54 protein-coding genes, 1 tRNA gene and 1 pseudogene (2 of these 56 only partly in view) are annotated in these 57,671 nt (G+C 60.6%); 36 read left to right on the top strand and 20 right to left on the bottom strand.

Annotation, left to right across the window (positions count from 1 at the left end; all coding sequences use genetic code 11):
- Positions 1–1,060: the 5' portion of an FAD-dependent oxidoreductase gene (locus P0M12_RS18550; protein ID WP_003943721.1), read on the bottom strand. 521 nt of this gene lie to the left of the window's left edge; only the first 1,060 of its 1,581 coding nucleotides appear in the window; its start codon is at positions 1,058–1,060; the stop codon falls past the left edge of the window.
- 238 nt (positions 1,061–1,298) lie between these two features.
- On the opposite strand from P0M12_RS18550, the gene P0M12_RS18545 reads away from it, so the two are divergent.
- Positions 1,299–2,810 (top strand): APC family permease, encoded by a 1,512-nt coding sequence (locus P0M12_RS18545; protein ID WP_003943653.1) that lies wholly within the window; start codon positions 1,299–1,301, stop codon positions 2,808–2,810.
- Positions 2,810–3,562: an IclR family transcriptional regulator C-terminal domain-containing protein gene (locus P0M12_RS18540; protein WP_003943724.1), complete on the top strand. Its 753-nt coding sequence runs from the start codon at positions 2,810–2,812 to the stop codon at positions 3,560–3,562. Before P0M12_RS18545 ends, P0M12_RS18540 begins: the two co-directional genes overlap by 1 nt.
- 3 nt (positions 3,563–3,565) lie before the next feature.
- On the opposite strand, the gene P0M12_RS18535 is transcribed toward P0M12_RS18540, so the two are convergent.
- From P0M12_RS18535 to P0M12_RS18515, 5 genes are all read right to left on the bottom strand, one after another.
- The gene (locus P0M12_RS18535) at positions 3,566–5,089 is read right to left on the bottom strand and encodes a hypothetical protein (RefSeq protein ID WP_003943745.1); all 1,524 of its coding nucleotides are present in this window, start codon (positions 5,087–5,089) and stop codon (positions 3,566–3,568) included.
- Between the two features lie 30 nt (positions 5,090–5,119).
- Entirely contained in the window at positions 5,120–5,287 is a 168-nt protein-coding gene (locus P0M12_RS18530) for a hypothetical protein (RefSeq protein ID WP_003943658.1), read from the bottom strand.
- Between the two features lie 130 nt (positions 5,288–5,417).
- A complete protein-coding gene (locus P0M12_RS18525; protein WP_003943682.1) occupies positions 5,418–5,702 on the bottom strand; it encodes a hypothetical protein in 285 nt (94 codons plus the stop codon).
- 25 nt (positions 5,703–5,727) lie between these two features.
- A complete protein-coding gene (gene dcd, locus P0M12_RS18520) occupies positions 5,728–6,297 on the bottom strand; it encodes a dCTP deaminase (protein ID WP_003943702.1) in 570 nt (189 codons plus the stop codon).
- Between the two features lie 9 nt (positions 6,298–6,306).
- Positions 6,307–6,429: a hypothetical protein gene (locus tag P0M12_RS18515; RefSeq protein WP_269764107.1), complete on the bottom strand. Its 123-nt coding sequence runs from the start codon at positions 6,427–6,429 to the stop codon at positions 6,307–6,309.
- A 173-nt stretch (positions 6,430–6,602) separates the two neighbouring features.
- Here P0M12_RS18515 and P0M12_RS18510 point away from each other — a divergent pair.
- From P0M12_RS18510 to P0M12_RS18495, 4 genes are all read left to right on the top strand, one after another.
- Positions 6,603–6,676, top strand: a tRNA-Gly gene (locus P0M12_RS18510).
- Between the two features lie 2,551 nt (positions 6,677–9,227).
- Complete coding sequence (locus tag P0M12_RS18505; protein ID WP_064114318.1) at positions 9,228–9,590, top strand: GntR family transcriptional regulator; 363 nt, start codon at positions 9,228–9,230, stop codon at positions 9,588–9,590.
- Complete coding sequence (locus P0M12_RS18500) at positions 9,587–10,522, top strand: ABC transporter ATP-binding protein (protein ID WP_042452339.1); 936 nt, start codon at positions 9,587–9,589, stop codon at positions 10,520–10,522. Before P0M12_RS18505 ends, P0M12_RS18500 begins: the two co-directional genes overlap by 4 nt.
- The gene (locus P0M12_RS18495) at positions 10,519–11,259 is read left to right on the top strand and encodes an ABC transporter permease (RefSeq protein ID WP_192712037.1); all 741 of its coding nucleotides are present in this window, start codon (positions 10,519–10,521) and stop codon (positions 11,257–11,259) included. The genes P0M12_RS18500 and P0M12_RS18495 overlap by 4 nt, the downstream gene beginning before the upstream one ends.
- 149 nt (positions 11,260–11,408) lie before the next feature.
- On the opposite strand, the gene P0M12_RS18490 is transcribed toward P0M12_RS18495, so the two are convergent.
- Together P0M12_RS18490 and P0M12_RS18485 are read right to left on the bottom strand one after the other, a co-directional pair.
- Positions 11,409–11,900 (bottom strand): FBP domain-containing protein, encoded by a 492-nt coding sequence (locus P0M12_RS18490; protein ID WP_003943738.1) that lies wholly within the window; start codon positions 11,898–11,900, stop codon positions 11,409–11,411.
- 200 nt (positions 11,901–12,100) lie between these two features.
- Positions 12,101–12,718, bottom strand: a complete 618-nt coding sequence (locus P0M12_RS18485) for a DUF1109 domain-containing protein (RefSeq protein WP_277376691.1) — start codon at positions 12,716–12,718, stop codon at positions 12,101–12,103.
- A 581-nt stretch (positions 12,719–13,299) separates the two neighbouring features.
- On the opposite strand from P0M12_RS18485, the gene P0M12_RS18480 reads away from it, so the two are divergent.
- The 5 genes from P0M12_RS18480 (at position 13,300) to P0M12_RS18460 (ending at position 17,767) form a co-directional block, all read left to right on the top strand.
- Positions 13,300–14,595 carry a hypothetical protein gene (locus P0M12_RS18480; protein WP_346772267.1) on the top strand — a complete coding sequence of 432 codons (1,296 nt, stop codon included), beginning with the start codon at positions 13,300–13,302 and terminating at the stop codon, positions 14,593–14,595.
- Between the two features lie 46 nt (positions 14,596–14,641).
- Entirely contained in the window at positions 14,642–15,895 is a 1,254-nt protein-coding gene (locus P0M12_RS18475; protein WP_277376690.1) for a wax ester/triacylglycerol synthase domain-containing protein, read from the top strand.
- A gap of 137 nt (positions 15,896–16,032) precedes the next feature.
- Positions 16,033–16,917 carry an MBL fold metallo-hydrolase gene (locus P0M12_RS18470; protein WP_042452347.1) on the top strand — a complete coding sequence of 295 codons (885 nt, stop codon included), beginning with the start codon at positions 16,033–16,035 and terminating at the stop codon, positions 16,915–16,917.
- Between the two features lie 186 nt (positions 16,918–17,103).
- Positions 17,104–17,565, top strand: a complete 462-nt coding sequence (locus P0M12_RS18465) for an Hsp20/alpha crystallin family protein (protein ID WP_003943740.1) — start codon at positions 17,104–17,106, stop codon at positions 17,563–17,565.
- A 58-nt stretch (positions 17,566–17,623) separates the two neighbouring features.
- Positions 17,624–17,767: a hypothetical protein gene (locus P0M12_RS18460; protein WP_165639161.1), complete on the top strand. Its 144-nt coding sequence runs from the start codon at positions 17,624–17,626 to the stop codon at positions 17,765–17,767.
- Between the two features lie 356 nt (positions 17,768–18,123).
- Here P0M12_RS18460 and P0M12_RS18455 read toward each other — a convergent pair whose 3' ends face one another.
- The gene (locus P0M12_RS18455) at positions 18,124–18,840 is read right to left on the bottom strand and encodes a TetR/AcrR family transcriptional regulator C-terminal domain-containing protein (protein WP_042452349.1); all 717 of its coding nucleotides are present in this window, start codon (positions 18,838–18,840) and stop codon (positions 18,124–18,126) included.
- 223 nt (positions 18,841–19,063) lie between these two features.
- On the opposite strand from P0M12_RS18455, the gene P0M12_RS18450 reads away from it, so the two are divergent.
- The 4 genes from P0M12_RS18450 (at position 19,064) to P0M12_RS18435 (ending at position 22,633) form a co-directional block, all read left to right on the top strand.
- Positions 19,064–20,395, top strand: coding sequence for an ice-binding family protein (locus tag P0M12_RS18450; protein WP_277376689.1), 1,332 nt, complete (start codon positions 19,064–19,066; stop codon positions 20,393–20,395).
- A gap of 20 nt (positions 20,396–20,415) precedes the next feature.
- Positions 20,416–21,048 carry a class F sortase gene (locus P0M12_RS18445; RefSeq protein ID WP_277376688.1) on the top strand — a complete coding sequence of 211 codons (633 nt, stop codon included), beginning with the start codon at positions 20,416–20,418 and terminating at the stop codon, positions 21,046–21,048.
- Between the two features lie 95 nt (positions 21,049–21,143).
- Positions 21,144–22,295, top strand: a complete 1,152-nt coding sequence (locus tag P0M12_RS18440; protein ID WP_054826870.1) for an alkane 1-monooxygenase — start codon at positions 21,144–21,146, stop codon at positions 22,293–22,295.
- A complete protein-coding gene (locus P0M12_RS18435; protein ID WP_063314901.1) occupies positions 22,292–22,633 on the top strand; it encodes a hypothetical protein in 342 nt (113 codons plus the stop codon). The genes P0M12_RS18440 and P0M12_RS18435 overlap by 4 nt, the downstream gene beginning before the upstream one ends.
- A 78-nt stretch (positions 22,634–22,711) precedes the next feature.
- Here the strand turns inward: P0M12_RS18435 and P0M12_RS18430 are convergent, their stop codons facing one another.
- From P0M12_RS18430 to P0M12_RS18415, 4 genes are all read right to left on the bottom strand, one after another.
- Entirely contained in the window at positions 22,712–23,128 is a 417-nt protein-coding gene (locus tag P0M12_RS18430; RefSeq protein ID WP_037131026.1) for a hypothetical protein, read from the bottom strand.
- Between the two features lie 12 nt (positions 23,129–23,140).
- A complete protein-coding gene (locus P0M12_RS18425) occupies positions 23,141–23,902 on the bottom strand; it encodes a pentapeptide repeat-containing protein (RefSeq protein ID WP_277376686.1) in 762 nt (253 codons plus the stop codon).
- A gap of 244 nt (positions 23,903–24,146) precedes the next feature.
- Entirely contained in the window at positions 24,147–24,947 is an 801-nt protein-coding gene (locus P0M12_RS18420) for a peptidoglycan DD-metalloendopeptidase family protein (protein WP_277376685.1), read from the bottom strand.
- A 689-nt stretch (positions 24,948–25,636) separates the two neighbouring features.
- Positions 25,637–27,352, bottom strand: coding sequence for a 3-ketosteroid-delta-1-dehydrogenase (locus tag P0M12_RS18415; protein ID WP_003943733.1), 1,716 nt, complete (start codon positions 27,350–27,352; stop codon positions 25,637–25,639).
- A 187-nt stretch (positions 27,353–27,539) separates the two neighbouring features.
- Between P0M12_RS18415 and P0M12_RS18410 the strand changes: the two genes are divergently transcribed.
- The 4 genes from P0M12_RS18410 (at position 27,540) to P0M12_RS18395 (ending at position 30,733) form a co-directional block, all read left to right on the top strand.
- A complete protein-coding gene (locus P0M12_RS18410) occupies positions 27,540–27,878 on the top strand; it encodes a hypothetical protein (protein ID WP_277376684.1) in 339 nt (112 codons plus the stop codon).
- 64 nt (positions 27,879–27,942) lie between these two features.
- Entirely contained in the window at positions 27,943–28,491 is a 549-nt protein-coding gene (locus P0M12_RS18405) for a hypothetical protein (protein ID WP_007726472.1), read from the top strand.
- A 470-nt stretch (positions 28,492–28,961) separates the two neighbouring features.
- A complete protein-coding gene (locus P0M12_RS18400; RefSeq protein WP_003943727.1) occupies positions 28,962–29,384 on the top strand; it encodes a hypothetical protein in 423 nt (140 codons plus the stop codon).
- Between the two features lie 98 nt (positions 29,385–29,482).
- Complete coding sequence (locus P0M12_RS18395) at positions 29,483–30,733, top strand: amidohydrolase (RefSeq protein WP_003943659.1); 1,251 nt, start codon at positions 29,483–29,485, stop codon at positions 30,731–30,733.
- 18 nt (positions 30,734–30,751) lie between these two features.
- Here P0M12_RS18395 and P0M12_RS18390 read toward each other — a convergent pair.
- Positions 30,752–31,897 (bottom strand): annotated as a pseudogene (locus P0M12_RS18390) (MFS transporter); the annotation flags it as partial.
- A 127-nt stretch (positions 31,898–32,024) separates the two neighbouring features.
- Here P0M12_RS18390 and P0M12_RS18385 point away from each other — a divergent pair.
- From P0M12_RS18385 to P0M12_RS18335, 11 genes are all read left to right on the top strand, one after another.
- Positions 32,025–32,474: a helix-turn-helix domain-containing protein gene (locus tag P0M12_RS18385; protein ID WP_007726458.1), complete on the top strand. Its 450-nt coding sequence runs from the start codon at positions 32,025–32,027 to the stop codon at positions 32,472–32,474.
- Positions 32,475–32,497: 23 nt separating this feature from the next.
- The gene (locus tag P0M12_RS18380) at positions 32,498–33,100 is read left to right on the top strand and encodes a hypothetical protein (protein ID WP_212633934.1); all 603 of its coding nucleotides are present in this window, start codon (positions 32,498–32,500) and stop codon (positions 33,098–33,100) included.
- A 493-nt stretch (positions 33,101–33,593) separates the two neighbouring features.
- On the top strand, positions 33,594–34,820 hold the full coding sequence (locus P0M12_RS18375) for an aminotransferase class I/II-fold pyridoxal phosphate-dependent enzyme (protein ID WP_007726454.1): 1,227 nt from the start codon (positions 33,594–33,596) through the stop codon (positions 34,818–34,820).
- The gene (locus P0M12_RS18370) at positions 34,817–36,016 is read left to right on the top strand and encodes an MFS transporter (RefSeq protein ID WP_054187583.1); all 1,200 of its coding nucleotides are present in this window, start codon (positions 34,817–34,819) and stop codon (positions 36,014–36,016) included. The genes P0M12_RS18375 and P0M12_RS18370 overlap by 4 nt, the downstream gene beginning before the upstream one ends.
- Positions 36,003–37,604, top strand: a complete 1,602-nt coding sequence (locus P0M12_RS18365) for a carboxyl transferase domain-containing protein (RefSeq protein WP_003943673.1) — start codon at positions 36,003–36,005, stop codon at positions 37,602–37,604. The genes P0M12_RS18370 and P0M12_RS18365 overlap by 14 nt, the downstream gene beginning before the upstream one ends.
- A gap of 4 nt (positions 37,605–37,608) precedes the next feature.
- The gene (locus P0M12_RS18360; RefSeq protein ID WP_042925670.1) at positions 37,609–39,576 is read left to right on the top strand and encodes a biotin carboxylase N-terminal domain-containing protein; all 1,968 of its coding nucleotides are present in this window, start codon (positions 37,609–37,611) and stop codon (positions 39,574–39,576) included.
- A 61-nt stretch (positions 39,577–39,637) separates the two neighbouring features.
- A complete protein-coding gene (locus tag P0M12_RS18355) occupies positions 39,638–40,468 on the top strand; it encodes a rhodanese-like domain-containing protein (protein WP_073513445.1) in 831 nt (276 codons plus the stop codon).
- Positions 40,465–41,769, top strand: coding sequence for an NtaA/DmoA family FMN-dependent monooxygenase (locus tag P0M12_RS18350; RefSeq protein ID WP_007726446.1), 1,305 nt, complete (start codon positions 40,465–40,467; stop codon positions 41,767–41,769). Before P0M12_RS18355 ends, P0M12_RS18350 begins: the two co-directional genes overlap by 4 nt.
- Positions 41,770–41,783: 14 nt before the next feature.
- The gene (locus tag P0M12_RS18345) at positions 41,784–43,394 is read left to right on the top strand and encodes an ABC transporter substrate-binding protein (protein WP_065352861.1); all 1,611 of its coding nucleotides are present in this window, start codon (positions 41,784–41,786) and stop codon (positions 43,392–43,394) included.
- Between the two features lie 59 nt (positions 43,395–43,453).
- Entirely contained in the window at positions 43,454–44,431 is a 978-nt protein-coding gene (locus P0M12_RS18340) for an ABC transporter substrate-binding protein (RefSeq protein WP_007726443.1), read from the top strand.
- Between the two features lie 282 nt (positions 44,432–44,713).
- Entirely contained in the window at positions 44,714–45,181 is a 468-nt protein-coding gene (locus P0M12_RS18335; protein WP_037129592.1) for a DIP1984 family protein, read from the top strand.
- Positions 45,182–45,435: 254 nt separating this feature from the next.
- Here the strand turns inward: P0M12_RS18335 and P0M12_RS18330 are convergent, their stop codons facing one another.
- Positions 45,436–45,657 carry an RGCVC family protein gene (locus tag P0M12_RS18330; RefSeq protein ID WP_042925672.1) on the bottom strand — a complete coding sequence of 74 codons (222 nt, stop codon included), beginning with the start codon at positions 45,655–45,657 and terminating at the stop codon, positions 45,436–45,438.
- A gap of 238 nt (positions 45,658–45,895) precedes the next feature.
- On the opposite strand from P0M12_RS18330, the gene P0M12_RS18325 reads away from it, so the two are divergent.
- The 3 genes from P0M12_RS18325 to P0M12_RS18315 all read left to right on the top strand — a co-directional run bounded on the left by P0M12_RS18325 (position 45,896) and on the right by P0M12_RS18315 (position 48,896).
- The gene (locus P0M12_RS18325; RefSeq protein WP_037129595.1) at positions 45,896–46,240 is read left to right on the top strand and encodes a nitroreductase/quinone reductase family protein; all 345 of its coding nucleotides are present in this window, start codon (positions 45,896–45,898) and stop codon (positions 46,238–46,240) included.
- A gap of 234 nt (positions 46,241–46,474) precedes the next feature.
- Positions 46,475–47,206 (top strand): response regulator transcription factor, encoded by a 732-nt coding sequence (locus P0M12_RS18320; protein WP_039972719.1) that lies wholly within the window; start codon positions 46,475–46,477, stop codon positions 47,204–47,206.
- Positions 47,196–48,896, top strand: coding sequence for a GAF domain-containing protein (locus tag P0M12_RS18315; RefSeq protein WP_277376681.1), 1,701 nt, complete (start codon positions 47,196–47,198; stop codon positions 48,894–48,896). The genes P0M12_RS18320 and P0M12_RS18315 overlap by 11 nt, the downstream gene beginning before the upstream one ends.
- A gap of 3 nt (positions 48,897–48,899) precedes the next feature.
- On the opposite strand, the gene P0M12_RS18310 is transcribed toward P0M12_RS18315, so the two are convergent.
- On the bottom strand, positions 48,900–49,280 hold the full coding sequence (locus P0M12_RS18310) for a VOC family protein (RefSeq protein WP_007726436.1): 381 nt from the start codon (positions 49,278–49,280) through the stop codon (positions 48,900–48,902).
- A 199-nt stretch (positions 49,281–49,479) separates the two neighbouring features.
- Here P0M12_RS18310 and ctaD point away from each other — a divergent pair, with 199 nt between their 5' ends.
- Both ctaD and P0M12_RS18300 read left to right on the top strand, forming a co-directional pair.
- Positions 49,480–51,222, top strand: coding sequence for a cytochrome c oxidase subunit I (gene ctaD / locus P0M12_RS18305; RefSeq protein ID WP_007726434.1), 1,743 nt, complete (start codon positions 49,480–49,482; stop codon positions 51,220–51,222).
- 221 nt (positions 51,223–51,443) lie between these two features.
- Positions 51,444–52,262, top strand: coding sequence for a universal stress protein (locus P0M12_RS18300; RefSeq protein WP_234551955.1), 819 nt, complete (start codon positions 51,444–51,446; stop codon positions 52,260–52,262).
- Positions 52,263–52,279: 17 nt separating this feature from the next.
- Here P0M12_RS18300 and P0M12_RS18295 read toward each other — a convergent pair whose 3' ends face one another.
- From P0M12_RS18295 to P0M12_RS18285, 3 genes are all read right to left on the bottom strand, one after another.
- Positions 52,280–52,753 carry an NUDIX domain-containing protein gene (locus tag P0M12_RS18295; RefSeq protein ID WP_003941446.1) on the bottom strand — a complete coding sequence of 158 codons (474 nt, stop codon included), beginning with the start codon at positions 52,751–52,753 and terminating at the stop codon, positions 52,280–52,282.
- Positions 52,754–52,832: 79 nt separating this feature from the next.
- Positions 52,833–55,055, bottom strand: a complete 2,223-nt coding sequence (katG, locus tag P0M12_RS18290; RefSeq protein ID WP_003941458.1) for a catalase/peroxidase HPI — start codon at positions 55,053–55,055, stop codon at positions 52,833–52,835.
- Between the two features lie 36 nt (positions 55,056–55,091).
- A complete protein-coding gene (locus P0M12_RS18285; protein ID WP_037129600.1) occupies positions 55,092–55,535 on the bottom strand; it encodes a Fur family transcriptional regulator in 444 nt (147 codons plus the stop codon).
- 249 nt (positions 55,536–55,784) lie between these two features.
- Here P0M12_RS18285 and P0M12_RS18280 point away from each other — a divergent pair, with 249 nt between their 5' ends.
- Positions 55,785–56,093 carry an amphi-Trp domain-containing protein gene (locus P0M12_RS18280; protein WP_037129603.1) on the top strand — a complete coding sequence of 103 codons (309 nt, stop codon included), beginning with the start codon at positions 55,785–55,787 and terminating at the stop codon, positions 56,091–56,093.
- A 27-nt stretch (positions 56,094–56,120) separates the two neighbouring features.
- Here the strand turns inward: P0M12_RS18280 and P0M12_RS18275 are convergent, their stop codons facing one another.
- Positions 56,121–57,671, bottom strand: partial view of a serine/threonine-protein kinase gene (locus tag P0M12_RS18275; RefSeq protein ID WP_277376679.1) — the 3' portion only. The gene runs 747 nt beyond the window's last position; the window shows 1,551 of its 2,298 coding nt (coding positions 748–2,298); its start codon lies beyond the right edge, outside the window — the gene reads right to left on this strand; the stop codon is at positions 56,121–56,123.

Here is a 57,671-nt window from a genome sequence, read left to right as displayed (position 1 = left end):
GCTTGGCTGCATCCAACGCGAGCAGGATGTCGGAGGGCAGGTTGTTGTTCAGCCGCTTGATCAGGTGCGGTGGGATCGTGCAGATTGCGTAGTCGGCGGTGATCGACTTGGATTTGCCGTCGACGACGTAGTCGACGGTGACGCCTTCCGGCACGTTCTTCATGCCGCTGACCTCGGCGCCGAACTCGATGTTGTCCATCCCGATCGCGTCCTGGAACTTGTAGTAGATCCGGTCCATGCCGCCGACGGGGGTCATCATCGTCATGGCCTGGTCATAACCGAACTCGAAGGAGAATGCACGCCCGATGCCGCCCTGGATGACATCGCTCATCCCGAATGGTTCGATCTCGGTTCCGAAGTTGAGGCCGGCGCCCGGCTCCGCGGAGTGCCCTCGACGCGAGGATCCGACGTAGCGGCCGTCGCTGGAGAGATCACCGAAGTCGGTGAGGAAGGACGAGAGTGCTTCTTTGTCTTCCTTGCTCAAGACCTGGTCGAGAGCGCCCTGATTGGTGGCCTTCTGCAGCAGCTCGGACATGTATCCGTAGGTGTCGGCTTTGGCTGCTCGGTAGGTGATCGACTGATTCGCCAGCGGCTTGTTGCCGGTGTAGTTGACGAAGGTGTTCGCGTTCTGGTTTCCGAACATCTGCAGTTCGACGCCCAGCTCGCGGCAGTAGTCGATGGTGTTGTGATTTTGCGGAATACGCGTCGCACCGAGGTTGTAGAAGTGGCCTTCCGAGAACGTACAGGTCTGTGTCTCGCCGTTCAGGTCGGTTTCTTCGGTGCCGTTGCGGATCGACCACACCCGACCACCCGGGCGGTTGCGTGCTTCGAGGACGGTGACCTTGTATCCGGCCTTCTGCAGTTCGTAGGCAGAGCACAGCCCGGACGGTCCGCCGCCGAGGATCACGACGGAGTGATTTCCCTTGACCTTTCCGATCAGGTCACCCGCAGCAGGTGCCTGAAATCGCCTCGGCGTCGACGCCACTGCCGGCGCCAGGCCGATGGACGACATAGCACCGAGCGCCAGGCCCGCGCCGCCGGTGATTCCCAGGCTGCGCATGAAAGATCTACGTGTGTATGGCATTCGAGCTCCCCAGTGTGCTCCCGGTGACCCGGGTGGTTGGTGTTGAACACAGACTTCAGGAGCGTTGGGTCCGGAACTTGACGCACAGGAAACAGTCAGTGGGGACCGAGTGAGAAACCTGCGAGCATCAGCATCGGGCTCTCTCACCCGAGTGCGATCAGCGGAAGCATGCCCGCAATATCGGCGTTACAGAACCGGACTAGCGTGACGCGACATGTCCGCTCTCACCGAAGCTATCGCGCGGTCCTTCACCACGCGCGAGAAGCAGCCCCCGGCGCGATCACCGCTGCGCGCGTTGGGTCGTCGGCAACTCTCGGGCGCCGAAGTGCTGGCCCAGTCGGTGGCAACCACTGCCCCTGCTGTGTCGATGGTCGTTCTGCCCGTCACCATGCTGACACACGGCCGATTGTTGAGCGGGATGATCACCATCATCGCGGCCACCGTGCTGGTGACGCTCATAGCCTTCTGCGTTTCGCAGTTCACCCGCCGAATGGCTGCGTCGGGCGGATTGCACAGCTTCGTCTTTCGCGGCCTGGGCACCCGGGCAGCATTGACCACCGGCATCGCCATGCTGGTCAAGTACGTCGGCAGCGCGGTGATGACGCTCTATCACGGCGGACAGGCCGCAATCGCATTGCTCGGCTTCGCGGGTGTACACGTGGACAAGACTTTTCACGTCATCGCGCTCTATCTGGGGATAGCCTTGCTGATTCTCGGCGCTCTCGTGCGAAGTGTCAGATTTGCCGCGCTCGCGATCCTCGTCGTCGAAAGCTGTTCACTTCTGTTCATCGTCGGGCTCATGATCCTGGGCGGTTCCGGAAGTCAACAAGCACAGATCGTTCCCCCCACCTCCGGCCACGGGTTGTTACTCACCGCCCTGGCTGCCGTGTTCGCTCTCGCCGGATTCGAGAGCGCGGCCTTCTTCGGCCCCGAGGCCCGTCGCCCGCTGGTAACCGTCACCCGCACAGTCCTTCTCACTCCGATCATCTGTGGATCGCTCTTCATCTTCGCGGGCTGGGCCGCTTGGTCCGGGCGCAGTGACACCCTCGTCAACGCCTATCTCCACGGAACGGCGACGGGCGTGAGCCCCGGTGTCGTGATCGCGCTCAACGTCGGTCTGGGGTGCTCGTGGCTGGCGTCCTCGATGGCGTCATCCAATGCTGCGTCACGCCTGGTCTATTCGTTCGGTGTCGAGCGCCTACTCCCCCGCCGGTTCGCCTCGGTTCACAGTGCCTTCCGTACGCCCTACTTCGCATTGACTACCGTGGTCTGCACCGTCCTGCTGGGCGGCGGAACCTTTGCCGTACTCGGGCGCGGAGAAATCTTCGACGACGTTCGACTGACGGTTCGCGGCGCCGTCATCGTGGCCTATGCACTGACGGCTATCGCATGCGTTGTCTTCCTGACACGGATCGGCGAGCACACTCCCGGCGTTCTCGCGGCCGCGTCGTGTGGCAGTGGTGCCGGCGCGATAGTCCTCGGTTACCTGGTTTATGCCAACACGATCGACCACGCGTACGTTGCACCGATCGCCGTACTCGTGATCCTGACCTCGGGCACACTCTGGCAGTTCTACCTGCGACGCCGAAGCCCCAAAAGTCTGCTGCACGTCGGCGCTTTCGACAGTCCCGAAACCGAGGACGTACTACCAGGAGCTGGGGTGTTCGCCACCGACGCAGCCGGAAACATCGTGCTGGTGGGCGAGCCGACTGCCGGCGCCCGCTGATGGTGGGCCGACCACGCGACCTCGGTGGGCACGAACCCCGAGCGGTTCAGCGCGCCCTTGCCCTCCTCGAGTCGGCGGCCAGGCTCGGATCGGGAGCCACCGCCAAGGACATTGCCGCCCTGGCCGACATCCCACCTGCCACTGCGTATCGGTTACTCAACATCCTTGTCGCCGACGGTTACCTGGTTCGGATCGCCGACCTCTCCGGCTTCGCACTAGGCCGACGCACCCGTGAATTAGCCGGGGCTGCCGCCGAACCCACACCCATCGACAATTCGGTGCTCCTCGAAGAACTCCGCGAACAGCTACGGTTCGGCGTCTACCTTGCGTCGTTTGCAGAAAACAGAATTCGGCTCGTCGATCGCGATCCCGACCACGAACTCAGTGGTGAACGGACACTGGTCACAGCCGTTCACGCGTCGGCTATCGGGAAGCTGCTCCTCGCCAACCGACCCGAATTGGCCGAGGCCCCACTGCGAAAGGTCACCGCACACACCATCACCGACGGCGACCAGTTGGAACTCGAACTCTCTCGGATCCGGCGCGGTGAGGCCGCCCGTGAGGTCGACGAGATTCGTGTCGGACGCTCCGCCGTCGCCGTCCCGATCCACGACGCGGAAAGGTGTGTCGTCGGTGCCTTGGCTGTGATAGGTCCGACCGGCAGACTTTCCGTCGACGACGTAGACCTGGTCGTGCTGTTGCGGGAGTACGCGGAACGCATCGTTGCACCGACGATGTCGAAGGCAAGCTGAAAATCAGAGGCCGAACACACGTTTGGCAAAGCCGAGATGCTCGTCAGCCCAGCCGATGACGCCGAGCGTGGAATCGAGATTCTGCGGCGGAGTGCGCACCAAGGTGTCGCGTCGGACGAGTCGGTCGAAATCGACCTGAGCGCGGTCGAACTGGACCCCGGCCGTGACCATGATGTTCGCCAGTTCTTGCGCCATCACCCCGTACGCGACTGTCGTGGGATGAACGCCGTCGAGCGAGAAGAGGCCGCCCGATGCGCGGCCGCCGCGACCGTCGGCGGAGAGGAACAGCGAGTCCGGCACGGGTTGCAAGTCGGTCAGTGCTTTGGGGAGGGGGTACGGCGTCCACCATGACGGCCGCGCATTGACGTCGGTGACGTAGCGCCGTGAGGCCACGCGCTCGAGCAACCCGGCAATATCGCAGAGGTACCAGTCCTTCCCCACCCGACGGGCATTCGCGACGGCTTGCTCGATTCCGTCGTTGTACATGTCGATTGCGCTGTCGACGGCCCATGCCTGCGCGCCGGTGATGTGTTGATCGCGTTGTGGGTCGAAGTCGGTGTCGCGCACCCACGGTCGTGCGTAGTACGGGAAGTAGCGGGATCCGATTTCGATCTTGCCGCCGAGCCCGTGGGCGATCGGTGCGATGGTCACGTGTGGGACAGTGCAGAGGATGACGTGCTGCGCGTTGATCTTCCGGATCGCGGCGAGCACCTCGGCATACTCCGACGCGAAGTGCTCAGGCCGCCACACCGTGTAGTCGCGCTTGCCGACCGGGTCACGGAAGTTGTTGCCGCTCCACTCGACTCGGAGTTCGGTGACGGTGCGGAGCGCGTTGTTGGCACCGAGGAAGACGATCAGAGTTTCGATGCCTTCCTTGCCCAACTCCGCTGCTGCGTCGAACGCGGTCATACGCTTCTCGGCGTCGGAGCCTCGCGGCAGAACTCGCAGTGCGGCGCGCTCGCCGTTGTTCTCGACGATCTGGCTGATCAAATCGTCGTGCGGTTGGTGAAGAGCATCCTCGCAGCCCTGCGCCGTCTTGGTCAGAGCGTCACGAAGATCCCACCCGTACACCGAGAGGTTGTGGTTGATTGCCGAGAACGTCGGCGCCTCACTGCCCGGTCCGCGTTCCCAGTAGTCCTCCACCTGGTCCATGAACGCACGTGCAGCAAAGAGTGCGAGCGGAACCTCCCAGAGGTCGAGCCGTGGGCCGAAGCGCTCCTCGAGGGTGCGGAGCAACAGTTCGATGTTGAGCGGAAGCCCGCCCGGGCCGCCGTAACGGGGAAAGCGGAACTGGTCGAGCCGGCCCAGCTGGTGAGCAATGATCGCCGGATACGACAGATCGGTATTGAAGATCGCCCCGCTCTGGAATCCCTGCGACAGCGAATCGCCGATGACCACCAACCGGTGGGGAGCATCTCCCCCTGGCGGAACTACCGGAATCCCCACTGTGGGATCGAACTGCGGAACCCTTGGTCCGCCGGCGGCCGCGGCCACAACGTCGTCGGGAGTATCGGATGGAAGTTCCATGCCCACTCACCTCCGGAAAAGTCCAGCTGGTCAGCTGATCAGTGGTGGCTTACGCCGATCGGCATTGTCCTGCTCCGATTGCTTCTCGATCGACCTGACAACCTCGTCGGCCCACTGTTGATTTCGCCCGTCGAATTCCGCGCGGTCCCGACGCGCGATACCCCGCCCCACCAGGATGGCAATCGGAATGGAACACACGACCCATACGAGTAGTACGCCTCCGACAATCCACCACATAACCAGTAATTGTGCCCGATTCGACGACTGTTGTGCTCCAGGTCGAAACATCTGTCCGAATCGTGGCGGTCAATCCAGGTGAGCGCGCAGGTCAGAAACGATCTGCGTCGACGGTTTCACGGGCTTTGCGAACCTGATTCCAACCACGAGCGGCGATGCCGAAGGCAACAAGCGACATCAGATCCGAGACCGTCAGACCGTGTTCTCTGTTCAACGACCACAAGACCTGACCTTCCAGCGGTCCATTGAAGAACAGCCACGCCACCCCTGCACAGGCGGTCGCAACAACACTGGCTTTGGACGGCTTCATCAAACACACGGTGCTGGTCACGAACAACAAGTTCATGAAAACCAGACCGTAGAAAATTCCGATCATGCGACTCCCCCCGAAGTTCGTTCGTTCAGCCGCGGTTGAAGTTCAGGTACGCCTTCGACGGTGTCGGGCCGCGCTGGCCCTGGTATTTGGATCCGGCCTCGGAGCTTCCGTAGGGGAACTCTGCAGCGCTCGAGAGCTTGAGCAGGCAGAGCTGTCCGATCTTCATTCCCGGCCAGAGCGTGATCGGCAGGTTTGCGACATTGGACAGCTCCAGTGTGATGTGGCCGCTGAAACCCGGGTCGATGAAACCGGCGGTGGAGTGCGTCAAAAGGCCCAGGCGCCCGAGGCTCGACTTACCTTCGAGGCGGCCGGCCAGGTCGTTCGGCAGTGAGCACACTTCGAGAGTCGAACCGAGAACGAACTCGCCGGGGTGAAGTACAAACGGCTCGCCCTCTGCCGGCTCGACCAGGCTGGTCAACTCGTCCTGGCGCAGTGCCGGGTCGATGTGCGTGTACCGCGTGTTGTTGAACACCCGAAACAGACCGTCCAGTCGGACGTCGACGCTCGACGGTTGCACCATGGAGTCGTCGAAAGGGTCGATACCCAGACGTCCAACGGAGATTTCGGCACGGATGTCACGATCGGAGAGCAGCACAGGTAGAGGTTACCGGTTCTGCGGGCAGTGCCGGCCCATCGCCGGGGCGATCGCACTGTGGTTACCGAACACGATGCACGGGTTCTGGACTCCCACGGCAGAGCCCAGCCCCACCTGGTTCAAGTTCTCCATGCCGAAAGGCTTTCCCGCGCAGAACTTGTGGGCAAATCATTTACCGATGGCGCCGACTTCCACACGCCTGTGTTGATCAATGACGGCCGGGGACACCGCTGCTTGAAAGCTCGTCTGATAATGTTCGGAAAGCACGTTGATCGGCGGTGAAAACACGTCCGGTCGGCTGCGACGCCGATGTAGTTCAATGGTAGAACATCAGCTTCCCAAGCTGAATACGCGGGTTCGATTCCCGTCATCGGCTCCACAGATTTTCCGCAGTTCAGAGCCCTTTTGGGGCAGTCGAACTTCGCTTGTTTGGGTCCCAATCCTGTGACAGGTACACGGCAGGTACACAACCCCCTCCATTCAGTGATCAGTCAATGTGAATCCAACGAAAATGGGGGTGCTAGAGGACCGCGTCTCGGAATTCTGCAGTTCATCGATGCCGTCCGACTGGTCGTGCCCCGGCCTGAATCGGTGTCCATTGCGCGCACTGTCAGGAGAGTGCTGTCGACCTCGAAGCCGATGGTCGCCGGTACCTCGGTTCGTTTGCCGTCCATCAGTGATTCGAGCGCGACTACCAACCGATGGGGTTGGAAACTGTCTCCGCTCGGACTCCGCGCGCTTATCAGTTGAAGTTTTTGAAACCGATCTGCCGTAGCGCACCCGGACACCGGGGACCACAACTCACGCAAGAATGCAGATCTTCTCACAATCACAACTGTGAAAATACCCAAGTCCGTCAAAAATCACCTTCGAAAAGAATCAAGTACGTATTCTTCCTCAGTACCGGACAGCCCTAACCGTAAGTGCCAATGTACGACCATCGCTCTGCACATCGAAAACGCTCACCAACCTACATCTTGTGCCTGCTCGGATCATCCGTGGATCAACCCATACACTCCGGATCCGGAGAGCCGGATAAAGCTCGAAGAAATACCCCAGTTTCGAGGACTGTCACATTAGCGTCGTGCTACCTTCCCGAAGATCTTTAGAACCGGCAGATTGGCCCCAATTCGATAGAAGGCCGTAAGTGTCCAGAGTCGAAACCTTATTCCCCGCAAGCATCGCAGCGCCTTCCCTGGTTATGACGTTCGGAGCTACGGCTTCTCACGCAACTCCCAAACCGGGCAACTTTGGCGCAGGCGCTTCTGGTGGACCTTGGTTGGTGGACTACAACTCCTCGAATCGCCTCGGATATATCAGGACAGTCACCTCATTCGGTCCAGGCTCGCCGCTTACATTGCAGGTCCCAATTTCGATAGCAGGACATCTGCCCTGTATGCAGTAGCGAATCTTGCCGGGCCCTAGACGGAGCGAGGAGGTGAATTCAAATGGATAACGTCCTCTTTGCTATCGTCAACGTGATCGTGGCGATGGCGAACGGTTCCACGATCCCCTTCTCATTAGAAGGCGCAGGGCCACTAACCGCTCCCGACTTGTAGAGAAGATCGGCCGACCGCATGTGGATGACATTTTCAGCTCTGCCTGAAACCTGCATATCAGAAGATGCGTGGATCGTGCGGTGGTCACAAACATAAGCTCCCCTACCTGGCCAGGAAGGGGAGCTTATGTTTGACAGGTCCCAAATAGTCGGTCGAGGCCGCCCCGAATAGGATCAGCAACCGAATGTCACAGCGCCGACTGGTTTGATCACGCGAGTGTGCACCGTGAGCAGAATTCACACAGAGGTCGATTAATGTACATCTGCTGAATCAGCCTTCTCAGCTCCGTTTGATCGAATACGTCTGCTGGCTCGAGTGCCCTTGCCACGGTGAGGCAAGCTACCGATCTCGGACGCGGGCGCTGTCTCTTGATGTTGATGTTGACCACGATGGACCTGTACCTAGTTGGCACTGACCAATTTAGGTCGTCGAACAGGTAGCCGGTGGAAGCGCTTCGGTCTTCGGCCTGATCACGAGCGGCCGCTATGTGGTGAGAATCGGTCGGTCTCCTCTTGAAATGTAGTCGGCGAATCGTTCAATTCCTGCTTGTGAGAAGCTTCCTCGACCTGCGCGTCTAAGTGCGGCTTCGACGAATGGGAGCGGTTTCCTGCGGTATGTGCGGTAGATGCTGTCGAGTACTGGTTGCAGTGCCCGGCGTGCGAGGTCTGCTGTTTCCGGGTCTGAACCCCCGAATTTCACTGTCACATTCGGCATAGATACCCCTGCTGGTCGAGTGTCCGATTCCCTGGCCGGAAGCGTACGTATCGGGATTGCAAATCAGTACAGAAACACCAAAACGGGGCGCTAAGTCCCTACTTGCGGTGGATACGACTCCGTCTTTGGGTTGACGAAAAGGGGCCCGACCGCCGCGTGCGGTCCGGCTTCCGTTCTACGACTACGGGTTACGCCCCTAAGCCGAGGCTGGTGGTTTCGCCTGCTTCACGGGTGGGTGGCGAACTGCCGATGCTGACGGGTGTTTGCGTCAACACATAGCGAACTCTCCATCGACAACGTCCATGCAGAATGACCCCCGCGACATAGTTGCCGCCTTCGACGAGGTGGCCGAATTCATTGAGGCGATAACTACCGGCCACCCGAAGGTGCCCCGTCCCGTGGTCGACCACCTAGATCGGCGGTTCCATGGTTTCGAAGAAGCTCAATGCCTGTGCGCAACGCCCCGGGATCTCGAAGTCGTAGCCGGTCTGCATCCAAGCTGTTCCATCAGCCTCTGCGATGAATGTCCCGATAGGCAGCGCTCGGAGACCCAAGTCATCGGTGCCAGATTCCGCGATCTCATTGCCAACATGCCCCACGATGTTCTATGGTTCATTACATGAGTAATGAACCAGTGAACATCGGGCATCGATCATCGTGATCGACGACGGACGACCACTGTTCCAGCAGATCGCCGAGCAGATCGAAGGCTCGATCATCGACGGCTCCCTGCCGGAAGACGGGCAGGTGCCCTCAACCAACGAACTGGCGGCGTTCCACCGAATCAATCCGGCGACGGCAGCCAAGGGCCTCAATCAGCTCGTAGGCGAGGGGATCCTCTACAAGAAACGGGGAATCGGAATGTTCGTCACGGTCGGTGCCCGCGACGCACTCAGGTTCAGACGCCGAGAAGCGTTCGCGCGCCAGTACATCGAGCCGCTGGTCGCGGAGGCCGACCGGCTCCAGATTTCCCTCGGCGAACTCAAATCCATGCTGGACGACTGGAAGGCGGACCGATGAACGCAAGCACGACAACGACCGAGCCCCGAGTCAGGCGTTTCGACGAAACTGAACTTGTCGCCTCGATGCGCTCCGTGGACAGAAAGTACGGGGATGTCGACGCGCTCGCGGACGTCTCGTTCGAGATCAGCCGCAACAAGATCTACGGCCTACTCGGCCGTAACGGCGCAGGCAAGACGACGATCATGCAGATACTGACCGGGCAGGACCTGCACACCCGCGGCGACGTCGAGGTATTCGGCGCTGCCCCGTTCGAAAATGCCGACGTACTGGCGAACGTGTGCTTCGTCAAGGAAAGCCAGACGTACCCCGAAGACCTCAAGGTCAAGCACGTACTCGTCGCCGCCGGCCATCTACTCCCGAATTGGGACCACGCGTTCGCCGAGACACTGCTCGACGACTTCCAGCTTCCCCTCTGTCGCAAGGTGAAGAAGCTTTCACGCGGCATGCGGTCGGCATTGGGGGTGATCATCGGACTCGCCTCCCGCGCGCCCCTGACGCTTTTCGACGAGCCGTATCTCGGTCTCGATGCCGTTGCACGCCAACTGTTCTACGATCGCCTGCTTGCGGACTACGCCGAACATCCTCGCACTGTGGTGCTTTCGACTCACCTGATCGACGAGGTAGCCAATCTGCTCGAGCACGTGATTGTCGTCGACGGCGGCCGGATTGTCGTCGACGCAGACGCGGATGCACTGCGTAGCCGCGCCGTGGTGGTATCCGGTCCCATTGATGCGGTGGATGCCGTTGCCGCGTCCGGCAGGGTCCTGCGCCGGGAGACACTGGGTGCCCACAGCCGAATCATGTTGCAGGCCGATGTGACAGAGACCGAGCGAAACCGACTGCGGGAGGCGGGAGTCCAAGTGGAACCGGCATCTTTGCAGGAACTTGTCATCGCGACTTCGACGCAGCGCAAGGAGATCACCGTATGAGTATCGCAACGACAGAGCCACGGACGGTCCCGAAGACGCCCGCTCGGTCCAGGATCGGTGCCGTCCTACAACTGCATACGGTCGCGTGGCCGTTGCTGATCGCCTGGCCGGTGGGCATCCTGTTGATCTCGTTCCTGATCAGCTTCACTATCTACGCGATCGTCGGGAACGAGGAGGGTGAAGGATTCACCGGTAGTGTGTTCTCGGTCTACGGTTTCGTGCTGGCGTTCTACCTCCAGTCGATGACGCAGACGTTCCCATTCGCGCTCGGACTGAGCGTGACTCGCCGCGAGTTCTTCACTGCCACCACGGTTATGGCGCTGGCACAGTCCGCAGTCTTCGCAATCGCGCTGCAACTGCTGTCCGTGCTGGAGTCCGCCACCAACGGCTGGGGTGTGCACATGCGCATGTTCGGCATCGCACGCTATTTCACCGACAACACCGCCGTACAGTTGCTCGCACTGTTCGCGACGCTGCTGCTGACCAGTTCGATCGCAATGCTGGCAGGTGCTATCTACCAGCGGTGGAGGATCACCGGTCTACTCGCCTCCCTCACCGGGCTTTTCGGCTTGCTCGGCCTGTCAGCGATCGCGATCACCTGGGCTGGGTGGTGGCCGGCGATCGGTTCGTGGTTTGTCGATACTCCCCGACTGGTACCGATGGCGCTACTCCCTCTGGCCCTTGCCATCGCGTGCATCGCCGGAGCCTGGGCGACGTTGCGTCGAGCAACGCCGTGACCGCGCGATCATGTGCGACGCCACATGTCGCGTCGTCTCGAAGTGCTCGTCGGATCAAACCCGTCTAGACAGCTCGTCCCCCTCCCTGAGTCAGGAAAGGGGGACGAACGTCGCAACAGGGTGCTATCTCGTCCCCGATTTGGTCCGCTCTACTGCCGAGCCACCCGCTCGACAAAACTCGAAGCCCGCAGCACCAGTTCATCTTTCCGGTTCTGGCGCGCAGCGGCGGCATCGTAGCCGGCATACGGGAGCGGGGGGTCGTTACGAACATTGGACGAGCACTGGAAGTCTCGGCAGATCAGTGTTCCGACCGTGCTGCCACGTCGACCGGCGGGCCCGGCCAACTTGGCGCCGTAGAAGACGACCTCGTTGGGGAGTCGCGTGTCGCGGCACCAGGAGCACTGGGCGCGCGATCGCGGAGTGGCCTCGGCTTGAACGAGCAAGACTCCGATGGTCTCCCCGTCGAGTGTCGGGACGATCGCGTAGGCGCGTCGGCCCATTTTCGGATCTCGCCAGCCCAGGTAGTCGAGAGCGTCGAAGTCGATGGTGCCGAAGCCGTCCGGAACGGTGAGATCGGACTTCTCCTTACGACTCGCGTTGACGAGGCTGGAACGAATAGATGTATCGGTCAAAATGATCATGGGTGTATACCAATCGTGGCTCGGTGAAGGTGGGTACAGCTCATGGCCCGATCAGCACCAAGTGCTGTCGGGTCCGAAATGCGCTATCTGTCGCCGGCGAAGACGACGCCGACAACCCCCTCACGCCCATGGGGCGTCACCGTGTACGTATCCACACCGCGATGGTAGCTACAGGCCTGCGTTACAGGCCACTCGATTTATCAGTCACGCCATACCGCCGTGAACTCGTACCAAGGTCCGCCGAGGTGAGTTGCGGAGAAATCATCGAACCCCGATGGTGGGCCGCTGGGCGAGTACACCCACCCACTCGAGGTGATGAACATGCTGTCGTCGTCGATGAAGTAGACCTCATCCGGCCGCACGACATGGGCACTACTGATATCGAACTGGCCGATCTCGAGCTCTTCCACGGTCGATTCAGGCTGCTCCAAAAGACCAATCGCGATGGTCTCGAACTCTCCGCTCTTGTCGAGGAAAGTTGCCGGCGGCATCAACAACGCCAGAGCGACTGCAGCGATGACGGCGATCGGGGAGGGCAGAATCCACCACGACCACCGCCGGTCCTGGCCAAGGACGTAGAGGGTGCGGATCGCCCACACCAGACCGACCACGATCAAGATGAGCAGCGCCGCAGCGCTGACGAGGAAGGGATCCAACCATCTGTACTCCCCGAACGGCGAAGGCCACCAACCGTAATGCTCGCAGATCAACGCAACAAGCGGAACAACGGTGAAGGCAAGAAGAATCAGCCCAGGGGGCTTGGCGGACGCCGGAGGATCAGCTACCAACCATTCACCCAACGACTTCGGCCTTCTCATCACCCCACCGTATCTGCAAGTGGTGGCAAGCCCCATCTGAACGGTAAACCTATGGAGTGGGCTGACAATTCCTCCGAAAGTACTTGCAAGACAACCTCTCCAATCGTCAACAAACTCTCGAGCACAGCGATCGGCACTCTGCGCCACAACCGACACAAGTAGACAATCCGCACAATCCATACAAACAATGCGAATCGTGCGACAATCGGACGGTGAACGAGACCGCGAGTGGAGTTTCGCACCCGCACCGACCGCGACTGCTGAGCGTCGGCGTCCTACTCTCCGCCGCCCTCCTGTGGTCCACTCCCCTCGCCGCTGCCGCGCCCACCGAACCTGGGCCGGCCAGTTGCATATCATTCGGAACCGCCCAACTGCCACCAGGTGCGCCCTCCGGTGGAGGTCGAGTCGGGTTGGCAAACCTACCGACATTCACCGGTTCAACCGCCCCCAGCTCGGTCCAGATCCGCACGCCAACTACGCAATTCAATCGTTTCTGGGACTTCGCGCTAGTCGACCACGACTTACTCGCTCGGCCGCGAGAGACAGGCGCATCAACGGCTCAACCGTGGCGTTTCGTGCCGATGCCCGAGTGCCTGCGTGGACGACTGGTCGGGATATCACTGGACGACGACGAACTCGTCGCGGTCGACGACAACGGCTGGATCTACACGATGGACAACGCATCCCAGGATCCGCTGGTGTGGGATTGGACCTCGGCATGGGGCGCACCGCTGTGGAGCGGTCCCGGCCGACAACTCCCCGGAGACCACCCGAACGGGTGGGCACTGAGCGTCTCGTCGCCTTGGGACAACCAAACTTTCACCGACGTCGCAGGACGGATTCACTTCGTCGGACTCGCCAAGATGACGATGATCCCCACGTTGACCGGGGATGGCAGCCGGATAACCTACGCGGACCCGTGGCTGCCCAACGACGACAGCTACGAGATCGGCGGCCCGCTCGGCGGGCGATTCCAGGCGGACTCGCTGTCGGCGGCCGGATCAACCACTTTCGTGATGAACAAGTACGGCGACATGTACACCCGCACATTTGATTTCGATTCTTCGGGATCGGACTCGATCTTCTTCCGATACAGCTGGGAAGATCAGTCGGACAAGCCCAGCGCACCCAACCTCGTGGCCGAAACACTCGACCGCAGCACCGCCGCGATCCGACTTCCGGCCCCAGACTGGGTGCACCAGCCCAAAATTCCCGGTGAAGTCACATCCGCGATCAGTGTGCACTCACTCGGTCCCGGCCCGAACCGGCGGGAGTTGCGTGTCGAGGGTCTCCGCGGCGCCGAATCCGGCTTCTGGCACAAGGATCTCGTCGGCAGCGACTGGGAGTTCACGCCGACCGGCGCGTCCCTCCTCGGCACACTGATCGAAAACGCGCCGACAGACCGGTCGACGGATACCCTGTCCACCGCTGCCCCCTGGCACTTGTCCACGACCTTGCCCGCCCGCGACGGTGCCATCGACGGTCAGACTCTGATCGACATCGGGTTTCCGTACTCTGTGGTGGATCCGCGCATGCTCGACGCGATCGGCCAGCACGCACAACCGTCCGGATACCGACTGGACGTGGACCATTTCGACCCGGTCGCCACCACGCGGACCGCGACCGTGACTGCACCGGATGGCACGGTTCTTCCGGTCGTCCTGCACACCGCCGACGGACTACGGATGACTCCCCGCGCATCCGGCCTCGATGCCGATCCGCGCCACCTCGTCGGGGCAATCGAGATCCCGTCGGACGCGTACGCGGATCGGGCATCGAACCCCGCTCTGGACGCGTTCGTGCAGGACTGGATGCACGGAAACCCCATTGCCGCGATCACGCTCAGCGCCACCGACCACGACTTGGTGATCCGCTAGCCGAAACCAGCGCCGTCCACCGTGTCGCCTCGATTAGGCTCAGCAGATGGTCGACACCACACCCGACGTGCCGATATCACCCGTCGACGCTGCGAGCTTCCAGCTCGGTGTGCACGTCCAGCCCTACCTGGTCACTATTGCCGGACTGCTCGCTCCTGGCGGCTTCGTCGATCGAGACGGTCGACCTGATCTAGTGCGACTTCACCGCACTCTCGCCGCTCACATCGCGCAGGAGCCGTTACTGCGGCAGCGACCGATCATGCGGAACGGGTCATGGTGGTGGACGGAAAACGACATCGACTTCGACCTCCATCTCTCGCTTGACGAACGCGGGCCTACAGAACCCGACTTCGAATCCGTCTGTGGTCGACTCGTGATGCAACCCCTCGACACCACCCGACCGTTGTGGCACATCGCCTTCGTTCCTGCAGCTCGACCGGGTCTGTGCGGCATTGTCATCCGAGTGCATCACGCGGTTCTCGACGGCGCCAGAGCCAGCGACCTTTTCGAGCGCTTGTTCGCCTCACCTGATTCGAAAAGTACCGACCCGGGCGCTCCCGTGCCGAACATCCCTCCGAAGGCCGCCGGTTCCCTCGACCTCCTCCGATTTCGAATCGGTACTTTCCTGCACCGGCCAATCCGATCACGGGTGTTACTGGGCGCCATTGGTCCCACGAGATCGATCTCGTCCGTCAACGTCGGCACCTCTCTGATCGAGCATGCCGCGCAGCAAGCGGGAGGCACGTTGAACGATGCCTATCTCGTTGCGGTGGGCGGCGGACTGCGATTCATCCTCCAAGAATGCGGCGAGCCCATCCCCAAGTCGATTGCGGTATCGGTACCCGTCGCAGTCACAGCGATCGGTAGCGCACGCAATGCCGTCGGGTTCATGATCATCGACCTTCCACTTCGTGAAACCGACCCACAACGCACAGTCGCGATCGTCGCGAAGCAAACCGCTGCGGCCAAACCTTCCGCACGCGCTGCGGGAACAACCTTTCGGTCACCGCGTATCGCCGGCATTTTCGACAAGCTCGCAAAGCGGCAGCACATGATCGGTGCAGTCGTGTCCAACGTCCATGGACCGCGCGGCCCGCTCACACTCGACGGGGCAGCGCTAGTCGAACTCTGGCCTCTGGGCCCGTTGGCGGGCAATGTCCGCGTCGGCTTCACCGCAGCGTCCTACAACGACACATTCTGGATCGGAATCCAGGCCGATGCCGAGCATCTCCCACCTGCAAGCAAGATCGCCCGAGCCGTCGAACGGACTCTCGACGAAATAGCCGACACTGCACACTGACTGGATCTACTGCCACTATCCGATGCACCTCGCCGCTTGGGCAACGGATACTGTCGAGACGTCTCGACAACATCTCCACTGATTCGAACCTGCAAGCCGGTGTCGTCACGACACGATCGTCACGAGGAAGGCGAAAGATGTTCACACCTGCAGAATTCGGCAAGGTCTCGGTACTGGTTCCTGAGAACGGTGGTGCCGTCCCCTACGGGAACACCGTGGTAGTGCACGGATCTGAAAGCACGCTCGTCATCGACCCTTCGCTCTCCCTCGACCGCGACCCCGTCGGCGCAGACCTCGTATTCGTCAGCCACGGGCACGAGGACCACATCGCCGGACTACGCCATTTCGACACCCCGGCCTATGCGCACCATCTCGACGCACCCGCAGTCGCATCCCTCGACACGATGCTCACCAATTACGGCCTTCCTCCGAACGAACGAGTCGAGGTCCAGCAGTCGATTGCTACGCAATACGGCATACCCCCGACCCACGAGAACGTGTCGGGGATCGCGGGCGGCCACGTCTTCGACCTCGGCGACCGCACTGCGACAGTCATTCATTTGCCAGGGCACACCCGCGGACACTGCGGGGTCCTCGTCGAACCCGACGGCTTCTTCTACGTCGCCGACATCGACCTCACCTCCTTCGGCCCGATGTACGGCGACCTGGGTAGCAGCGTCAACGACTTCCTCGACTCCATCGACCACGTCGCAACGATCGACGCACGCTGGTACGGAACATTCCATCAGAAGGGCGTGGTCGAGGGCAGCGACGAGTTCCGTCGCCGGTTGTCCGCATACCGCGACAAATTACTGAGCCGCGAAGACCGTCTCATCCAATTCCTCGGCGAACCAAAACTCTTGGAAGACATAGTCGCTCATCGACTCGTCTACCGCCCCCACGTATCGGCCCCGTACGTCGACGCCGTCGAACGACGGACAGCTCAGCTACACCTCGAACGACTCATCGCATCCGGTGCCGTCACAGTCGACGAAGACAAGGTGTTTCGCCGGACCCTCTGACATCCCTGGCGAACTGATCGCGCCATTTCGGATACTTCCGAAAATCGGACCGAAGTTCACCGAAAAAATCTGGCACTCGAGGTTGCAGAGTGCCAGTTTGGCTGGTTATCATGTTCTCGCACAGTAAGTTCGGTCGCCGTCGAGGTGACGGTGACCTTTCTTAGACGATACGGGAGGTGTGTTGCTGTGCTTCGTTTCGATCCTTTCACCGACATCGACGCGATCACCAAGTCCCTGCTTGCCACCGGAACCGGCAGCAGCCGAAGTCCACGCTTCATGCCGATGGACCTCTACAAGATCGATGACCACTACGTCCTTCACGCCGATCTTCCCGGCGTCGACCCAGGATCAGTGGACGTACAGGTAGACGGCTCGACCCTCACCCTGACCGCGCACCGCAGCGCCATTTCCGAAGAGGGAGTGACGTGGCTGGCCGGTGAGCGTTTCACAGGAACATACAGAAGGCAGCTGTCCATCAGTGAGGACATCGATTCCGAACGGATCGTCGCCTCATACGACAACGGAGTGTTGACCGTGACCTTGCCGATCGCAGAGAAGGCGAAACCGCGGCGGATCGAAATCTCGTCGGGGCCGCCGTCCCGCACCGCAAACTCCGAGGTGAAAGCCCAAGGACAGATCGAAGCCTGACCTGAACGGCTTGGCACGAAATCGACTGTACGAGAGCCTTTCATCCAGGAGGTCCACTATGCCCGCGCCAATCATGGCCCCCGCCGCAGCTCTGGCTGAACCGGTCGTCTGGAACGAAGACCCGCAGCGGCAAGGCTGGTGGAAGCGCATCCTCGCGGCCACCCCGCCCGAGAACCCCACCAACGAAGAATTTCAACCCTGACAAAACCAGACCGTGTTCGCCGAATACGGTCACCCACAAATGAATTGATGCCTTCCGTCCGTCCACCGAGGCGGACGGAAGGCATTTACAGGCGCTCTACACACGTTCAGCTCGATGAAGCCTTCCGGCCGAACCGAAGAGCCATCACCTGCAGCAGGTCAGGAACCGCCCGAAATGGGCGAAGCAGGACGAAACACTCACACAACAAGGACGAAGCTCGCCGCCACCTGCCAACCGTGACTCGTACGGTTGAAATGTAGACGTCAGTGACTGCGCTGACGCTTACCGACCTCGTCGGTCCCCTGAATTGTGTGGCCGTCGAGGTCGTCTCATGTCTATACCCAAACTGAAAGTGGTCAGCCCTCAACCCTCGTCGGAGGAGATGCCGTCGCCAGACCCTCCAGAAGGATTGCCAGACCGCGCTCGAGTTCGTCCTGCCCGTCGTAGTGAGCCATGATCGTAGCCATCGACCGCAGTCTCGGAAACTCGGCAAGCGCAAGCCGATGCAGACCGAGTCGCAAGAGATCGTCCGTCTCCTCGGGATTTTCGACTATTTCCTGAAGCTCGTTGAGAATGTGCCCGTTGAGGAAGCCGAACACTGCTCGGTAGATGTGTAATGCGTCTTCAGGAGTGAAACCGGCCCGTATCAGCAGTTCGAGAATCGCTTCGACGTAGCGCAACGTCCCGGGAGGGCGCAATCCGAGCGGGGTGGACAGCGGCCGAGTGACCAGCAAAGGAACCACGTTGGGGTGCGCGAGCGCGAGGCGGCGATACCCGTACGCAACCGCGTGCAGCTGCCCCCTCCAGTCGCGATCGGACGGGTCGACGACCAGTTGTTCGAGCACGGTCTCGACGACCCCGTCCAGCAGGGCCGCCTTGTTGGCCGCGTACCTGTAGAGAGTCATCGGATTTCTGTCGAGCGCTTTGCCCAGTCGGCGCATGGAGAGGCCGTCGGCACCTTCCTCGTCGATGATCGCCAACGCCGTCGAGAGTACGAGCGCCCTGGTGAGGGGCTCCTCGCGGTCCGCGGCGGGAATCAAACCCTTAGTGCGATCTGGCGAGTGTCCGGTCATCCACAAAACATACATCGTATGCCTACGCGTTGACAGAACAGTACGGCTGGTTTACTGTTCGGATACGCCCTATGCATACAACGTATACACACATCGTATACCCGGAATGTCCGGATTTACGTGGGCGCTCATCGATACGTCCCGGCGCCGGAGTCGGCGCGGACGTACGGACTCACTTTCGTCGCATGAGTCCCTTCTTCAAAGGATCGAAGATGAACAGAACATGACAGCACCCACCGCAACACGACGCTCGCGGTTCTTTCAATTCTCGGGTATTGCAACGATTTCCGTTTTCTCCGTCGGCATTCTCGTCTTGCCGGCCGGCACTGCCGGTGCGGAAGCGACTGCTGTCGGACTCGGCACCGCTGAGCCCTTTGCAGTCCTTGCCGGAGCAGGAATCACCAACACCGGACCGACAACCCTCGGCGGCGATATCGGCACGTATCCGACGCCAACCATCACCGGTGTATCGGACCTGACGATTACCGGCACCAATCATGGTGGCGACGCGGTATCGCAGGGAGCGAAACCCGACGTGTTGACTGCCTACAACACTCTTGCCGGTCAGGGACCCACACAACCGACGGGAGCCGACTTGACCGGTCGGACACTGGTTTCGGGTGTCTACAACTCCGGTTCGTCGATCGCACTGTCGGGAACCGTCACCCTCGACGCGCAAGGTGACCCCGATGCAGTCTTCGTCTTCCAAGCGGGATCAACGCTGATCACATCGTCGTCCAGCACCGTTGCACTGATCAACGGAACGCAGGCGTGCAATGTTTTCTGGCAGGTTGGAAGTTCCGCCACCCTCGGCACCAACTCCGTCTTCCGAGGAAACCTGTTGGCGCTGACAGACATTACTGCCACAACCGAGGCAACCGTCGAGGGTCGACTGTTGGCGATCAATGGCGCGGTCACTCTCGATACGAACACCGTTACGATCCCGACCTGTGCGCCTCCTGTCACGACTACGACCCCGACCACTACGACGACTACGGTCCCGCCTGACACCGCGACAACTACCACCACGACTGTGGTCCCGCCGGTGGTGACTACAACCACGACGGTCGTCCCGCCGGAGGTGACTACAACCACGACGGTCGTCCCGCCGGAGGTGACTACAACCACGACTGGTACACCGGTGGAAGCGACGACCACCACACCAGGGCCGAACGGCACGACTACAACCACTGTGGACGTACCGCCGATCATCACGACCAGCCGAAACATTCCGTCCATACCCGAGATTCCCGGTCTCCCACCACTGCCGGGAATACCTCCCACCGTTCCCGGGACGGTAACCGTCCCGTCTCGTGTGCCGACGACGTCAGCTTCTCGAACGGGTACCCCGACCACTCAACCGGTAGGCCCGGGATCCCCGAATGTTCGAGCCCCTCAGGTGCAGCAGGTACCACGAGGGTCGGTCGACACCGGTGACGGAAGCACACAATCCCAACGCGACGGACAGTCCAGTGGAGGGTGGATCGCCCTGCTAGTCGGCTTCTTCAGCGTCGTGGCTATGTCGGCCCTCGTCGTCCGTCGGACAAGTCGATAGATGAAAGACAAAACTCCGTGATGGCTCCGCGAACTCGCCGAGCCATCACGGCTCTCGCCCTTACTGTTTCAGTACTCGTAACGGTGGTCGGATGCGCCGGTGGACAATCCGACAGCGGAAATTCACAACCACACTCGTCGCCTCGACAAGACACCACATCCGCGCCACGCGCCACTGACTCTGCACTGCCCGAAGGGGCGCCGGTAACTGCTGACCACCGCCCCGCGCGCCTCGAAATCCCGTCCATCGGCGTCGACACCGACATCATCGATCTCGGACTCGATACCGATGGAGCACTCGAGGTCCCACCGGATGGGAAGGACGCAGGGTGGTACACCGGCGCTCCCGCCCCCGGTGAGGTCGGACCGGCAATCATCGCCGGCCACGTCGACTGGCAAGGCACCGACGGGGTCTTCTTCGATCTGCGGAATCTCGAAACAGGAGCCGACATCATCGTCACCCGCGAAGACGGAAGTCGCGCAGTGTTCACCGCTACCAGTGTCGAACACTTCCCCAAAGAGGACTTTCCCACCGACGTTGTATACGGCGACATCGACCACCCCGGACTCCGGATCATCACGTGCGGTGGATCCTTCGACGAAACCGCACGCAGTTACAACGACAACATCATCGCATTCGCCGACCTGGCCTAACCGCCTGAGACGCCGCAGCACACCACTTCGAAAGTCCGCACGAACCGTTGGAGAGCAATGACCGTATTCCACTTTCCCGTGCTCGAGAAGTTTCGATGACAGACACCGACGACATTCGAGCGAGCGCCGAAGCAGGTGTCGACGCTCCTGCATGGCGGGATCGGAAGCGTTACTGGTGGCCGTTGGGATTGCTGATCCCGCTGAGTCCCTTCCTGTCCTGGCTGCTGGTCGAATATTTGCACCTCGGCCTGTTCTGGGCGACCGGTGCCTGGATCCTGATTCTCGTCATCCCGATCGTCGACGTCGCAGTCGGCGCAGATGGCCGCAGCCCACCGGACAACGTGATCGCGGCATTGCAGGACGACCGCTACTACCGCTGGTGTACCTACCTGTTCGTGCCACTTCAATACGCTGGCCTCGTCTTCGCCGCATGGTGTTGGGCGCACGCCCCGATGGCAACCGGAGAGAAGATCGCACTGGCGATGACCGTCGGCGTCGTTGCAGGCGTCGGTATCAATGCCGCACACGAACTAGGCCACAAGAGCAGCCGCCTCGAGCGGCGGTTGGCGAAAATTGTGCTCGCTCAATCGTTCTACGGGCACTTCTACATCGAGCACAATCACGGTCACCACGTCAACGTTGCGACGCCGCGCGATCCCGCCAGTGCTCGTTTCGGGGAATCGTTCTGGATATTCCTGCCCCGCAGCGTATTCGGAGGTCTGAAATCGGGCTGGCGGATCGAATCAGCACGCCTGCGCCGGCAGGGTTCACCCGCACTGTCGCCTCGAAACAACATCTTGCAGGCATGGTCGCTGAGCGCCGCACTGTTCGGGACGTTGATCACCTTATTCGGGTGGCAGATACTGCCCTGGCTGCTCCTGCAAGCCTTGGCCGGGATCACGTTCCTCGAGGCCGCAAACTACCTCGAACACTACGGATTGCTCCGTGCGCGAAGACAAGACGGCAGCTTTGTCAAAGCCCGGCCCGAAGACAGTTGGAACAGTGATCATCTCTTGTCCAATTTGTTCCTGTACCAATTACAACGACACAGTGACCATCACGCGAATCCGCGTCTGCGCTACCAATCTCTGCGCAGCGCTCCAACCGCTCCGCAACTCCCTGCCGGATACGCGGTGATGATCGTCTGCGCTGCCGTACCACCACTGTGGCGGCGGATGATGGATCACCGTGTCCTCGGCTACTACAACGGCAACGTCGAGCTCATTCACACCAAGGCGACGATATGAATGACAATGCCCGAGACGACGACCACAGCGACGGGCACTACACGGCCACCGGGCCGACCAAACACGCCAGAGCTGCGTACCAGCCGGCGCGCACCCGGCTCAGACGAGCCGCACCGAGCCTGGACGTCGTCGCTGCCGCGGAGTACCTGTTGACCCAGCCCGACGCATACCTCTATCGCCGCCGATACCTCGACCTGATCACTCAAACCCCCGGGCCCGACGGAACATCGATCACCGACTACGCCGCAGCTGAACGCTACCTACTTGTCACCGCTACCGCGCACCGCAGAACTCACAGTGAGGTTCGTCCATCGCCGGCACCCGGCGATTTTCTGTGAAGTGGTCACCGCAGTGTTTGATGCCAGAGAGTGACAACAGCCTGACGAATGCGGGAGCGCAGCATTTGTCATTTGCCATCACAGCTTTGATTCGCGCTCGCCAATGTCATCGAGGATCAAGAACTCGATCTTCGCTCGCTCCCCGTCCGCATCGAAGTCGTTGTCGCGGTCTGAGACACGCGTGATCAGTTCCGTCAGTGCCGCATGGATCGTCGTGTACAGAAATGCACGCGGGTCGGACACCCCCATCACGTCGTCAGTGTTCATCTGTACCTGCGCCGTAGCGGTACGCCTGCCCAGAAACACACGCGGAAGCCGGATCCCGGTCGGATCGGTCACCACGGAGATGTCGCCACCAACGACAACAAACAGATCGAAGTCGTACTGCATCGCGATGCCCCTCAGCCGGTGTCTGAGCCGAGTCAACTCCTCGATGAAGTCAAGCGGCACCGACGGTCCACCGAATACTGTCCTGAACGTGACCCCGCGAGTCATCGATCTGCCCCTTTACGAATCATCCATTTCAGGATCGAGGGCCATACCCTCTGTATCCCCCACGCCAAGTGCTCGGGCATATCGACCGGCATACCGCTCCAGTGCGACTGCTGAATCGGCCTCACCTTCCCATTGATCCGGAATCGCGGTGCCGTCACACGTTGTTCGCGACACTTGCGCCTCGGAGAACTCGACAGCGGTCCGGGTGAAGGAACACCGCACAAAACTCGTGGCCGCCGAGAATCGTGCGCCGCCGAAAGTGCACTCCACGAATGAGGTATCGGCGAACTGCGCACCAGTCAGGTCTGTGTCGTCGAATGCGCATCGTTCGAACACAGTATTGGGCACGGAGCGGAGCCCGCGTGCTTTGGCTCCAGTGAAATCGCAATCGACGACCCTCGGTCCGAGCGCCACACGCGAGAGCGTCGCACCCCGGAAACTGCACCGTTCGAATCGGCGATTGAAACGGGGCTGTCCGGTCAGTGCCACGAAATCGAAACGGCAGTCGAATAATTCGGATTCGAAGACGGAGATCGAACCCCGAGCGAAACTCAGATCAATCCGTTCCAACGTGAGATACCGGATGTCCAATCCAGCGCTACCCGCTGTCAGGCCACGCACATCGATCAGCCCGTCATCGGTCTCCGCCCATGGGGAGACGAGAGTGTGGGGCGGCTTGACGATCCGCGACTGATCGAGCAGCTGCGCCCGTAAATTATCGACGCCCTCATCTGACCAACGTCGACGTAGGGAGGTGATCGCGGACCGGTTCACGGGCTCAATAGTATCGGCAAGATCCCCAGCGATTGGCCGTGGCTGCCCGAGAAGCGAACCACCACACATCAGTACTTCGGTAGGAATCACTTCTCGGAGCGCGCAAAACAGCCGGACCGTGAAATGCACGGCCCGGCTGCAGCGCTCACGCGCACGAAGTGGAACTCGGAGTCAACTGGGGTACTGAAACCGGTCGTGTACGAGCCGTTGACTCATCTCCGGATCAGTATCGAATTATCAACTCTCACAAGTTGATCACGTCGCCCACAAGGATCTGATCGGGATTGACGATCTGCGGATTCATGTCCCACACCTGCTGCCAGGTGAGACCTCGTTCTGTCGCGAGGTCGAACAATGTATCACCGGCTGCAACGACTACCGCTGAGCCGGGCGCTGGAGTCTCCGACTCCGGAATGCTTTCTACCGGTGCAGATTCGGATGTCTCAGAGTAGACAACGGGAGCAGGCGCCGGTTCCGGTGCAAATTCGGGTGCTACGTCCTGTGCCGGCGCGGGCGCGGGCGCAATACTCGACCCGGTATCGCACGCCCCGATCGAACTCAGGAAGGACATGGGATCGACGGCGCCTCCACTGTGAATGCGGAGATGCAGATGTGGGCCGGTGGAGCTACCGGTGTTACCCGTTGCCCCGATCTCGTCGCCTACCTCGACGTGTTGCCCCACACCGACCCATGTTTCGGAGAGGTGGCCCATCTGAATCTGCTCGCCACTGTCCGCTTCCAACTGGATGTACGTTCCATATCCACCCGGATCATTGGGTCCGGCAACAGAAATCGTGCCCGATGTGGGCGCGTGGAGCGCGGTGCCGACGTTGACAGCAAAGTCGACTCCGTCATGTCCCGCGTGGTAACCCTGCGAAAGTGATCCGCTCACCGGCCACTCCCAATTGCAACTCGCCGACCAGCCCTGCGCACCGGCGGTACCTGCATTGGCTACTGCTCCGGCCCCCACAAGGGCGCCCAGTCCCGCAGTTACGGCGATGAATCGTTTTGTGCTGGAAGGCTTGTGTTTTCTGTGCTTACTCATGTTTTCCTTGACTGATGTGCTCGGAGCAGGTGCAGGCTCTACCCGCAGACAGCACTCAATACGTGCTGAGCTACTTGGTGTATCGCACCAAGACTCCGTTGGAGTGAAATGTTCGGATCGCGCCATGGAGAGAGGTACGGTGACCGCTCTCGAACGCGAGCGCGCGCATAGACCCGCAGGTCTGCATCCCCTGGTGACAGCACAGGAGATACGGGTTCTACATCGAGGCAGTGCCTGAATCGATCGTTGATCGAGGACTACGAATGCCGGAACAAACCGAAGGCTTCTCATTCGAAGATCGACAGGGTGGGTGTCTACCCGGATGGTCGGAAAGGGGGTGGAACATGGAGATCCTTGCGTTGCGGATGAGGAATCACCTCATACGCTGTCGCTTCACGACGCTCCACACCACGGTTGAATTACCTGGGTACATACCTGTTTTTGCGCATTCGACCCGACCGGTCGATATCAGGCGCGCCTTCGGTAGATGGCATCTGTTCGAACAATCGCCAGTGCCCCATGTCACTTCTGGAGACGATACCGCGTCTTGGTCACCTGGCGCGTCAGCGTTACCGAGATGGGACATACAGGTGGCATCGCTCCTACAAGCCGAACGGGAGACCAGTGCACGTTCCCGGCATCGGAAACGCGTGCTGATCTCCCGTTCGGCGATCTGTTGCCTAGTGGATCTACTGCTGAGTCGAAGCTACTTTCTCGGCTGCGTGGTGAGCGGCAATGTATCCGTAAACCAGCCCCTGGCCGATCGTTGCACCGGCGCCCGGGTAGGTGTGACCGAATGCGTTGGCCGCAGTATTGCCGATCGCATACAGGCCGTCGATCACGCTGCCGTCCTCACGAAGCACGCGTGCATGCTCGTCCGCCTGCACACCGCCGCAGGTGCCGAGGTCGCTGAGCGTCATCTTCACCGCGTAGAGGGCACTCGTGTCGAGCTTCCTCAAGTTCGGGTTCGGGGACACTGTCGGGTCGCCGTAGTACCGATCGTATGCACTTCCGCCGCGACCAAATTCCGCATCGCTACCGGCAGCAGCGGCCTCGTTGAACTTCTCGAAGGACTCGGCAAAAGCCTCCTCGGGAAGACCGACCTTGCGGGCAAGCTCGACCGGACTGCTCGCCTTGTGCGCGATGCCGGAGTCGAAGAATGCCTGCGGAAGCGGCTGACGAGGGAAGATACCGCCTGCGAACACGTAGCTGTTGCGGTACTCCTGGTCGAAAACAAACCACATCGACTCGGCCGGATCTCCGGCCTTTTCCCGTTCGAGCACGCGCTGGCCGAACGACATGTAGTCCGTCGCCTCGTTCACGAATCGACGACCGGTCTGGTCGACGATGAACGAGCCTGGCAGCGCACGCTCTGCGAGCATCACCATCGGCGGGCGGCCCTTGATGCTTGCCACCGCCGGGAACCACCACGACTGATCCATCGATCCGATACCTGCGCCGAGCTCTTGTGCTGCCTCGATCGCTTCGCCGGTGTTGCCCTCTGCGCCCAGGCTCTCGTGCTCACCGAGGCTCTCCGACTGGTACTTGTGGCGCCACTCCATGTTGTGGTCGAACCCGCCGGCTGCCAGAACGACACCACGCCGAGCCGTCACCGTCACTTCACGTCCGTCTTGCACCACAACTGCACCCGTTACGCGGCCATCTTCGGTGATGAGCCGAACCAACGACGTTTCCGTCCACACCGGGATACCGGCCTGGACCACACCTGCGAACAGGCCGGCGGCGAGCGCCTGACCGCCTGCGATGTATTCACGCTTGAGTACGTACTTGCCGTAAACGCCCTGCGCCAGGCGGCGGATGATGCGAGGGAAAGCCTTGCTCGGCTTCTTCACCATCAGGTTCATCCACTTGTAGTCCGCACCTGTCACCGGCATCGGCAGTCCGGCTTCCATCAAACCGGGCCGCAGGCGACCGCGTTCCGCGCCGAGTACCGACGCGTCGAACGGCAGGCACTCGCAGGTACGTCCGGCGGCGCTACCTCCCGGCAGTTCGGGGTGGTAATCGGAGTATTCCTTGGCCCAGAAGAACTTCATGGGCGTCGTGCGGTAAAGCATGTCGACGGTGGCCGCACCGTTGTCGACGAATGCCTCCCCACGTTGGGCAGGGGCAGTATCACCGACCACCGAACGCACGTATGTCTTCGCGCGCTCAACGGTGTCGCCCGCACCGGCTTTCGCCAAGATCGGGTTGGCAGGCATCCAGAACGCTCCACCGGACCGCGCCGTCGAACCGCCAACGTACTGCGTCTTCTCCACGATCAGCGTGGACAAGCCGAGCTCGTTCGCGGTGAGGGCGGCAGCCATGCCGGTACCGGACCCGATCACCAGTAGATCGACAACGATGTCCTTGGCTTGTGTCGCGGGGGGTGCCTGATTCTTCGCCATTGAACAAATCCCTTCACGTGGTTATCGACGTAGAACGCTAAGGCAGTCGCGGCGCAGAAGGTTCCGGATGCCCAGTCAGCGGGACATTGCGAGTGGATTGGCGAAGAACGGCTCCTGCCACGGGTCGGGCGTTGTGCCCGCCCCAGCAGAATCGCGGCTTGCCTTCTTCGATGTCTGCACTGCTCACGTGAGGACAAATCCCAGCTTCGGCATCGTCGACGAAACGCTCGGCACCCTTGCACGCGGCATGCTTCCCCGCCTACGCCACGTCTTCGAGCAGCACCAGGCTCTTCACCGTCTGGCCGTCGAAGCGATTGTCAACGAATCCAGCGAAGAAGCTCCGTCACGAGGCGAAGTGATCGATGCACTGCGCGATTTGCTGCTCGAGTCCGTCGAGGTCTTTCCCGACAACCACGTCGTCCTCGGTCTGACAGACGCGTGCGGTTTGCATTTCATGGATGGGTACTGGCCGGCGGTTCGTTTCAACGGCGACGACGGCGTGATCGAGGTGACTGTCGAATCCTGACCGCGATCCTCGTCTCGGGCTGTCGGCTGATGTTCCTCGGCACTGATGAAGAATAATCATCTACATGAAATGGAACACCCCTACAGAGACCGGCTGGTTCGTCAACCTCGCCGAAGGTGGTTCGGCCGTATCGATATTCGATCCGTCGGGGAACGTTCAAGGCGAACTGATTCCCGCATCCGACGACGGATCGGAGAGCGTTGCCGGCGGGCGGAAGAGGAAATCGTCAACAGCCGAGCAGGATCGATCCAGGCTCACATTCCGCAAAGGCCGACCTGCATCACTTCGATTGTCCGACGGAACGATCGGGACCCTGATCGACCAGAAGCCCAAGGCCATGCGCCGCAAGAACAAGCTGTGCGAAGTCGATATCGCGGGCAGAACATACCTCTTCGTTCATTCATCGGGCCGAAAGGCAACAGCCCGGCGTAACGGAATCGCATTGGCACACATGGAACGTGGCCGATGGTCCGCTAGAAGCACCGTCGCCAGAAGAACCCTCACGGCAACGGACGCCCTTGACGAATGTGTCCTGACACTGTTTCAGAAGGTAGTGACACCTGGACGTACCGGCGCCTTCGATCAGGTACTGACCGACCTCAGCAACATATGACGTACGCCATATTCGGTGGATCTCAACCGCACTCGAGATACTGACTTTCAACTCTCAGGTCCACGGACATGCCTTGGACACAATGAGTTTCACATCTCGGAGCGGAAGGCTGAAACCAGATCATGGTCAATGTCGACGCTTTGAACACGCTCGCCCAGCGATTGTCGCCAGGTGCGATGATCACAGATCCAGATCTCCTCCAGTCCTATCGGCAGGACTGGAGTTTCGATCCCGCAGCCGGAACACCGGTTGCCGTAGTACGTGCTTCGACGACGGCAGAGGCGGTTCGACGGACGGCATCTGAGGCCGCCACATGTAGCGAATAGCGACGAGTACCTGAATTCTCCTGTGCAACCGGATATGGTGAGGCTGTCGTCTTCAATGCGGCGATGCAAGAAGGGAAGCTACGACCAAAACGTTACGTCGGGGAAGACAAGCAAATCACCTGGACATGGCTGGAGGCCTCCGTGATGAATCTCGTTCGCCGACTGAGCGTCTGCACATCCGTCGTGATCGCTTCTACTCTGACGTCGGTGGCGCTCGCATCCGCCGCGGTGACCATTCCATTCCAGGTCAACCCTGCGCCGTACGGCAACCCGAACGGCAGCTTCGACGCGCCGGCAGTCCGCTGCGTAGCTGTCGTCGGCGAACTACCTGGCACGGTGACGATCACCGGAGGCAATGAAGGCCGGTGGGGATGCCTGCTCTCGTCCGAAGTGCGCTGGCTGAACCTTTCGACCGGGGCCTCCGGCTCCGCTCGGCTCTCGGACGGTCTCAACGGAGTCCCAGCAGAGGCGATCGTGCAGACCGGGACCGGTCAAGTCGCTGTTGCCGTGCTGTCTGTGGCCGGATCCATCATCACCCCAGGTGTCACATCGTTCTACGTGCCGTAGCACCAGAACTCCACATCACCGGCACCGTGGGACCTAAGGTCCTGTTTACCGACCCGTCATCCCGGTTAGCCTGAAAAGACGCTACCGAGAGGACACTCATGACCTCGTCAGTGCACGAAACGATCTCCGTGGATCTGGATTTGATCGACCTGTACAAGGACCTCCACAGCCATCCGGAACTGGGGTTTCACGAGCAACGAACATCCAGTCTGGTGGAAAGACATTTAACAGCACTTGGATTCGACACCACCACCGGTGTCGGGACAACCGGAGTCGTCGGAGTCCTGAAGAACGGAGCGGGCCCCACAGCGCTGCTGCGTGCGGACATGGACGCCCTCCCGGTTCGGGAAGAAACCGGATTGGACTACGCCAGCACCGTGACAACGACCGACGACCAGGGGAAGACCGTCTCGGTCAGCCACGCGTGCGGCCATGACCTGCATACGACCTGCTTACTCGGTGCAGCCCGGATCCTCTCGCAGGACACGACGACCTGGTCCGGCACTCTTGTCCTCGTCTTCCAACCGGCGGAGGAACTTGGCGCGGGTGCGCAAGCCATGGTCGACGACGGACTGTTCGAGCGATTCCCGAAGCCCGACATCGTTCTCGGCCAACACGTATCGCCGCTACCGGCAGGCACGATCGCCGGGCACGCCGGCCCCTCGTATGCGGGATCGGACTCACTTCGTGTGAGACTGGTCGGAAAGGGCGCCCACGGATCTATGCCGGAGAACTCGGTCGATCCCGTGGTCATGGCGGCCGAAACCGTGTTGCGTTTGCAAACTGTCATCTCACGCGAGGTCCCGAGCACTGCAACAGCTGTCCTCACCGTCGGCTCCATCCATGCTGGAGATGCCGCCAACGTCATTCCCGGCGAAGCAGAACTGCAACTCAACATCCGCAGCTACGACGCAGTTGTGCGTCAGCGCATCCTGGACAGCGTCGACCGCATCGTCCAGGGCGAAGCGGCCACCGCCGGCGCTCCCACCCCACCGACCATCACCGAGACGGAGCACTTTCCGATCGTCGTCAATGACCCGGCGGCGCTGGACAAGACACTTGATGCGTTTGCCGAATGGTTGGGGACGAACAAGATTCTCGATCCCGGCGCAGGAGCAGGTAGTGAAGACGTCGGCATTCTCGCGACCAGTGCCGGTGCGCCACTGTCGTACTGGTTGTTGGGCGGTACCGACCCTTCACTGTTCACGACAGGTGACATGACCGATCCGGCTTTGCGAACCGTGCCGTCGAACCACTCTCCGCACTACGCTCCCGTGATCGAGCCGACCCTGACCATCGGTGTGAACGCCTTGGTCGTCGCGGCCAGGACGTGGCTCCCAACTCCCTAGAGTGTTGCGGGTCCGCAATCGATCGATCGTCCATGCGATCAAGGCTGCAAACGCGTAGGCGCCGCCGAGAATACTTGCAGCGCCCCACCCTGCCGCGTCGAAAACCATAGTGGTGGAAACCGCCCCAGCCGCGCTGCCCAACGAATAGAACACCATGTAACTACCGATGATCTGCCCGGACGATTCCGGTGTGTTCGCGACGATCAGATTCTGGCTCGTGACGTGAACAGCCTGCACGGCAAAGTCCAACGCAACAACACCGACTACGAGTAACACCAGCGAGTGCGTCGCCTGCGCGTTGAATACCCACGACAGCAAGAGAACGACCAACGACGCCCCGGTGACGCGTTGCGCTTTGCCTTGATCGGCCCACCGACCGGCACCGACCGCGCCCAATGCTCCAACCAATCCTGCGATTCCGAAGAGCCCGATCTGTGTGGTCGACAACCGCCATGGTTCCTCACTCAACGGCAGGGCCATTCCGCTCCACAAAGCACCAAAGGACGCGAAAAGGAACAAGGCGATCAGGGCCCGGGTGCGAAACAGTCGGTTCGTAAGCGTCAACGTCACGACAGACCCCATTGCACGCACGTACGAACGCCTATCGTGTTGCAAACGAGGATCTTTCGGCAGCATCGTCAGCGCGACGGCCGCGACCAGTACCGAAATGAAAGTGGATCCCGCGTAGACCGCCCGCCAGCCTGCCAGATCCGCAACTGCGCCGGCGACAGTCCGAGCGAGGATGATGCCGACGACAACGCCGCTGGTGATGACACCGATGTTTGCGCCCCGCTCGTCCGGGTCACTGATTGCCGCAGCATAGGCAACTATGACTTGAACAACTACCGAGAACGTGCCTGCGACCGCCATCCCGATCAACAGCTGCAGATTCGTGGTGGCCAGAGCAACAAGCATCGTTCCCGTTGCAGCAGCGACGATCTGGATTGCGATCAATTTCTTTCGATTCACGAGATCGCTCAATGGCACCAACACGATCAACCCCACCACATAACCGAGTTGGGCGAGTGCGACTACGAAACCGAGGCCGGCCGGAGGAATGGAAAGATCCGAGCCTATTTGCCCGAGGAGCGGCTGTGCGTAGTAGATGTTGGCTACCGAGACCCCGCAGAGCACTGCGAGCAACAGGCGAAGTCCGCGAGACATTTTCAACTTGCCCCGCGCGTTCTCGACAGCATGACGTGCAGTCACTTCCACCTCAACTTGGTTGCGTTTTGATACCATTTGGAGGTTACGTCAATACAGTTTCAAAACGCAACCAATGAGGAACTCGATGCCGGATCGCGCACAATGGACGGACCCGCACTGCCCGACGGCCCGAGCGGCCGACATCATCGGCGACAGATGGTCGCTGCTGATCGTGCGTGACGCCTTCGACGGGTCATCGAGATTCAGTCAGTTTCAACGAAACCTGGGCATCGCAAAGAACATTCTCACGGACAGGCTCAAAGTCCTTGTCGAGCAGGGAATCTTCGAAGTCCAACCGAACGCGCAAGGTACCCGCAACGAGTACATCCTGACCGAACGCGGTATGGATCTGTTCATCGTGATCATTAGCCTGCGACAGTGGGGAGAGCGCCACGCCTTCGATGACGGTGAGCCACACTCGATCTTGATCGACGACACCACGGGCGATCCGGTTCCCAGGCTTCGACTGATCAACACACGGAATATCGACCTGGACCCTACAAGTACACATGTGGAGAAGGTCGAGGAAGGTTGACCCGCAACTCGCCAGATTGACAGATGGGTGCACATGATTCGAAGTACGCGCATACTCCGACCATGACTGTCGATCTCGAGTTCTCCTGGCCGCAGTTTCTCTGGATTGCATTCATCTTCGTCGGCGTGCCCGCAACTATCGGCGCGAGCATCATCTGGACAATCTGGCGTTCGGAACGAACTGGCCTGGAGCACTCCACGACCGCCCTCGGCGGCGGGCACACGGGATCGGGCTCACTCGGACTGTGGCGCACCGGCCTGTTGGCCTTTGCACTGGGCTTTCTGTCTTGTGTGGGCTGGCTCAGCTGGTCAGCCGACTACAAAGGCGGATTCCGCGGCCCCGGCCTGCCTGCCCCGACACAGTTCCCCACCTGGCAGGTCGTCGCCTGTGGACTGACAGTGATTCTGGCGTGTTTCGGTTCCGCACATTGCTCGCGATGGATGAAGGCGGGCGGTATGACGGCCGCTGCCGGCACTGCTGCAGGATTCACCACAGCATTCAGCATCGACGCCAGTGCCGATGTCACCGGACAGGCAGGCGTGGGCGTCGCACTGTCCACAATCGGATGGGGCCTCACCCTTACCGCACTGATGCTTCTGCGCGGCAAGTGGTCGCGACGAGGATGAATCATTGCCGGATCATCCATACTCCGAGTAAAGAATTCGATAAGCGGACCTAACACGTTTTGAAATTCATTAAGAAGAAAATCGATTCCAGATACAGGATCGCCTGATTGCCGAACCTCCACGAGATCCTCGAAAAATATGAGACAGAAGCCTTATCGCTTCCGTGCCAACCCTTTGACGCATGCGGATCATAATATTCTTCGAACATCACGCGGAAGTGCACACAAGTCTGTGACTCACGGCATTATCCGATTTATCACGGGAAATCGTGATAAATCATCACCGTCTCTGAACTGCAACAACGCCTTAAGTTACAGATTCAACTAGTTCCAAACCATAGGGTTTCTTCCTTTTTCTCGGCGTCTCGATTCCGTAATGCTTGACATCGAATTGTCTTTCGTTCTCAATGAGCGATGTCAACTGACGATGATGCATCTCAGTGCATCAACGCAGTAATTCCGCTATCGAATCCAGTGAAGGGACCAGCCGCGAAATGACGGTTGCCGAGAGCTTGAAAGATAGGAATCTGTACTCCAACCTCAGGCGTGCTGCTGATTTGAGCAACCCATTCTGGGATCGCGCAGTCAGTGAGGGTCTGGCCGATATCACCGCCGATCGCGTCGCAGGTTTCGAACACCGGACGATCCAAGGATACGAATTCGAGAACTTCTCCACGTACTCGTATCTGGGGCTCGACACCGACGACCGAATTCGTTCGGGTGCGATCGCCGCTCTCGAGCGCGAACGAACGTTGAACAGTTCCATCTCGCGGATGAGAGTCCACTCCAGCCTTCTCGACGACACAGAGGCCGCGTTGAGCGAACTGCTTGACGCACATGTGCTCACCCTCGGATCCGCCGCAAACGCTGCGTGGAGTTTGCTCCCCCTCGTTGCGTCCGGGTTGCTCACCGGCGGTGAACCTCCCCTCATGGTGTTCGACAAGAACGCACACTTCTGCCTCAATGCGATGAAGGCGAGCGTCGCCGACGAAACGACGATCGTGACCATTCGGCACGACGACGTCGATGAACTCGAAAGTCTTTGCCGAACAAATTCTCAGGTGGCATACGTGGCGGACACCGTCTACAGCACAGGCGGGAAGGCGCCCCTGAACGAACTGTTTGCATTACAGGCCAAATACGGACTGATTCTCGTTCTCGACGAGGCGCACAGCACCTCGGTCATCGGACACAACGGGCGTGGCGCGGTCCTGGATCTCATCGGCAGCCTCAATGATCGAACATTCTTGCTGACATCACTGAACAAGGGATTCGGTGCTTCCGGCGGTGCGATCGCACTCGGTCGGAACGGGGGCAGTCGAAATCGTGATCTCGCACTTCGCTACGGCGGCCCGCTGACGTGGTCGCAGCGTGTGAACGTAGCCGGGCTGGGTGCTATTGCGGCGTCCGTGGAGCTCCACCGCAGCGGAGAGGTCGACAAGCGGCAGCGGCAACTCCGCACGGTTGTCGAACTGTTCGATTCGCTCGTCGACACGCCGGCATCGGGCGATGGACTCCCGATCCGCTTCGTCACGCTCCACGAGGAAGAACAAACCATCACCGCAGCACAGAAACTGCTGGCTAGCGGTTTCTACACATCGGCGGTCTTCTTCCCTGTCATCGGCCGGGGCAAAGCCGGGCTGAGACTGATGCTTCGGGCGGACCTTCCACATGCAACGATCGAGCGCTTCGCCGACGTCCTACGAAGTGTCACGGAATGAGCGACGACCGCACTGTCGCAGTGACACCGCTGGCTTGTGCCGTCGTGTTGACAGCACAAATGGCCACGACCATCTACCTCCCTTCACTGCCGAAGATCGCGACGGATCTGGGCATCGAAGATTCCGTGGTGAAGTGGTCGGTGACACTCTTCGTGATCAGTGCCGCACTTCCGGTGGTCGTGTGGGGGCGGTTGGCAGATCGACTCGGACGCAGGACGGCACTGTTGTCCAGCTTGGTATTGTTCGTGATCGCCTGCATTGCATTGGCTTTGGTCCAGAGCGCCGCCGTACTACTGATCGGCCGGATCGTTCAAGGCATCGGAGCAGGAGGTGCGGCCATCATCGTGCGAATGATGGTGAAGGACAAGTTCACCGGTTCGGAGTTGGCTAGCCGCTTGTCGCTGTTGTCGATGGCATTTGTGGTGGCACTGGGCGGTGGCCAACTGATCGGCGGCGCTCTTGCGTCGTTCACCTCGTGGCGAACCGGCTTCGGCGTGCTCGGAGTACTCGGAGCAGCACTCGCTGCGGTGGCACTGAGGACCGAGAACACCACAGTCCGCGACAACAACGAACGCGTTGTTCGGTGGAATGCCATAGTCCTGACACCCCAGTTCTACAAACCAGCCATTGCGGGGGGCCTGGGTTTCGGCGCGATAGTCCTTGTGCAGCAATCGAGCCCCTTCCTGTTCAGCGATCGATTCGACTTGCAACCGTGGGCATTCGGAGCCTTCGGAATCCTCTACGGAACCGCCTACTTCAGCGGCGCGCTTTACGTCAATCGAAGGGCCACAACCGTCGGTTCAGAGAAGTTGATGCGTCGAGGTGCGCTGTGCATGCTGCTTGCCGGCCTCGTCCTCATGCTCTGCTGGTATCCCCCACTCGGTTCCACGCCGTTGCTCGCGGTCTTCCTGCTCGGATACATCGCACTGACATTTGGGCAATCGCTTCTCTTCCCGAACTCGGCAGCATCAGCAGTGACGCATTTTGCTGAAGGCGGAGCCATCGCCGTCGCGTACTGCGGACTCGTACAGCAGGGAATTGCCGGCATCGCCTCTGTAGTCGGACCTCTCGCATCCGATGAGCGCGTGTGGTCGGCAATCGTCGCACTGATCACTGCAGCAGCGACTGCGCTCGTATTCTCCCTCCGCACAGCTTCCTCCGAACCGACAGTAGGTACGTCCCATGCCCGTCATTGAACGCACCGCACAACTCGACCCCGGTACCCGCGAGCAAAACTTACTGGCATACAAGGAAATTCGCGAGCGAGTTGCGGACGCGCAACACTTGTCCGTTCACGGGGCACCCGAGCGGTCGGTCGCCAAGCACCGGGCTCGCGGCAAATTGCCCGCTCGCGAACGCATCGATGCTCTTCTCGACGTGCAGTCCCCGTTCTTCGAGATCGGACAACTGGCCGGATTCGAGGTGTACGACGAGCAACTCCCGTCGGCTGGTCTGGTCACGGGCGTAGGGCTCATCCGCGGCTCACTCTGCGCCATCTTCGCGAACGACGCCACCGTCAAGGGCGGCACCTACTACCCGCTGACCGTCAAGAAGCAACTGCGATTGCAATCCGTCGCTCGTCGGCTGAGGCTGCCGTGTGTCTATCTCGTCGATTCCGGAGGTGTTTTCCTTCCGATGCAGGACGAGATCTTCCCCGACGAGCACCATTTCGGCGAGATGTTCAAGAACATCGCCGAAATGTCGGCAGACGGCATCGTTCAGATCGCAGCAGTCATGGGTTCCTGCACGGCTGGAGGTGCATACATCCCAGCGATGTGCGACGAGACCGTCATCGTCCGCGGTACCGGCACCGTCTATCTGGGCGGCCCTCAGTTGGTCAAGGCTGCAACCGGTGTCGACGTCGAACCGCAAGAGCTCGGCGGCGCCGACGTGCACGGGGTGATCAGCGGCGTCGTCGATCACATCGCCAACGACGACATCGAGGCTCTGAGCATGATCGCCGACATCGTCGCCCGCGGTGATCGACGGGAGGTACGGGCGCCGTCACGATCTCCGCGACCACCTCTTCACTCCCCCGAGCAGCTCGACACGGTGATCCCGGCTTCCTCGAAAACCCCGATCGTCGCGCGCGACGTTCTGGCCCACCTGCTCGATGCCAGCGAATTAGTCGAGTACCGAGCGAATTACGGCCGAACCATCGTCTGCGGGACCGGCCACATCGAGGGGTACACCGTCGGGGTCATCATGAACGACGGTGTGCTCTTTTCGGAGGACTCCCTCAAGGCCGCGAACTTCGTCGAACTGTGCTCACAACGAGACATCCCATTGTTGTTCCTGCACAACGTCAACGGATTCATGGTCGGGAAGCAGTACGAGGCGGAAGGTATCGCCAAACACGGCGCGAAACTGGTCAATGCCGTTGCCTGCGCCAGGGTTCCCAAGCTCAGCATCGTCATCGGCGGAAGCTACGGGGCGGGAAATCTCGCGATGTGCGGACGCTCGATAGGTCCTGACTTCATGGCCGTGTGGCCGAACGCGAAGACCACCGTGGTCGGTTCCGAGCAAGCAGCGTCGGTGATGGCATTGATGAAGATCGAATCTGCGCGCACACGCGGAACTCCGCTCACGGAAGAGGAAATCGAGGAAATCAAACGGCCGATACGCGAAGGTTACGACCGGCAGGGCGAGTCGGTGTACGTCGCATCCAGGCTATGGGTTGACGCGATCGTCGACCCGGTCGACACGCGATCCTGGGTTTCACTCGCGCTGTCCATGCTTCCCCGCAATCACGGAACAACGCGCTTCGGCGTCTTCAGGATGTGAGAACATGACTCGACTTCTCATCGCCAATCGGGGTGAAATCGTCACGCGCATCGCGCGCACGGCCCGTCGTCTCGGCATGTCGGTAGTGACGATCTCCTCCCCCGTCGATTCACACGCACAGTGGCATCGCCTCGCCGATCACACCGTGCTTCTGGACGGAGACATCCCCTCGGAGTCCTACACCAATTCGGATCAAATCATTGCGGCCGCGCTGGCCGCGGATTGCGATGCCGTGCACCCGGGTTACGGATTCCTCTCCGAAGACTCCGATTTCGCTGAAGCCGTCGTCGCTGCAGGTCTGACATTCGTCGGTCCGGCCGCTGAATCCATCGCTCTACTCGGAGACAAGGCAAGAGCGAAGAAGGCCGCCGCTGACGCCGGCATCCCGACTCTCACCGCGTGGGGCGAGGCAAGCGCCGATCCCGATACCGTCCTCGGTCACGTTCGATCTCTCGACGTGCCGGTGCTGCTGAAACCGGTGTTCGGGGGCGGCGGCAAGGGGATGGTTCGACTACATCCGGGTGATGACGCACGAGAGGTCATCACCTCTGCAATCGGTTTGAACGAAAGGAACTTCGGCCGCGGCGACCTGATGATCGAAACGCTGGTGGAGCGTCCGCGTCACATCGAAGTTCAGGTCCTCTTCGATTCCTTCGGTACAGGAGTTCACTTCTTCACCCGTGAATGCTCCCTACAGCGTCGGAACCAGAAGATCATCGAGCAGGCACCGGCAAGTTCTGTCCCCGAATCGGTCCTGGGAGCCATGCAGCACGACGCTCTGCGACTACTCGGAGGCGTCGGCTACGTGAATGCGGCAACCGTCGAATTTCTGGTTGACGCCGAAAACCGCTACTACTTTCTCGAAGTCAACACGCGCCTACAAGTCGAACACACGGTCACCGAGGAAGTGACCGGCGTCGATCTCGTCGAACTGCAACTCGACATCGCCCTCGGCGCCCGTTTGCCGTTACAGCAGCGCCATATCGCGCTGCGGGGTTTCGCGGTGCAAGCCAGAATCTACGCCGAGGATCCGTCGAACGGGTTTCGGCCCGCACCTTCACATTCCGTGGACATAGCCTGGCCGTCGGGGGTTCGCATCGACAGTGCTTTCGAGGGTGCCGGCAGCATTCCGCCGTTCTACGATCCGATGATCGCAAAGGTCATAGCAAGCGGTCCGACGCGGTCAACCGCACTGGAATCATTGGACCGAGCTTTGGCCGACTCGAGTTACTTCGGTGGAACCTCGAATATCGGTTTCCTCCGACTTCTCTTGGCGACACCGGCTGTGCGCGCGGATGACATTCACACTTCCTTCGTCGACGAGCACCTCACTCGGTTGATCCCGGATTCTGCAGAGCTCCAGGCCACCGCCGCTGCTGTTGCGATGGTGTGGACTTCCGTCGAGGAACAATCGCCGGTCACCGGGTCGTCGTGGACCGGCCCCCACGGACTACATCGAGAGACATTGCGCAAGTTGGGATCCGACCCGATCGGACGCGAACTCATTGCCGACGGCCGCGTCGTGCCGACAACCGTCATCTCACAACGAAGCAACCACTGGATTGTCGCCGCCGACGGCCGGAACATTTCGGTGGTCGTCAGGGGTGGAACCGACGAGGTGACACTCAGTCTGGTCGCCGATGGTTTGACAACCACCGCTGGGCGCCTCGGAGTCGGCACCGGTACATGGGTGTGCGTTGGTGGCTGGACCGTGAAGGTGGACGAGAAAGTCTATACAGCAAAGGATTCCGATCTCAGCGACGGAGAGATCACATCGAAGATGCCGGGAACCGTGCTGGCAGTGCTGCAGACTGGAACGCGGGTGTCGGAAGGTGATGTCGTCGCGGTCGTAGAAGCAATGAAGATGGAGACTGCCCTTCGTGCTTCCTCACCCGGAATCGTCTCGGCGGTGACAGTAACGGTGGGAGATGTCATCGATGCCGGACAAGTGCTGGCAGCCGTGGCGCCATGAGTAAAGATTGCCACGATCTTATCTCTTTCTTGACTGAAGCAATTGTTACACAATATCTTTCATGTCAGAAGCAGGGGGAATCGAGCGTCGCGCAGTCATTGTTTCCGCAACCGAACTCCGCGAACTCATTCGTTCCGATCGGACGCTCGTCGTCGTCAACGTGGTGCGAGACAACAGCGAGGGCGGAGCCGGAATCATTACTGCGCCGCAGTCCATCACATTGTCGATCAACAACTTTCAAAGCAGTGGAGGCGGGACTGACGGGAATCGACCGCTGCCAGACCTCGCCGCATTCGGAAGAACACTGAACGATCTGAAAGTATCCGCCGATGCTCACATCGTGGTCTACAGTTCGGACAGCCCCCTGCTTGCGGCCCGCGCGTGGTTCACGCTTCGCTGGGCAGGACGTTCAGTGCGGTACTTGGACGGCGGATCGTCCGGATGGGTTACAGCCCGGAAACGCACATCGACAAACGATTCGATTCCCGTACCACCTTCCACCACTAGCACGACACTCGCCGACGCAGAAGACGCCCTGCGCGCGGCATCGGCCGGCAGATTGCTCGACGCCCGAGGATCGAGCAGTTTCCGCGCCGGCCACATCCCCGGATCTATCTCAGCGCCGGCAACTGACCTACTCGACGACAACGGATTCCTACTTCCCGACCGCGAGTTACGAGAATACTTCCACCAGTTCGGAATAGAGCGTGGTGCCACCGTCGTGTCCTATTGCGGCGGCGGAGTTGCCGCGTCGCACAACGCACTGGCGCTTGCAGCGGTCGGCATCAGCTCCGCGGTCTACGTCGCGTCGTGGTCGGGGTGGAGCGCCGACCCCGAACGACCCGTCTCCACTGACATCCATCACACACCAAGGAATCCGGACCAGCGATGACACGACAGATGATCCTCGGCGCCTACATGGTCTTTCCGAGTATGCACAGTGCCGGAATGTGGCGGCATTCGTACTCGGAGAATGCCTTCGAGGACAGAGCGCTCTACGAGCGATACGCGCAAGCAGCGGAACGAGCAAAATTCGACCTGATACTGATACCTGAGCGTGTGCACTACGTCGACGGCCACACCAAATACGGTCTGCTGACCGGCTTTCAACATGATCCGACGCAGTTGGCTGCAGTGGTGGCCGGCGCAACAAATCGTATCGGTCTCGGCGTAACCCTTTCGGCAAGCTTCAACAGCCCGTACAACCTGGCGAGAACTCTGGGCAGCCTCGACATACTCAGCGGTGGGCGCGCGGCCTGGAACATCGTGATGACGGCACCCGGTCCGGCTAACGACAACTTTCCCGAAGTCGATCGGCTTCCGAGAGAAGAACTGTACGAGCGCGGCGACGAAGTTCTCGAAGCAACCACCGCACTCTGGTCGTCGTGGGACGGCGACGCCGTATCTGCCGATCGCGACAGCGGAATCTACGCAGACACAAGCAAGATTCACGCGGCCGACTACAAGGGCAAATACTTGTCGGTGCAGGGTCCACTCACCTTGCCACAATCACCTCAGGGCCGCCCGGTCTTCATCCAGGCAGGTGAATCTGTGAGAGGGCGCGAATTCGGTGGGCGGTGGGCAGATCTGGTCTTTGCGATCGACCCGTTGGAGGAAGATCTTCGAGCGAAGCGCAAGGCAATTCGCGGCTACGCGGAAGAGGCCGGACGCGACCCTGATTCGGTGCGCCTCGTCGCCGCTGTGCAACCGATAGTCGGCGAGACGACGAGCATCGCGAAGGAACGGCAGGAGTACCTGCGATCCTTGATCCATCCGGATGCGGCAATCGAGTGGGTCTCCCACTCCGCAGGACTAGACTTGTCGCAGTTCGATCCGTCCACTCCGATCGCCGAAGTTCTCAACCGCGGTAGTGGCCCCTCGCGTCGATTGGCACGCCTGATCGAATCCCGAAATCTCACCATCGCCGAAACCGCAGAGTTGTTCGCGCGCAATGATCTCACTCCCGAGATTGTCGGCTCGCCGCAAGAAGTGGCGGACGAGTTGACGCACCTCTTCGAATCGGGAGCAGCTGACGGTTTCATCCTGACCGCTACCCACTTCCCCAGGGGGCTCGACGACTTCGCGAGTTCCGTCGTGCCACTTCTGCAAGATCGGGGCGTGTTCCGGCGCGAATACACCGGAACGACCCTGCGGTCCCACATCTTCGACACCACTCGCACTTCCCCACGATGAACGGAACTCAGCCCATGACGACGTCGCGGCTTTCATCCATACCGATCCGAGTCGCCATCCTGGCGTCGACGCTTGCAGTTGCAGCCGGCTGCAGCACTGCAACGCCAGCTGCGAGCGCCGACTCCGAGCCCGTGTCAGGGGGCGATCTGACCTTTGCGATCAATACGTTTCCACCGTGCATCGACAAGACCCTGAACGGTCAAACTGCTACGGCATTCCATCCACTCTACGACAAACTCGTCGACCAGAACCTCGAGACCGGGGAGATAGTGCCTTGGTTGGCGACGTCCTGGGAGGTCCGGAACGACGGTCGACGATTCGTCTTCGCGCTGCGGGACGGCGTGACCTTCAGCAACGGCGAGCGTCTGGATGCGCAGGTTGTCGCGGACAACTTCGAAAGCCAGAAGAGACTGGGAGACAGTGGCTTCGCGACCACTGCGAAGTCACATCTCGCAAACTTCACTGGAGCGGAGGTACTCGACGCTTCCACTGTCGCACTCAATTTCTCGGAACCGTCAGCGGGCTTCCTTCAAGCCGCCCGCTCCGACACGCTCGCCATCATCGCACCGGAATCGTTGAAGAAGACGCCCGAAGAACGCTGCGCCCAGGGCGTTATCGCTTCCGGCCCGTTCGTACAGAAAGAACTGGAGACCAACGCGAAGGTCGTCCTCGCTCGTCGGGACGGGTACCACTGGGGATCCTCACTCAACAAGAACAAGGGAGAGGCCTATCTGGATTCGATCACCTTTTTGGTGGTCCCCGAATCCTCGGTGCGAATCGGCGGTTTGACGTCAGGACAACTGGACGCCGCGATCGACATTCCGAGCACAGACGTCGACCGGGCAGAAGGCGCCGGACTCACTGTCATCCCGTCCCTTGCTGCCGGCATCAACGACTCGCTCTTGCTCAACCCCACGTTCGCGCCGGTACTTGCGGACCTGAACGTGCGGCGTGCTTTGGTGAAGGGCATCGATACCCAGCAGATCATCGACACCACCTACACACCGAGTGACGAGAAAGCGCGAAGCATCTTGTCGGTGAAAGCGCCCGGCTACACCGATCTGTCGTCCGAGTACACCTATGACCCGTCGGGTGCGAAGTCACTGCTGGACGCCAGTGGATGGACAGTCGGCGGTGACGGATTCCGAACCAAGGACGGTGAGAAACTGACCGTCGAATTGGCCTACCGCAACCACCTCCCCCAATCGCAGTTCGAACTGATCCAATCTCAGCTGCGCGACATCGGAGTTGCAGTGAACTTGCAACCTCGCTCGACTGCCGAGGACAACGCCGCGAGAACCGACGGCACATGGGAATCGATCTACTTCCAGAGCTTGCGCGCCGACGGTGACGTACTGCTGGTGTTCAGTCCCACTCTCGGCTCGACCAAAGGCATCGCCTCGACTCCGGAGCTGAATGCATTGCTGGTCAAACAATCTCAGACCGTAGACGTCGATGCGAGAAACGGAGTGTTGAAGGAGATTCAGGAACTGATTGCCGATCAGGCACTGGCGATCCCGTTGCACGCCTCTTCGCTGATCTACGCGACGACTTCCGCGGTTCACGACCTGCGCATCCAAGCCGATCTCTACTCGGTGGACTTCGTGGATGCGTGGAAGAGCTAGCCCACACTTCGTGATCTCGACAACCTGCTTCGACAAACCCTCTTCCCGGAAGGAACCCGATGTTCACCCGTCCTCGCACCGCAACGCTTCTGATCTCTACCCTGGCCACAGTTACTCTCCTGGGTACCGCTTGCGGAAGCCCAGATGAAGAATCGACCGGGCAACACTCCGGTGCAACAACATCCAGTATCAACTTGTCGGCCGAGCAGAACCGCATCAGCACCGACAAGGTTGATTCGATCGCAGCGAAGGTCCCTCAGGAGTTCCGCGACCGGGGCACGATCCGAATCACCGGCAACGCTGGAACCGCTCCACCGTTGCGCTTCTATGCCGACGACGACAAGACTGTCATCGGTTCCGAGACCGACTTCGCGTATTTGATTGCAGAGGTGCTCGGGCTGAAAATCGACCTTCAGGTCGCGGATTGGGCGCAGAATTCGGTGCGGATCGATTCGGGAGACGCAGATGCGTTCATCTCCAACGTGACGGTCACCGAAGAGCGCAAAGAGAAATACGACTTCGCGACGTACCGCCTCGACACTCTCGCGTTCGAGGTCAGAAAGGACAGGAATCTCTCACTCGAGAAGCCGGAAGACATCGCCGGACTGAAGATCGGAGTCGGCGCTGCCACCAATCAGGAGGCTTTGCTGGTGAAGTGGAATGAGGACAACCTCGCAGCTGGGCGTGCTCCCGCTGAAATCACCGTGTACCAGAAGACCACTGACTACTACCTGCCGCTGTCTTCCGGTCGAATCGACGCTTACTTCGGCCCCAACCCGTCATCGCAGTTTCACGCTGCACAGACTGGCGAGAACGAAGTGATCGGTCAGTTCTCCGGAGCCGGTGAGGCCGCGTTGGGCCAGATCGGTGTACTGGTCAAGAAAGACAACGGCTTGGTACAACCGATCAGCGAGGCGATAGATCATCTCATCGAAAACGGCACATACGAGCAAGTTCTCGAGCGATGGAAGATCACCAACGAGGCAGTCGACAAGTCGCTGGTCAATCCCCCTGGCCTCCCGAAGACGAACAAATAAGAAAGGCGCACTCTAACTCGTCGCGGGGCGACTATTTCAGTCTGAACCGCGAGATCGACGGCGGACCATCGTATGCCTCGCCCGCCCCGTCGACCCGAGACCGTGCGCAGCGTGCTCCACCGGCTGCATCGCTTCATCGAAGGACACGCAGCACCAGCTGTCTCCAAGGTGATTCGAATGCTGAACTGGGAAGAACGCAGCAAGACAATGGAATCCGACCCAGGTTGTCAACCGAGTGCTAGCTTGGAGTTCCCGATTCAGGTCAGAGCAGGAGCTTCATCCATGAAACTGGCAGAGGCACTGGCGCTACGCAGTGACACCACTCGCAAGGTTGCGCACTTGCGCGAGCGGATCGTCGACAATGCACGCCACCAGGAGGGAGAAGTTCCCGCCGAAGACGCCGCCGTCCTTCTCGAAGAGCTGACGTCAACTCTGAGCGAACTCGAACGGTTGATGCGCGCGATCAATCGAACCAATGCGCAGGCGATCCTCGGAAACGGCACTGTCACAGATGCACTCGCCCATCGAGATGTGCTGCGTCTGAGACACTCTGCAGTCAATGCCGCTGCGGACGCCGCGTCGGGGCGCGAAGAGCGAGGTTACGGTCGTCAACTCCGATCAGAATTGGTCTATGTCGCGGCAGTCCCCGTCACCGAACTTCGGGCAATCGCGGACGACCTCGCCCGCGAGATTCGCGAGGTCGATACACAGATTCAACGAACGAATTGGGAGGTGGATCTGATCGAGTAAGCACGGCAGCGTTGGAGCAGGTAGTCGTTCGGCGAAGCGAGCACACACCGCGACCGGCGGTCTATCCGGTCACCTCTGAGCGCGGCGGGCAGCGCACATACACATTGCAGCCCTGCACGTCGTACAGGTAAAAGTGCACTACGCACACATCACCACCACGTGCTGATCGTCGATAGACGAGGGCGGGTTCGGGGCATCCAGCACTGTCGGCGACTACAGGTCGGTGCGTCTCCGATTGGGATGCAGGATGCACCTCAGTAGCGCGAATAGTGCTGCATCTCCTCGCGATCTGCAGCGCAGATGCACTTTCGATCGAGACCGCGGTCGGCAGTCACTGCGCAGAAGCGAACCCCGAGCGGATCGTGGGATTTCATACTGTGCTGACACGCCGGGCAGATCGACGGTGTTTTCTGATCCTCGTCAGTCGACTCGGATTGCCCTCGTGCATTCGACACATCGGACGGGTTCGACGCCATACCGGCGCTCCAGTTCTCGGCCGTTCGACCACAGACCGGGTTGGCGTCGAGGACGACATGGCTTGACCGCGCATATTCGAATGACCCTCGACGTACCCCACGCTACTCGCTTCGGCACACCGGTTTGTACCAATTTCTGCCCACGCGACAATCCCGGTCGAGCAGGATAGAACTACTGCACGCACCATTTCCGTGCAGGATTCGAATTCGTGCAGCATTCGTCGTGAAAGGGCTTCTCGTGAACACTTTCCAACGTGTATCCGCCGCCGTGAACGTAGTGGTCCAACCACTGATCGGCGCTCCGATCGTAGGCAAACTACTGGGCCGTTCCATGACCGTCATCACCTACGTCGGACGCAAGTCCGGTCGCACCTTCAGCGCGCCCGTGTCCTACAAACGAAAAGGCGACCATGTGACGATCGGCGTTGCCATGCCGGACAAGAAGAGTTGGTGGCGCAATTTCTACCCGGAACAAGGTCCGATCGTTCTCCAACTGGACGGTATCGATCGCCCCGGCGAGGCACTCGCACACCGAAAAGGCAAGGGTGTCTACGTCTCCGTCGAACTCGCTCCCGTCGACTGAGCGGATCGAACAGCCACCGGTGCAATCACATTCAGCTCACACCCACCGCCTCACGAGATCTGGGTGATTCAGATCTCGTGACGGTCGGGACCTTTGACTCTGTGCAATCGAGACTCGGTCTCGCACCCTTCGACGCGGGTTTTTTGTCGACCATCGGTCGGACAACCCGATCCTGTCGGGACATTACCGTCCGGTAACATCGACGGCAGGCGTGAGCTGGAAGAGGTGACCACCGTGACGATCGGCATCTATCTGGTCGACGACCACGAGATCGTCCGTCGTGGATTGGCAGACCTGTTGAATCAGGTATCGGGATTCAACGTTGTTGGCGAGGCGTCGTGTGTTCGCGAAGCCTCGGCCGGAATACCCGAATGCCGACCCGACGTGGTAGTCATGGACGTCAGACTTCCCGACGGTAACGGTGTGGAACTGTGCCGAGAACTGGCGTCGACCTACCCGAGCGCCGCCACTTTGATGCTCACGTCGTACTCCGACGACGACGCACTGCTCGACGCCCTGATCGCCGGCGCACGAGGATTCGTCCTCAAGAACATCCGCGGCCACGACCTGGTGTCGGCGATCCGCACGGTTGCTACCGGCAAGTCGCTGTTGAACACCCAGGCGGTGATCGGTTTGGTCCGGCGCATCCGCTCCGAACAGGAGTCGGGTACTGCGGCAGCCCTGTTGACCGATCAGGAGCTCTTGATCTTCGAGTTGATCGGCAAGGGACTGAGCAATCGAGAGATCAGCTCGCACGCAGAACTCTCGGAGAAAACAGTCAAGAACTACGTCTCACGCATCCTCGAGAAACTGGGTCTCGAACGTCGAACGCAGGCCGCAGTTCTGGCGACAAAGCTTCGTGCGGGCACTTCGCACCCGGATCCTTCGGGCCAGGCGACCACTCACCTACTGACGCCGTCCGGCTCGCCCTTCTCCGCCACCACGGGCACGCACCATGCCAGGTAGCCGCGACGCGCTCATGCTCAGCCTTTTCGGCGACATCGCCGGAAGCGCAGAGCTGACTGCTCTCAACCCGACTGCAATTCCCAAACTGCTCAGTGCCGTGTTGACCGTCGGGTCCACACTCCAGCTCGACGAAACCCTGCAACAGATAGTCGACGTCGCGCGACATCTCCTCGAAGCGGACTACGGCGCGCTCGGCGTGAAATCCCCCGACGGACGCTTGTCCCGATTCATCCACTCCGGTTTGACTCAAGGGCGGGTTGCCAAGATCGGGCATCTTCCCGAAGGACACGGCCTGCTGGGCCTGGTCGTTCGAGAACCGTGCCCGGTTCGAACCGACCGAATCTCCTCGCATCCGTCCTCGGCAGGGTTTCCGACCAATCACCCGCCGATGGACACGTTTCTCGGTGTTCCGATCTTCGTCAGGGGCGAGGTGTTCGGCAGCATCTACCTCGCGGACAGCTCGGAACGGACTGCATTCGACGACCGCGACGAGGCTGTACTCCAGATTCTGGCAAATGCTGCGAGCATCGCCATCGACAATGCGCGTCTGTTCGAGGAATCCCGGACGCGAGAAGCCTGGCTCAAGGCCGTCGCCGCCGTCAATGCACGTCTGCTCAGCGGCGGATCCCGCGACGAGACGCTGGCGGAACTGGTTCGGACGACGCGGCACCTCACGGATGGAAATCTTGTGTGCGTCGTTCGCTACGACCTCGGCAGAGAGCCGGTAGTCCACGTCGCCGATGCTGCTGATTCCCAGCCTGTCCCCGCGACCGGATCAGCCGTCGATCTGTCCGGGACCGTGATCGACGACGCTGCGCGGAGCCGGCGGCCGATCTCTGCACCACATGGCAGTTCCGTTCCGGCACTGAATGTTTCCGGCGACGAATCAGTGGTCGCACTCCCCCTCTCCGGGACCTCGTTCGGCGGCGGTGTTCTCTTCGCGTCACGCCGCAGCAACCGCCCGTGGGGAGTGGACGAGATCGAGCAACTGACGGCGATGGCAGACATCGCTTCTGTCACTGTCGAATTCGCAGAACAGCAACGGAAAGAAAGACTGGTCGACGTCCTCGAAGATCGCGACCGAATCGCGCGGGATCTCCATGACCACGTCATCCAACAGCTGTTCGCCACCGGGTTGAGTTTGCAGGGGGTGCTGCAACGTCCAGGCGACGAGGACACCGTTCGAACCGTATTGGACACCTCTGTCGATCAACTCGATCGAACAGTCCGTGAAATCCGCACCGCAGTCTTCGACCTCCATACGAGCGAGATGTCTACTCCCACAAGCCTGCGGCGGCGACTACTCGATGCCGTCAACGGTCTGTCCGGCCACTCGTCGATCACTCCCAGCGTCACTTTCGAGGGAACCATCGACAGTTCCGTCCCGTCTCGACTTGCCCCGCATGCCGAAGCCGTTGTGCGCGAGGGCTTGAGCAACGCTCTGCGGCATGCACATGCCGATGCCATCGACGTCACCATCCGGGCCACCGAGGAGCTTGTCATCAGCATCGTCGACGACGGTGTGGGAATCGACCAGGCAACCAGAATCCACGGTCTCGACAACCTGGCGACCCGCGCTCGTCAGTGCGGAGGCTCGAGCAACATCACCAGCGAGAACGGTGTCACCGAACTGGTGTGGCGTGTTCCGCTGAGCCCCAGGCGAAGTCCGTTGCCGATCCAGCATCGTTGAGCGTCAGAGCGGATCCAGTTGGGCCTTGAGCAGGCAGAACTCGTTACCTTCCGGATCGGCCAGGACATGCCATTGTTCGTGTCCTGTCTGGCCGATGTCGGCCGGCCGCGCACCAAGACTCAACAGGCGTTCCAGTTCGGCCTCCTGATCGCGATCGGTGGCGTTGACGTCGATATGCAGGCGGGGCTTGCCCTTCTCCGGTTCGTCTCTGCGACTGAGGATGATCGTCGGCTGCGGACCGCCGAACCCTTCGCGTGGGCCGATCTCCAACGAACCGTCGTCCATTCGATCGAGCACGACGAAGTCCAGGACCTCGCACCAGAACCGGCCCAGCACCTCGGGTTCCCGGCAACCGAGCACCAGTTCACTGATACGACATGCCATGACCATCTCGCTTTCTTTCGGCTCGTGAAGACAACTCTCTCGACCGTACCGGACCACGTGATCTACGCCATGCCTCTGTTCCGATCCTAGGGACCTTTTCCCCTCGTCCGAGTTCCCGGTCGCCACGATCATTGCGTTATGTTCCACAGTCCCAGGCATTCTCGGTCTTTCGTCACGTCGATGTGCGTAGGCGGCCGTCGTGGTTGATCTCGCGCCCCGGCCGGTCGGTGAGGTCGATTCCCCCGCCGATGCAATTCCCCGAACCGCTCCGAAGGGTTCGAAACTGGTCGAGATCCTCAGGACCACCGATCACAAGATGATCGGTCTGATGTACATCGTGACATCGTTTGCCTTCTTCTTGATCGGCGGACTGATGGCACTACTCATGCGCATGGAATTGACCGTTCCGGGAATGCAATTCCTGTCCAACGAGCAGTACAACCAGTTGTTCACCATGCACGGCACGATCATGCTCCTGCTGTACGCGACCCCGGTGTTCTTCGGATTCGCCAACTACCTCATGCCACTGCAGATCGGGTCGCCGGACGTGTGTTTCCCGCGACTCAACGCCTTCAGCTACTGGCTCTATCTCTTCGGCGGCCTGATCGCGTCCGCCGGATTCGTAACACCTGGTGGTGCGGCAGATTTCGGCTGGACCGCCTACGTACCGCTCACCAGCGAACTCCACTCCCCCGGCATGGGCGCCGACCTGTGGATCATCGGTCTCGCTCTCGGCGGCGTCGGCACCATCCTCGGCGCGGTCAACATCGTTTCGACGATCGTCTGCCTGCGCGCCCCGGGTATGACGATGTTCCGCATGCCGATCTTCACGTGGAATGCGCTGGTCGCCAGCATGCTGATCCTCCTCGTTTTTCCGCTGCTCGCTGCTGCCTTGATCGGACTGTGGGTGGACCGGCACCTGGGAGCGCACCTGTTCGACCCCGCCACCGGTGGAGTCATGTTGTGGCAGCACCTGTTCTGGTTCTTCGGCCATCCCGAGGTCTACATTCTGGCGCTGCCGTTCTTCGGCATAGTCTCGGAGATCTTCCCCGTCTTCAGCCGCAAGCCGATCTTCGGATACACCGGATTGGTCTACGCAACATTGGGAATTGCTGCACTGTCGATCGCTGTGTGGGCGCACCACATGTACGCAACCGGCGCCGTTCTCCTCCCCTACTTCTCGTTCATGACCTTCCTGATCGCAGTTCCCACCGGAGTCAAGTTCTTCAACTGGATCGGCACCATGTGGAAGGGGCAGTTGACTTTCGAATCGCCCATGCTGTTCTCCGTCGGCTTCCTGGTCACATTCCTGTTCGGCGGACTCTCCGGCGTCATCCTTGCCAGCCCGCCCTTGGACTTTCATGTCACCGACTCGTACTTTGTTGTCGCGCATTTCCATTACGTCCTCTTCGGAACAATCGCGTTCGCGACATACGCCGGAATCTACTTCTGGTTCCCGAAAATGACCGGCCGGATGTTGGACGAGAAGCTCGCCAAGATCCATTTCTGGTTGACCCTGATCGGCTTTCACGCGACATTTCTCGTCCAGCATTGGCTCGGCGCCCAGGGCATGCCTCGGCGGTACGCGGACTACCTCCCGTCGGACAATTTCACTCTTCTCAACACGATCTCGACCATCGGCGCGTTTGTGCTCGGAGCCTCGACGATTCCGTTCATCTGGAACGTTTTCAAGAGCTACCGGTACGGCCGAATTGTGACCGTCGACGATCCTTGGGGCTTCGGAAACTCGCTCGAATGGGCGACGTCCTGCCCACCACCGCGACACAACTTCACCGAACTCCCCCGAATCCGCAGTGAGCGGCCGGCATTCGAACTGCACTACCCCCACATGGTCGAAAGAATGCGCGACGAGGCGCATGTCGGACTGCTTGGTCACAAGTCGGTTTCCGACGTGAGAACTGAGGTGAAACAACATGAATGACGGCACGAAGCACCGAGCCTGGGCAGAAAGGCAGCAACACGAACGCCGAGCGAAACCCGGCCATCTCCTCGCCCCGTTGCTCGTGCTCATGTTCGCTGTCACGACGCTCGTGTGGTTGCCCCTGACGACTGCCGCGTGCTCGATAGTCGTCGCAGGATTGCTGTTCGGCACTGTCCTGCAAGCTAGTTCGCATTCAACAGACACAGCTCGAGGAGTTCACGATGAAGCCCGAACTATCGACTGACCTCATCACCTCGGAGTGGTCCGCAGACGGAGCGGTGGTCGTGTGCGTCGACGGATCCCCGCTGCGCCCCGACGTGATCACGTGGGCGGCTGAGTTCGCACATCGGCACGGTCTCTGGATGCGAATCGTTTTCGTAGCTCCGAGCGCCGATCTGAACACCTCGGCATCGCCGACCGGCCTGTTCATGGAGGCCATTCAGATCGCCGAGTCGGTGTCGCCAGATCTTCGGATCCGGACCGATCTGATCTCCGGGGAGAACACCGCAATTCTCACCGCGCTGACAGCTGAGGCCGCCTTGATCGTCGCAACACAGGACGATCCCGCCGCACCTGGACCGACATGTTCGTTCGCAAGAGTCGGAACACCGCGTGAAAGCAGCGCTACGGCAGCCTTGCCGGTTGTCGTCGGTTTGGACGGAAGCGCCTACAGCGAAAGCGCTCTGGCCATCGCCTTCAAGGAAGCAGAGGCAGCGAACACCGAACTGGTCGTCGTGCACGCAGCGCCGCCAGAGGCCGAACTGCGTCGAGACGTCGCATCCGGGCACTCGCCCCAGCACTCGACGCCGCTGACGTGGCAACTGTCGGGTTGGGCCACGCTCTACCCTGGCGTCGCGATCCGTCAGATCGAGTTCGACGGCCCCTCGGTTGCCATTCTTGAACAACTCTCCACCGAGGCACGGCTTCTCGTCGTGGGTCGGCGTGGGCGAGGTTCGTTCGACGACACCGCTCTCGGCACCACGAGCAGTGCGATGATTCGAAAAGCACACTGCCCGGTCATCGTTGCCAGCGAAGCCTGAATCAGATCCTCACCCGGTCAGAAGCCGTAGCTGTGGATGGGTGCGAGCTGACCGGAGTGATGGGCTTCGATTACGAAACGCTCGTGGTCGACCAACTTCTCCGGGAGTTCGTCAACCGGCCACCACCGCAGATCTGCAGATTTCAACGGCTCCATCCGGCGTGGTTCACCCGACCACGTGCGGCATTCGTAGAAGAAGTCCACTCGATGATCCACCGGTTCGCTCCCGTCCGCGTGGCGGCGATGCAACACGGTCAGCGGCTTCAGTTCCGAGGAAAGCAACTCGACACCAAGTTCTTCCGCAGCCTCCCGAACGGCAGCGTCGATCGCCGACTCCCCCAGTTCGACGTGGCCCGCAGCAGCGTGAGCCCAGTATCCGTCCATGAATCCCGTGCCCTCGCGCAATTGCAGCAGCACCTCGCGCCGTTGTACCGGGTTGCTTCGACAGAACATCACGTACACCGCTGGTACCAGCGCAAATTGATCGGCCACACGACCACGCTATCGTGCGCGTGAAATGACGGCGCCCCGCGAGAACAAGCTCGCGGGGCGCCGTCGACGATCTGCTGGATCAGTTCACGTCGAACCGGTCGAGGTCCATCACCTTGGTCCAGGCTGCGGCGAAGTCCTCGGCGAACTTCTGCTTGGCGTCTGCGCTGGCGTACACCTCGGCGAGTGCACGCAGTTGCGAATTCGATCCGAAAACGAGATCGACCGCAGTTGCCGTGTACTTCGGATCGCCCGTCACGCGATCAACACCGTCGTAGACGTTTTCGTCCGTCTTCGACGGCTTCCACTCTGTACCCATGTCGAGAAGGTTGACGAAGAAATCGTTGGTCAACGTCTCGGGACGATCGGTGAACACCCCGTGACGGGTATTGCCGAAGTTCGCGTTCAGCGCGCGAAGTCCGCCGACCAGCACTGTCACCTCGGGCGGGGTCAGCGACAGCATGTACGCGCGGTCAACCAACAGAATCTCTGCCGGAATCTTCTCGCCTCCCTTGAGGTAGTTCCGGAATCCGTCGGCCCGGGGTTCGAGTACCTCGAACGAGTCGACGTCTGTCTGCTCCTGCGTTGCGTCCGTACGTCCCGGAGTGAACGAGACCGTGATGTCCTGTCCGGCGTTCTTCGCAGCCTGTTCGACGGCCGCTGTACCACCCAGAACGATCAGGTCGGCGAGAGAAACCTTGGCTCCACCAGCCTGGTTGAAGTCCTGCTGAACCCGCTCGAGAGTCTGAAGCACCGCGGAGAGAGCTGCGGGCTCGTTGACTTCCCAATTCTTCTGCGGCTCCAGTCGGATTCGCGCACCGTTGGCGCCGCCGCGCATGTCCGTGCTGCGGAAGCTCGCGGCAGACGCCCACGCCGTCGATACCAACTGCGAAATGGACAGCCCGGAGTCGAGAAGTCGACTCTTGAGGATCGCGATGTCTGCGTCCCCGATCAGTTGATCATCGGCCGAGGGAACCGGGTCCTGCCACAGCTGCGGCTCGGGAACCCAAGGTCCCAGGTAGCGCGTGACCGGTCCCATGTCACGGTGAAGGAGCTTGTACCAAGCCTTGGCGAACTCTTCGGCGAATTCTTCCGGATGATCGAGCCAGCGCCGGGTGATCTTCTCGTACGTCGGATCCAGGCGTAGGGACAGGTCGGTCGTCAGCATCGTCGGGGTGCGTCCGGCCGACGAATCGAACGGATCCGGGATGGTGCCCGCCCCCGCGCCGTCCTTCGGAATCCACTGCCACGCACCCGCCGGACTCTTGGTCAGCTCCCAGTCGTAGCCGTACAGAATCTCCAAGAAGGTGTTGTCCCACTTCGTCGGAGTGGGAGTCCACACGACTTCGAGACCACTGGTGATCGCGTCCTTACCCACACCCGTGCCGAAGGCACTCTTCCAGCCCAGTCCCTGCTGCTCGATGGGAGCACCTTCCGGTTCCGGTCCGACGAGGTCGGCCGGTCCGGCTCCGTGCGTCTTGCCGAAGGTGTGACCGCCGGCGATCAGCGCAGCTGTCTCCACGTCGTTCATCGCCATGCGGGCGAACGTTTCTCGGATGTCGCGGGCGGCCGCTACCGGATCCGGTTGCCCGTTGGGTCCTTCGGGATTGACGTAGATCAGGCCCATCTGCACGGCTCCGAGCGGTCCGGACAGCTCACGGTCTCCGCTGTAACGCTCGTCGCCGAGCCAGGTGTCCTCGGGACCCCAGTAGATCTCCTCGGGCTCCCAGATGTCTTCTCGGCCGAATCCGAAGCCGAAGGTCTTGAACCCCATCGACTCCAGGGCGCAGTTGCCCGCGAACACCAGCAGGTCGGCCCAGGAAACCTGCTTTCCGTACTTCTGCTTCACGGGCCAAAGCAGGCGCCGGGCCTTGTCGAGGCTGGCGTTGTCCGGCCAACTGTTGAGCGGGGCGAAACGCTGAGCACCTTGGCCGCCACCGCCGCGGCCGTCTGCAATGCGATAGGTGCCGGCAGCATGCCAGCTCATACGCACGAAGAGTCCGCCGTAGTGCCCGTAGTCGGCCGGCCACCAATCCTGCGACGCCGTCATCAACGCGATGACGTCGCGCTTTAGCGCCTCGACATCGAGCTTGGCGAATTCCTGGGCGTAATCGAAGTCGGCACCCATCGGATTCGACTTCGACGAATGTGAATGCAAGACAGAGAGATCCGGCTGATTCGGCCACCAGTCGCTGTTTGTTCTCGGACGATTCCCGGTAGGCGTCGGAGACGGGATTGCGGGGTTTTCACTTTCGCTGGTGCTCTCGGTGTTTCCGTCGTGAGCAACCGGGCAACTATCGGACACGGTAATCCCTCCATGAGCGAGTAGAACGGACTTCGATCACGTTTGTGATCGCAAACTCTGAGTTGTCGAGCAGTCGGGACACAGGCCCCAGTAAATGACCTCGGCTTCGTCGAGAACGAAACCGTTGTGCGCCGACGGCGTCAAACACGGTGCCTCTCCGACTGCGCAGTCGACATCTGCAACGACCCCACAGGACCGGCAGACGACGTGATGATGGTTGTCGCCGACGCGTGACTCGTACAGCGCCACCGATCCGGACGGTTGGATCCGCCTGATCAGCCCGGCGTCGGTGAGAGCGTGCAACACGTCGTAGACCGCCTGCCGCGACACCCCCGGCAGAACAGCCCGCACAGCATCGAAGACAGTCTCGGTGGCTGCGTGTGGGCGTGCATGCACAACCTCGAGCACCGTGACTCTGGGACGAGTCACGCGAAGCTCAGCGTTACGCAGTTGGGCTGCATAATCCGGCGTCGAAGGCACCTTTCCACTATTGCGCAATCTTCTGGACTGAACCCAGACTTTCGCGAAAATCATCGCGGACAGGGCCCTCCCGACCGATTCGTCCGTGCTGGAAGTGAGCCGGATTCCTCGCTGTTTCTCACGCCCCCAACAGCGCCTTCAGGTTTGTTGCGCGTCGACGCGTCCTGCTGTGTGGTTCCACAAACTCCGACAATCTCCCCTTCGTCCAACTACCGTGAAAGGGAGAATCCGCCGAGGTCAGGAGTGCTCGTGCCCAAACTGGAGATCAAGAGGAAGTCAGAACTCTCACGGCAGGAAGTCGCCGACCGACTGATCGCCCTCGGTCAAGCCCTCGCCAGTGGATCGGAAGTGGAGCTGGGGTCGGGTGGGGACTCGATCGAAATCAGTGTTCCGGAACAGGTTCGGTGGGAACTCGAGATCGAAGTCGACGGCAACGAAGTCGAGATAGAAATCGAGATTCACTGGCGCGACGACCCTCAGGAAGAATCGGAAGAGAAGTCTCCGCCTCGCACCAAAGCAGTTCGTCGCAGCCGACCACGCAAGAGCACTTCCACATAGGCCGACTCGAATACGGTTGTTCGGCACTTACGGAGACGCCGACACCTCGAGAGACACGACGCGCAGCAGTGCTCGGAGATCACTCTCGATCCGTCGAAACAGTTGATACACAACGATGAATCCGGCGATACCGCCCAAACACAGCGCACGGACTGTTGCGTTGAGTTCCTCACCGGCACCCGAACCGACAAAACTGAGCCCCGCGATTCCCACCAGTGGAACCGACGCCGCGACTGCGAGGTAACGCGTGCTGCTGCGACCCAGTGAACGTATATCGCGGCCGTCGTCGCTTCGTAACTCGCCGTGTGACAACAAGATCGGATACAGACATCGAACCGAGTAGTACGTCAGGATGAAGAACGGATACGCGACTGCGACGGCGCCGCACACCGCCAGCGACGACATCAGGTGCACGTAGGCTCGCTGCGGAATTCCGCCGGCGGCAATCTGCAATGCGACCGGATATGCGATACCGGCCAGAACCCACAGACCGAATGCGATCACGACCGCGCGATGTCCGACATTCAGCGTCGCGGTACGCGCTTTGTTCAAGACCTCCGCGCTGTACGTCTGACCGTTGCGCAGTCCGTGAGGCACGGTGAGTGCAAGCCGACACCAATACAGGATCGCTGCGGCACCGAGAGAGAACGCAGCCACCCCGATGACCAGATGAACCTGCTCGAGATGCTGCTGAGCCTGCGGCGAGAGACCCGAGATGATCAGCATCTTGTTGTAATAGTAGTTGTAGCCCGCCGCAAGAAGATTCGGAATTCCGATCGCGGCAAGCACTATCGGCAGCGCCCACTTCCACAACGACGAACGTGGACTCCCTTCCGGTGGGTCCACCAGATTGCGAGCAGACCGGTCCAGACACAGTGCGAACTGACGAGCCAACTTTCGGCCGCCAGACCACCTTCCGTCTCTCTCCGGCGAAAGAGACTTGACCAGAACTCGGCGCAGCGCCGGTGGACAGTCGTCCGGTAGCCGTGCCTCGGCTGCGGGATCCACCCCGCGCCGGCGGGCCTCGAGCGCCTTCTTGGGCGACGGTGGGCTCTCCCCCGTACCGTCGTCCGTGAAAGGCCTACTCCCGGTGAGGAGTTCCCACAACATCACGCCCAGTGCATAGATGTCGCTACGGGTGTCGAGTGTGCCAGGCGCCCCCACCGCACAGGCCTCCAATTGCTCCGGAGACATGTAGGCAAGCGAGCCTCCGACAAAACATGCAGCGTCCTCGGTCGAGACCTCCTCACTCGAGCTGACGTTGAAGTCGGCGAGCTTGGGGATGCCTTCGACGCTGAGCAGGACATTCGCCGGCTTGATGTCCCGATGTAATACGCCGTGCTCACGCGCATACTCGAGGGCATCGGCCAGTCGCATCCCCATCCAGGCCACGGTCTCCGGCCACGACATCGCAGCGATCTCGCTCCTCAGGCTCGTCTCGCTGGGCTTCATCTCTCCCTTCTTCGCCAGGGTCTTGTCGATGGCGTCGAGAAGTAGTTGTCCGGACCGCTGCGCCTGCGGTGTCACGCGGACAAGTTTGACCACGTCGAGCAGGGTCCCACCCGGCACATATTCCAT

This window comes from Rhodococcus sp. RCBS9, assembly GCF_029457415.1.
GTDB classification, from domain to species: Bacteria; Actinomycetota; Actinomycetes; order Mycobacteriales; family Mycobacteriaceae; genus Rhodococcus_F; species Rhodococcus_F qingshengii.
This window is presented reverse-complemented; position numbering and strand designations above follow the sequence as displayed.

Excerpts from the sequence above, each read along its gene's own strand:
- P0M12_RS18545 (WP_003943653.1), top strand. The coding sequence starts at position 1,299 with ATGTCCGCTCTCACCGAAGCTATCGCGCGGTCCTTCACCACGCGCGAG.
- P0M12_RS18540 (WP_003943724.1), top strand. The coding sequence starts at position 2,810 with ATGGTGGGCCGACCACGCGACCTCGGTGGGCACGAACCCCGAGCGGTT.
- P0M12_RS18535 (WP_003943745.1), bottom strand. The coding sequence starts at position 5,089 with ATGGAACTTCCATCCGATACTCCCGACGACGTTGTGGCCGCGGCCGCC.
- P0M12_RS18525 (WP_003943682.1), bottom strand. The coding sequence starts at position 5,702 with ATGATCGGAATTTTCTACGGTCTGGTTTTCATGAACTTGTTGTTCGTG.
- P0M12_RS18515 (WP_269764107.1), bottom strand. The coding sequence starts at position 6,429 with ATGGAGAACTTGAACCAGGTGGGGCTGGGCTCTGCCGTGGGAGTCCAG.
- P0M12_RS18500 (WP_042452339.1), top strand. The coding sequence starts at position 9,587 with ATGAACGCAAGCACGACAACGACCGAGCCCCGAGTCAGGCGTTTCGAC.
- P0M12_RS18495 (WP_192712037.1), top strand. The coding sequence starts at position 10,519 with ATGAGTATCGCAACGACAGAGCCACGGACGGTCCCGAAGACGCCCGCT.
- P0M12_RS18490 (WP_003943738.1), bottom strand. The coding sequence starts at position 11,900 with ATGATCATTTTGACCGATACATCTATTCGTTCCAGCCTCGTCAACGCG.
- P0M12_RS18485 (WP_277376691.1), bottom strand. The coding sequence starts at position 12,718 with ATGAGAAGGCCGAAGTCGTTGGGTGAATGGTTGGTAGCTGATCCTCCG.
- P0M12_RS18480 (WP_346772267.1), top strand. The coding sequence starts at position 13,300 with ATGCCCGAGTGCCTGCGTGGACGACTGGTCGGGATATCACTGGACGAC.
- P0M12_RS18475 (WP_277376690.1), top strand. The coding sequence starts at position 14,642 with ATGGTCGACACCACACCCGACGTGCCGATATCACCCGTCGACGCTGCG.
- P0M12_RS18470 (WP_042452347.1), top strand. The coding sequence starts at position 16,033 with ATGTTCACACCTGCAGAATTCGGCAAGGTCTCGGTACTGGTTCCTGAG.
- P0M12_RS18460 (WP_165639161.1), top strand. The coding sequence starts at position 17,624 with ATGCCCGCGCCAATCATGGCCCCCGCCGCAGCTCTGGCTGAACCGGTC.
- P0M12_RS18455 (WP_042452349.1), bottom strand. The coding sequence starts at position 18,840 with ATGACCGGACACTCGCCAGATCGCACTAAGGGTTTGATTCCCGCCGCG.
- P0M12_RS18450 (WP_277376689.1), top strand. The coding sequence starts at position 19,064 with ATGACAGCACCCACCGCAACACGACGCTCGCGGTTCTTTCAATTCTCG.
- P0M12_RS18445 (WP_277376688.1), top strand. The coding sequence starts at position 20,416 with ATGGCTCCGCGAACTCGCCGAGCCATCACGGCTCTCGCCCTTACTGTT.
- P0M12_RS18440 (WP_054826870.1), top strand. The coding sequence starts at position 21,144 with ATGACAGACACCGACGACATTCGAGCGAGCGCCGAAGCAGGTGTCGAC.
- P0M12_RS18435 (WP_063314901.1), top strand. The coding sequence starts at position 22,292 with ATGAATGACAATGCCCGAGACGACGACCACAGCGACGGGCACTACACG.
- P0M12_RS18430 (WP_037131026.1), bottom strand. The coding sequence starts at position 23,128 with ATGACTCGCGGGGTCACGTTCAGGACAGTATTCGGTGGACCGTCGGTG.
- P0M12_RS18420 (WP_277376685.1), bottom strand. The coding sequence starts at position 24,947 with ATGAGTAAGCACAGAAAACACAAGCCTTCCAGCACAAAACGATTCATC.
- P0M12_RS18415 (WP_003943733.1), bottom strand. The coding sequence starts at position 27,352 with ATGGCGAAGAATCAGGCACCCCCCGCGACACAAGCCAAGGACATCGTT.
- P0M12_RS18405 (WP_007726472.1), top strand. The coding sequence starts at position 27,943 with ATGAAATGGAACACCCCTACAGAGACCGGCTGGTTCGTCAACCTCGCC.
- P0M12_RS18400 (WP_003943727.1), top strand. The coding sequence starts at position 28,962 with ATGAATCTCGTTCGCCGACTGAGCGTCTGCACATCCGTCGTGATCGCT.
- P0M12_RS18395 (WP_003943659.1), top strand. The coding sequence starts at position 29,483 with ATGACCTCGTCAGTGCACGAAACGATCTCCGTGGATCTGGATTTGATC.
- P0M12_RS18385 (WP_007726458.1), top strand. The coding sequence starts at position 32,025 with ATGCCGGATCGCGCACAATGGACGGACCCGCACTGCCCGACGGCCCGA.
- P0M12_RS18380 (WP_212633934.1), top strand. The coding sequence starts at position 32,498 with ATGGGTGCACATGATTCGAAGTACGCGCATACTCCGACCATGACTGTC.
- P0M12_RS18375 (WP_007726454.1), top strand. The coding sequence starts at position 33,594 with ATGACGGTTGCCGAGAGCTTGAAAGATAGGAATCTGTACTCCAACCTC.
- P0M12_RS18370 (WP_054187583.1), top strand. The coding sequence starts at position 34,817 with ATGAGCGACGACCGCACTGTCGCAGTGACACCGCTGGCTTGTGCCGTC.
- P0M12_RS18365 (WP_003943673.1), top strand. The coding sequence starts at position 36,003 with ATGCCCGTCATTGAACGCACCGCACAACTCGACCCCGGTACCCGCGAG.
- P0M12_RS18360 (WP_042925670.1), top strand. The coding sequence starts at position 37,609 with ATGACTCGACTTCTCATCGCCAATCGGGGTGAAATCGTCACGCGCATC.
- P0M12_RS18355 (WP_073513445.1), top strand. The coding sequence starts at position 39,638 with ATGTCAGAAGCAGGGGGAATCGAGCGTCGCGCAGTCATTGTTTCCGCA.
- P0M12_RS18350 (WP_007726446.1), top strand. The coding sequence starts at position 40,465 with ATGACACGACAGATGATCCTCGGCGCCTACATGGTCTTTCCGAGTATG.
- P0M12_RS18345 (WP_065352861.1), top strand. The coding sequence starts at position 41,784 with ATGACGACGTCGCGGCTTTCATCCATACCGATCCGAGTCGCCATCCTG.
- P0M12_RS18340 (WP_007726443.1), top strand. The coding sequence starts at position 43,454 with ATGTTCACCCGTCCTCGCACCGCAACGCTTCTGATCTCTACCCTGGCC.
- P0M12_RS18335 (WP_037129592.1), top strand. The coding sequence starts at position 44,714 with ATGAAACTGGCAGAGGCACTGGCGCTACGCAGTGACACCACTCGCAAG.
- P0M12_RS18330 (WP_042925672.1), bottom strand. The coding sequence starts at position 45,657 with ATGGCGTCGAACCCGTCCGATGTGTCGAATGCACGAGGGCAATCCGAG.
- P0M12_RS18315 (WP_277376681.1), top strand. The coding sequence starts at position 47,196 with ATGCCAGGTAGCCGCGACGCGCTCATGCTCAGCCTTTTCGGCGACATC.
- P0M12_RS18310 (WP_007726436.1), bottom strand. The coding sequence starts at position 49,280 with ATGGCATGTCGTATCAGTGAACTGGTGCTCGGTTGCCGGGAACCCGAG.
- P0M12_RS18300 (WP_234551955.1), top strand. The coding sequence starts at position 51,444 with ATGAAGCCCGAACTATCGACTGACCTCATCACCTCGGAGTGGTCCGCA.